The organism is Streptomyces sp. NPDC004327 (assembly GCF_042873935.1).
In the GTDB taxonomy this organism is placed as follows: domain Bacteria; phylum Actinomycetota; class Actinomycetes; order Streptomycetales; family Streptomycetaceae; genus Streptomyces.
In genome coordinates this window covers 56,574-112,775 of the sequence record NZ_JBIAME010000010.1, presented here as the reverse complement: position 1 = coordinate 112,775, position 56,202 = coordinate 56,574, and the positions used below count along the sequence as shown (strand labels likewise).

At 73.5% G+C, this 56,202-nt stretch carries 53 protein-coding genes (1 of these 53 cut by a window edge); 18 read left to right on the top strand and 35 right to left on the bottom strand.

The annotated features are described in order from the left end of the window. From ACFYU9_RS30595 to ACFYU9_RS30580, 4 genes are all read right to left on the bottom strand, one after another. Nucleotides 1-251: the 5' portion of an acetyl-CoA C-acetyltransferase gene (locus tag ACFYU9_RS30595; RefSeq protein WP_389216354.1), read on the bottom strand. The gene continues 907 nt to the left of window position 1, outside the view; 251 of the gene's 1,158 nt are visible here — the first part of the coding sequence; it begins with the start codon at nt 249-251; its stop codon lies off the left edge, out of view. A gap of 19 nt (nt 252-270) precedes the next feature. Further along, a complete protein-coding gene (locus ACFYU9_RS30590) occupies nt 271-870 on the bottom strand; it encodes a TetR/AcrR family transcriptional regulator (RefSeq protein WP_389216981.1) in 600 nt (199 codons plus the stop codon). A 108-nt stretch (nt 871-978) separates the two neighbouring features. Beyond that, nucleotides 979-1,773, bottom strand: coding sequence for an SDR family oxidoreductase (locus ACFYU9_RS30585; RefSeq protein WP_389216351.1), 795 nt, complete (start codon nt 1,771-1,773; stop codon nt 979-981). Next, a complete protein-coding gene (locus ACFYU9_RS30580) occupies nt 1,770-2,927 on the bottom strand; it encodes an acyl-CoA dehydrogenase family protein (protein WP_389216348.1) in 1,158 nt (385 codons plus the stop codon). Before ACFYU9_RS30580 ends, ACFYU9_RS30585 begins: the two co-directional genes overlap by 4 nt. A 46-nt stretch (nt 2,928-2,973) precedes the next feature. Between ACFYU9_RS30580 and ACFYU9_RS30575 the strand changes: the two genes are divergently transcribed. Genes ACFYU9_RS30575 through ACFYU9_RS30565 form a run of 3 tightly spaced genes read left to right on the top strand, consistent with a single transcriptional unit; the run spans nt 2,974 to nt 5,254 of the window. Continuing rightward, the gene (locus ACFYU9_RS30575) at nt 2,974-3,117 is read left to right on the top strand and encodes a hypothetical protein (RefSeq protein ID WP_389216345.1); all 144 of its coding nucleotides are present in this window, start codon (nt 2,974-2,976) and stop codon (nt 3,115-3,117) included. Further along, complete coding sequence (locus tag ACFYU9_RS30570; RefSeq protein ID WP_389346870.1) at nt 3,117-4,271, top strand: acyl-CoA dehydrogenase family protein; 1,155 nt, start codon at nt 3,117-3,119, stop codon at nt 4,269-4,271. Before ACFYU9_RS30575 ends, ACFYU9_RS30570 begins: the two co-directional genes overlap by 1 nt. Beyond that, complete coding sequence (locus ACFYU9_RS30565; RefSeq protein WP_389346867.1) at nt 4,271-5,254, top strand: acyl-CoA dehydrogenase family protein; 984 nt, start codon at nt 4,271-4,273, stop codon at nt 5,252-5,254. Before ACFYU9_RS30570 ends, ACFYU9_RS30565 begins: the two co-directional genes overlap by 1 nt. Here ACFYU9_RS30565 and ACFYU9_RS30560 read toward each other — a convergent pair. From ACFYU9_RS30560 to ACFYU9_RS30540, 5 genes are all read right to left on the bottom strand, one after another. Further along, entirely contained in the window at nt 5,251-5,841 is a 591-nt protein-coding gene (locus tag ACFYU9_RS30560; protein WP_389346865.1) for a pyridoxamine 5'-phosphate oxidase family protein, read from the bottom strand. The genes ACFYU9_RS30565 and ACFYU9_RS30560 overlap by 4 nt on opposite strands. 112 nt (nt 5,842-5,953) lie before the next feature. Then, nucleotides 5,954-6,328: a VOC family protein gene (locus ACFYU9_RS30555; RefSeq protein WP_389216333.1), complete on the bottom strand. Its 375-nt coding sequence runs from the start codon at nt 6,326-6,328 to the stop codon at nt 5,954-5,956. A 156-nt stretch (nt 6,329-6,484) separates the two neighbouring features. After that, on the bottom strand, nt 6,485-7,945 hold the full coding sequence (locus ACFYU9_RS30550; protein ID WP_389216330.1) for a glutamate synthase subunit beta: 1,461 nt from the start codon (nt 7,943-7,945) through the stop codon (nt 6,485-6,487). After that, nucleotides 7,938-12,512 carry a glutamate synthase large subunit gene (gltB, locus tag ACFYU9_RS30545; protein ID WP_389346863.1) on the bottom strand — a complete coding sequence of 1,525 codons (4,575 nt, stop codon included), beginning with the start codon at nt 12,510-12,512 and terminating at the stop codon, nt 7,938-7,940. Before gltB ends, ACFYU9_RS30550 begins: the two co-directional genes overlap by 8 nt. 628 nt (nt 12,513-13,140) lie before the next feature. After that, nucleotides 13,141-13,869 carry a VIT1/CCC1 transporter family protein gene (locus tag ACFYU9_RS30540; protein ID WP_389216324.1) on the bottom strand — a complete coding sequence of 243 codons (729 nt, stop codon included), beginning with the start codon at nt 13,867-13,869 and terminating at the stop codon, nt 13,141-13,143. A 284-nt stretch (nt 13,870-14,153) separates the two neighbouring features. On the opposite strand from ACFYU9_RS30540, the gene ACFYU9_RS30535 reads away from it, so the two are divergent. From ACFYU9_RS30535 to ACFYU9_RS30505, 7 genes are all read left to right on the top strand, one after another. Then, entirely contained in the window at nt 14,154-15,152 is a 999-nt protein-coding gene (locus ACFYU9_RS30535) for an ADP-ribosylglycohydrolase family protein (protein WP_389216321.1), read from the top strand. A 713-nt stretch (nt 15,153-15,865) separates the two neighbouring features. Next, a complete protein-coding gene (locus tag ACFYU9_RS30530; protein ID WP_389347060.1) occupies nt 15,866-17,227 on the top strand; it encodes an ADP-ribosylglycohydrolase family protein in 1,362 nt (453 codons plus the stop codon). After that, nucleotides 17,211-18,359: an ADP-ribosylglycohydrolase family protein gene (locus ACFYU9_RS30525; protein ID WP_389346861.1), complete on the top strand. Its 1,149-nt coding sequence runs from the start codon at nt 17,211-17,213 to the stop codon at nt 18,357-18,359. Before ACFYU9_RS30530 ends, ACFYU9_RS30525 begins: the two co-directional genes overlap by 17 nt. Then, nucleotides 18,356-19,879 (top strand): ADP-ribosylglycohydrolase family protein, encoded by a 1,524-nt coding sequence (locus ACFYU9_RS30520; RefSeq protein WP_389346859.1) that lies wholly within the window; start codon nt 18,356-18,358, stop codon nt 19,877-19,879. The genes ACFYU9_RS30525 and ACFYU9_RS30520 overlap by 4 nt, the downstream gene beginning before the upstream one ends. Continuing rightward, complete coding sequence (gene rbsK / locus ACFYU9_RS30515) at nt 19,876-20,838, top strand: ribokinase (RefSeq protein WP_389346857.1); 963 nt, start codon at nt 19,876-19,878, stop codon at nt 20,836-20,838. The genes ACFYU9_RS30520 and rbsK overlap by 4 nt, the downstream gene beginning before the upstream one ends. Continuing rightward, a complete protein-coding gene (locus ACFYU9_RS30510) occupies nt 20,835-22,049 on the top strand; it encodes a CaiB/BaiF CoA transferase family protein (protein ID WP_389346855.1) in 1,215 nt (404 codons plus the stop codon). Before rbsK ends, ACFYU9_RS30510 begins: the two co-directional genes overlap by 4 nt. Beyond that, nucleotides 22,046-22,894, top strand: a complete 849-nt coding sequence (locus ACFYU9_RS30505) for an HpcH/HpaI aldolase/citrate lyase family protein (protein ID WP_389216309.1) — start codon at nt 22,046-22,048, stop codon at nt 22,892-22,894. The genes ACFYU9_RS30510 and ACFYU9_RS30505 overlap by 4 nt, the downstream gene beginning before the upstream one ends. Nucleotides 22,895-22,972: 78 nt before the next feature. Here the strand turns inward: ACFYU9_RS30505 and lgt are convergent, their stop codons facing one another. From lgt to hisI, 11 genes are all read right to left on the bottom strand, one after another. Next, a complete protein-coding gene (gene lgt, locus ACFYU9_RS30500) occupies nt 22,973-24,046 on the bottom strand; it encodes a prolipoprotein diacylglyceryl transferase (RefSeq protein WP_389346853.1) in 1,074 nt (357 codons plus the stop codon). Between the two features lie 78 nt (nt 24,047-24,124). Next, a complete protein-coding gene (locus ACFYU9_RS30495; protein ID WP_389346851.1) occupies nt 24,125-24,958 on the bottom strand; it encodes a DsbA family protein in 834 nt (277 codons plus the stop codon). Nucleotides 24,959-25,022: 64 nt separating this feature from the next. Beyond that, nucleotides 25,023-25,844 carry a tryptophan synthase subunit alpha gene (gene trpA / locus ACFYU9_RS30490; protein ID WP_389216300.1) on the bottom strand — a complete coding sequence of 274 codons (822 nt, stop codon included), beginning with the start codon at nt 25,842-25,844 and terminating at the stop codon, nt 25,023-25,025. Continuing rightward, nucleotides 25,841-27,121: a tryptophan synthase subunit beta gene (gene trpB, locus ACFYU9_RS30485; protein WP_389216297.1), complete on the bottom strand. Its 1,281-nt coding sequence runs from the start codon at nt 27,119-27,121 to the stop codon at nt 25,841-25,843. The genes trpA and trpB overlap by 4 nt, the downstream gene beginning before the upstream one ends. 446 nt (nt 27,122-27,567) lie before the next feature. Next, nucleotides 27,568-27,831, bottom strand: coding sequence for a tryptophan biosynthesis modulator TrpM (trpM, locus tag ACFYU9_RS30480; protein ID WP_389216294.1), 264 nt, complete (start codon nt 27,829-27,831; stop codon nt 27,568-27,570). Between the two features lie 6 nt (nt 27,832-27,837). After that, nucleotides 27,838-28,647: an indole-3-glycerol phosphate synthase TrpC gene (trpC, locus tag ACFYU9_RS30475; RefSeq protein WP_389216291.1), complete on the bottom strand. Its 810-nt coding sequence runs from the start codon at nt 28,645-28,647 to the stop codon at nt 27,838-27,840. 171 nt (nt 28,648-28,818) lie between these two features. Continuing rightward, nucleotides 28,819-29,301 carry a DUF2752 domain-containing protein gene (locus ACFYU9_RS30470; RefSeq protein WP_389216972.1) on the bottom strand — a complete coding sequence of 161 codons (483 nt, stop codon included), beginning with the start codon at nt 29,299-29,301 and terminating at the stop codon, nt 28,819-28,821. Nucleotides 29,302-29,405: 104 nt separating this feature from the next. After that, nucleotides 29,406-29,666 carry an HGxxPAAW family protein gene (locus ACFYU9_RS30465; protein ID WP_389216288.1) on the bottom strand — a complete coding sequence of 87 codons (261 nt, stop codon included), beginning with the start codon at nt 29,664-29,666 and terminating at the stop codon, nt 29,406-29,408. 126 nt (nt 29,667-29,792) lie between these two features. Then, nucleotides 29,793-30,455, bottom strand: a complete 663-nt coding sequence (locus ACFYU9_RS30460; RefSeq protein WP_389216285.1) for a TIGR02234 family membrane protein — start codon at nt 30,453-30,455, stop codon at nt 29,793-29,795. Between the two features lie 63 nt (nt 30,456-30,518). Beyond that, nucleotides 30,519-32,018: an anthranilate synthase component I gene (locus ACFYU9_RS30455; RefSeq protein ID WP_389216282.1), complete on the bottom strand. Its 1,500-nt coding sequence runs from the start codon at nt 32,016-32,018 to the stop codon at nt 30,519-30,521. Nucleotides 32,019-32,029: 11 nt separating this feature from the next. Beyond that, nucleotides 32,030-32,398 carry a phosphoribosyl-AMP cyclohydrolase gene (hisI, locus tag ACFYU9_RS30450; RefSeq protein ID WP_389216279.1) on the bottom strand — a complete coding sequence of 123 codons (369 nt, stop codon included), beginning with the start codon at nt 32,396-32,398 and terminating at the stop codon, nt 32,030-32,032. Between the two features lie 155 nt (nt 32,399-32,553). Here hisI and ACFYU9_RS30445 point away from each other — a divergent pair, with 155 nt between their 5' ends. Next, nucleotides 32,554-33,189 (top strand): TIGR03085 family metal-binding protein, encoded by a 636-nt coding sequence (locus tag ACFYU9_RS30445; RefSeq protein ID WP_389346849.1) that lies wholly within the window; start codon nt 32,554-32,556, stop codon nt 33,187-33,189. A gap of 102 nt (nt 33,190-33,291) precedes the next feature. On the opposite strand, the gene ACFYU9_RS30440 is transcribed toward ACFYU9_RS30445, so the two are convergent. The 10 genes from ACFYU9_RS30440 to hisD all read right to left on the bottom strand — a co-directional run bounded on the left by ACFYU9_RS30440 (nt 33,292) and on the right by hisD (nt 41,153). Beyond that, a complete protein-coding gene (locus ACFYU9_RS30440) occupies nt 33,292-34,572 on the bottom strand; it encodes an MFS transporter (protein WP_389346847.1) in 1,281 nt (426 codons plus the stop codon). Between the two features lie 5 nt (nt 34,573-34,577). Further along, entirely contained in the window at nt 34,578-35,165 is a 588-nt protein-coding gene (locus ACFYU9_RS30435; protein WP_389216270.1) for an ArsR/SmtB family transcription factor, read from the bottom strand. A 139-nt stretch (nt 35,166-35,304) separates the two neighbouring features. Further along, the gene (hisF, locus tag ACFYU9_RS30430; protein WP_389216268.1) at nt 35,305-36,060 is read right to left on the bottom strand and encodes an imidazole glycerol phosphate synthase subunit HisF; all 756 of its coding nucleotides are present in this window, start codon (nt 36,058-36,060) and stop codon (nt 35,305-35,307) included. After that, complete coding sequence (locus tag ACFYU9_RS30425) at nt 36,057-36,470, bottom strand: RidA family protein (RefSeq protein WP_389216265.1); 414 nt, start codon at nt 36,468-36,470, stop codon at nt 36,057-36,059. The genes hisF and ACFYU9_RS30425 overlap by 4 nt, the downstream gene beginning before the upstream one ends. Beyond that, nucleotides 36,467-37,210: a bifunctional 1-(5-phosphoribosyl)-5-((5-phosphoribosylamino)methylideneamino)imidazole-4-carboxamide isomerase/phosphoribosylanthranilate isomerase PriA gene (priA, locus tag ACFYU9_RS30420; protein WP_389216263.1), complete on the bottom strand. Its 744-nt coding sequence runs from the start codon at nt 37,208-37,210 to the stop codon at nt 36,467-36,469. Before priA ends, ACFYU9_RS30425 begins: the two co-directional genes overlap by 4 nt. 2 nt (nt 37,211-37,212) lie before the next feature. Next, nucleotides 37,213-37,863: an imidazole glycerol phosphate synthase subunit HisH gene (gene hisH / locus ACFYU9_RS30415; protein ID WP_389216260.1), complete on the bottom strand. Its 651-nt coding sequence runs from the start codon at nt 37,861-37,863 to the stop codon at nt 37,213-37,215. Continuing rightward, on the bottom strand, nt 37,860-38,024 hold the full coding sequence (locus tag ACFYU9_RS30410; RefSeq protein WP_389216257.1) for a hypothetical protein: 165 nt from the start codon (nt 38,022-38,024) through the stop codon (nt 37,860-37,862). The genes hisH and ACFYU9_RS30410 overlap by 4 nt, the downstream gene beginning before the upstream one ends. A gap of 2 nt (nt 38,025-38,026) precedes the next feature. Then, complete coding sequence (gene hisB / locus ACFYU9_RS30405) at nt 38,027-38,620, bottom strand: imidazoleglycerol-phosphate dehydratase HisB (protein ID WP_389216254.1); 594 nt, start codon at nt 38,618-38,620, stop codon at nt 38,027-38,029. Continuing rightward, on the bottom strand, nt 38,617-39,759 hold the full coding sequence (locus ACFYU9_RS30400; protein WP_389346844.1) for a histidinol-phosphate transaminase: 1,143 nt from the start codon (nt 39,757-39,759) through the stop codon (nt 38,617-38,619). The genes hisB and ACFYU9_RS30400 overlap by 4 nt, the downstream gene beginning before the upstream one ends. Continuing rightward, nucleotides 39,756-41,153, bottom strand: coding sequence for a histidinol dehydrogenase (hisD, locus tag ACFYU9_RS30395; protein WP_389346842.1), 1,398 nt, complete (start codon nt 41,151-41,153; stop codon nt 39,756-39,758). Before hisD ends, ACFYU9_RS30400 begins: the two co-directional genes overlap by 4 nt. 193 nt (nt 41,154-41,346) lie before the next feature. Here hisD and ACFYU9_RS30390 point away from each other — a divergent pair, with 193 nt between their 5' ends. The 4 genes from ACFYU9_RS30390 (at nt 41,347) to ybaK (ending at nt 45,664) form a co-directional block, all read left to right on the top strand. Next, nucleotides 41,347-42,948 carry an oxidoreductase gene (locus tag ACFYU9_RS30390; RefSeq protein WP_389346840.1) on the top strand — a complete coding sequence of 534 codons (1,602 nt, stop codon included), beginning with the start codon at nt 41,347-41,349 and terminating at the stop codon, nt 42,946-42,948. A 266-nt stretch (nt 42,949-43,214) separates the two neighbouring features. Then, a complete protein-coding gene (locus ACFYU9_RS30385; RefSeq protein WP_389346838.1) occupies nt 43,215-44,369 on the top strand; it encodes a hypothetical protein in 1,155 nt (384 codons plus the stop codon). Between the two features lie 5 nt (nt 44,370-44,374). Beyond that, nucleotides 44,375-45,112 (top strand): LON peptidase substrate-binding domain-containing protein, encoded by a 738-nt coding sequence (locus tag ACFYU9_RS30380; protein ID WP_389346836.1) that lies wholly within the window; start codon nt 44,375-44,377, stop codon nt 45,110-45,112. A gap of 54 nt (nt 45,113-45,166) precedes the next feature. Continuing rightward, nucleotides 45,167-45,664, top strand: a complete 498-nt coding sequence (gene ybaK / locus ACFYU9_RS30375; protein ID WP_389216237.1) for a Cys-tRNA(Pro) deacylase — start codon at nt 45,167-45,169, stop codon at nt 45,662-45,664. A gap of 103 nt (nt 45,665-45,767) precedes the next feature. Here the strand turns inward: ybaK and ACFYU9_RS30370 are convergent, their stop codons facing one another. From ACFYU9_RS30370 to ACFYU9_RS30355, 4 genes are all read right to left on the bottom strand, one after another. Further along, nucleotides 45,768-46,454 carry a DUF2567 domain-containing protein gene (locus ACFYU9_RS30370; RefSeq protein WP_389346835.1) on the bottom strand — a complete coding sequence of 229 codons (687 nt, stop codon included), beginning with the start codon at nt 46,452-46,454 and terminating at the stop codon, nt 45,768-45,770. Between the two features lie 59 nt (nt 46,455-46,513). Beyond that, nucleotides 46,514-47,347 (bottom strand): ABC transporter permease, encoded by an 834-nt coding sequence (locus tag ACFYU9_RS30365; protein ID WP_389346833.1) that lies wholly within the window; start codon nt 47,345-47,347, stop codon nt 46,514-46,516. 67 nt (nt 47,348-47,414) lie between these two features. Next, nucleotides 47,415-48,386 carry an ABC transporter ATP-binding protein gene (locus ACFYU9_RS30360; RefSeq protein WP_389216969.1) on the bottom strand — a complete coding sequence of 324 codons (972 nt, stop codon included), beginning with the start codon at nt 48,384-48,386 and terminating at the stop codon, nt 47,415-47,417. A gap of 20 nt (nt 48,387-48,406) precedes the next feature. Next, complete coding sequence (locus ACFYU9_RS30355; RefSeq protein WP_389346831.1) at nt 48,407-49,729, bottom strand: NYN domain-containing protein; 1,323 nt, start codon at nt 49,727-49,729, stop codon at nt 48,407-48,409. 241 nt (nt 49,730-49,970) lie between these two features. Between ACFYU9_RS30355 and ACFYU9_RS30350 the strand changes: the two genes are divergently transcribed. Continuing rightward, on the top strand, nt 49,971-50,153 hold the full coding sequence (locus tag ACFYU9_RS30350; protein ID WP_389216226.1) for a hypothetical protein: 183 nt from the start codon (nt 49,971-49,973) through the stop codon (nt 50,151-50,153). A gap of 127 nt (nt 50,154-50,280) precedes the next feature. Here the strand turns inward: ACFYU9_RS30350 and dnaE are convergent, their stop codons facing one another. Beyond that, complete coding sequence (gene dnaE, locus ACFYU9_RS30345; protein WP_389216223.1) at nt 50,281-53,820, bottom strand: DNA polymerase III subunit alpha; 3,540 nt, start codon at nt 53,818-53,820, stop codon at nt 50,281-50,283. Between the two features lie 237 nt (nt 53,821-54,057). Between dnaE and ACFYU9_RS30340 the strand changes: the two genes are divergently transcribed. Together ACFYU9_RS30340 and ACFYU9_RS30335 are read left to right on the top strand one after the other, a co-directional pair. After that, complete coding sequence (locus ACFYU9_RS30340) at nt 54,058-55,383, top strand: DUF2252 domain-containing protein (RefSeq protein ID WP_389346829.1); 1,326 nt, start codon at nt 54,058-54,060, stop codon at nt 55,381-55,383. A gap of 71 nt (nt 55,384-55,454) precedes the next feature. Further along, entirely contained in the window at nt 55,455-56,141 is a 687-nt protein-coding gene (locus ACFYU9_RS30335) for a hypothetical protein (protein ID WP_389216217.1), read from the top strand. Nucleotides 56,142-56,202 lie beyond the last annotated feature (61 nt).

Below are 56,202 nucleotides of genomic sequence, written 5' to 3'. Positions count from 1 at the left end.
GTGACGCCGGGGACCTCCTCGGGCAGGCCGGCGGCGAGCCAGCAGGTGCGGGCGATGTCGCCGGCCTGCGGCCCGACGGTGTCGAGGCAGCCGAAGACCACGTCCTCGACGGCGGCCGGGTCGATGCCGGTGCGTGCGACGAGGGCCTTCAGGACATGGGCGCCGAGGTCCGCCGGATGGACGGCGCCGAGCCCGCCCTTGCGGCGGCCCACCGGGGTGCGGACCGCGTCGACGATGTATGCCTCGGCCATGGCTGTGCCTCCTGAGTCGTCAGTCTGATCGTGCGGTGCGTACGGCGATCCCGTCGAGCACCATGGACAGGTACTGGCGGGCGATCTCCTCCGGGCTGTGCCGGCCGCCGGGGCGGTACCAGCTCGCAGCGACCCAGACGGTGTCGCGCACGAAGCGGTAGGTGAGCCGGATGTCGAGGTCGGTGCGGAAGACGCCGGACCCGACGCCGCGCTCCAGGGTGCCGAGCCACGCCTTCTCGAACTTCACCTGCGAGTCGGCGAGGTAGTGGAAGCGCGGCTGGTCGGCGAGGTGGCGGGCCTCCTTCTGGTAGATGGCGACGGCGGCGCGGTGCCGGTCGATCTCCCGGAAGGACTCGGTGACGAGGGCCTCGATGGTCTCCCGGGGGCCGAGCCCGGCGGCGAGCACGGTGTCGTAGCCGTCCCAGAGCTCGTCGAGGAAGGTCGAGAGGATCTCGTCGAGCATCGATTCCTTCGAATCGAAGTGGTAGTAGAGGCTGCCGGCGAGCATGCCCGCCTCGTCGGCGATCTTGCGGACGGTGGTGGCGTTGTAGCCCTGGGCGGCGAACACCTCGGCGGCGATGTCGAGCAGCTCGCGCCGGCGCTCGGGCGAGGCGGTCACCTGGGGCTTCTTCTTCGGGGTCTTGGGGGTCTTCGCGGTCTTCGGGGAATTCGGGGTCTTCGGGCTCTTCGGGGAAGGCTTCGTGGTTGGCACGCGTCCATTGTTGTCCTACGCGCGCTGGCTGCTGACGGAGACCGTCTCGCCGGTCATGTACGAGGAGTAGTCGCTGGCCAGGAAGACGATGACGTTGGCGACCTCCCACGGCTCCGCGTACCGCCCGAACGCCTCGCGCGCGGTCAGCTCGTCCAGGAGTTCCGCGGAGGTGACCTTGACCAGGTGCGGGTGCATGGCGAGGGAGGGCGCGACGGCGTTGACGCGGACTCCGTGGGCGGCGGCCTCGACGGCGGCGCAGCGGGTGAGGGCCATGACGCCGGCCTTGGCGGCGGCGTAGTGGGCCTGGCCGGTCTGGGCGCGCCAGCCGACGACGGACGCGTTGTTGACGACGACCCCGGTGCGGCCGGTGCCGCGGAAGTGGCGCAGCGCGGCGCGGGTGCAGCGGAAGGTGCCGTTGAGGGTGACGTCGACGACGCGGTGCCACTGTTCGTCGGTCATGTCGGCGAGCTCGGCGGTGCCGCCGAGGCCCGCGTTGTTCACGAGGACGTCGAGGCCGCCATGGAGCCGTACGGCCGTGTCGTAGAGGGCCTGGACCTGGCTCTCGTCGGTGACGTCGCACGGCTGGGCGGCGACCCTCTCGGCGCCGAACTCGGCGGCGAGGGCCTCCTCGGTCTCCTTGAGGCGGCGGGCGTGGGCGTCGCTGATCAGCACCCGGGCGCCCTCCTCCAGGAGGCGGCGGGCGGTGGCGCCGCCGATGCCGGCGCCGGCGGCGGCGGTGACGACGGCGGTGCGCCCGGCGAGCAGGTCGTGGCCTTCGACGTAGGGCGGCGGGGGTGTGCGGCGGCTCATGCGCGGGGCTCCTTCGGCAGTCCGAGCACCCGCTCGGCGATGATGTTCCGCTGGATCTCGCTCGACCCGGCGTAGATGGTGTCGGCGCGGGAGAAGAGGAACAGCCGCTGCCAGTCGTCGAGTTCGTACGGTTCCCCGGCGGCGAGGGTGCCGGCGGCGCCGCGGATGTCCATGGCGAGTTCGCCGAGGTCGCGGTGCCAGTGGGACCAGTAGAGCTTGGCCATGGAGGGGTCGGCGCCGCAGCGGGCGTTGGCGCGCATGGTGCGCAGCCCGGTCCAGGCGCGGACGAGCCGGTCGCGGATCAGCGGGTCGGCGGCGGCGCCGCTGGCCCGGGCGAGGCCGACGAGGGCTTCGAGCTCGCGGCGGAAGCCGACCTGCTGGCCGAGGGTGGAGACGCCGCGTTCGTAGCCGAGGGTGGCCATGGCGATCCGCCAGCCGTCGCCCGGGGCGCCGACGACGTGCGCGGCCGGGGTGCGGGCGCCGTCGAAGAAGACCTCGTTGAACTCGCTGGTGCCGGTGAGCTGCACGATGGGGCGGATCTCGACGCCGGGCTGGTCGAGCGGCACGAGGAGGTACGAGAGCCCGGCGTGCGGGCGCGCGCCGGGGGCGCGCGGCTCGGTGCGGGCGAGGACGAAGCACCACTGGGACTCGTGGGCGAGCGAGGTCCAGGTCTTCTGGCCGTGCACGACCCACTCGTCGCCGTCGCGGACGGCCCGGGTGCGCACGGCGGCGAGGTCGGAGCCGGCGCCGGGTTCGCTGTAGCCCTGGCACCACAGTTCCCCGGCGGCGCGGATCGGGGGCAGGAAGCGGGCCTTCTGCTCCTCGGTGCCGTGGTCGATCAGGGTGGGGCCGAGGAGCTGTTCGCCGATGTGGTTGACGCGGGCGGGGGCGTCGGCGAGGGCGTACTCCTCGTGGAAGGCGATCTGTTCCCCGATGCTCGCGCCGCGCCCGCCGTACTCCTGCGGCCAGCCGACGCAGGTCCACCCGTGGGCGGCCATGTGCCGTTCCCAGGCGAGCCGTTCGGCGAACGCCTCGTGTTCGCGACCGGGGCCGCCCAGGCCCTTCAGTCCGGCGAACTCACCGGTCAGCCGGTCCCTGAGCCAGTCGCGTATCTCGGCGCGGAACTCCTCGACGCTGCTCATGGCGCTGCTCATGGCTGCACGGTAACCTACCAAACACTTGTTAGGGAAGGATGAGGCATTGGCTGGCACCCCTGTCCTGTACGAGCGGCGCGGCCCGGTCGCGTACGTCACGACGAACCGCCCCCGCCACCGCGACGCGTGGCCGCCCGTCCCGGCGACGGAGGAAGCGGCCGGGGAGCCCGCGAGGGAGGAGGCGCGCTGATGGACCTGTCGTACAGCGCCGAGGAGGACGCGTTCCGGGCCGAGGCCCGCGCCTGGCTGCGCGCCCATGTGCCCGCCGCACCGCTGCCGTCCCTGGAGACGGCCGAGGGCTTCGCCGCCCACCGCGCCTGGGAGGCCGAACTGGCCGCCGGCCGCTGGTCGGTGGTCTCCTGGCCCGAGCGATACGGCGGCCGGGGCGCCGACATCTTCCGCTGGCTGGCCTTCGAGGAGGAGTACTACGCGGCGGGCGCGCCCGGCCGGGTCTCGCAGAACGGCATCAGCCTCCTCGCCCCCACCCTCCTCGACCACGGCACCGAGGAGCAGCGGGCCCGGATCCTGCCGTCCATGGCGAGCGGCGCGACGATCTGGGCGCAGGCGTGGTCCGAGCCGGAGGCCGGCTCCGACCTGGCCTCGCTCACCTCGCGGGCGGTGCGCACGGACGGCGGCTGGCTGCTGTCGGGGCAGAAGACCTGGTCGTCGCGGGCGGCCTTCGCGGACCGGGCGTTCGGCATCTTCCGCACCGACCCGGGCCCGGCGGCGGAGGGCCGGCCGCACCGGGGCCTGACGTATCTGATGTTCGACCTGCGGGCGCCCGGCGTGACCGTGCGGCCGATCGGGCGGCTCGACGGCAAGCCGGCCTTCGCCGAGCTGTTCCTGGACGGGGTGTTCGTGCCGGACGAGGACGTCATCGGCGAGCCCGGGCAGGGCTGGCGGATCGCCATGTCCACCACCGGCAACGAGCGCGGGCTCACCCTCCGCTCCCCCGGCCGCTTCCTCGCCGCCGCCGACCGGCTCGTACGGCTGTGGCGGGACGCGGCGGACCCGGGGGACACGGCGCTGCGCGACCGGGTCGCGGACGCGGTGATCGGTGCGCGCGCCTACCGCTTGTTCACCGCCGCCGGGGCCTCGCGCTTCGCGGCGGGCGGGGAGATCGGGGCCGAGTCGAGCCTCAACAAGGTGTTCTGGTCGACGTACGACATCGCCCTGCACGAGACGGCGCTCGACCTGCTGGGCGCGGACGGCGAGCTGGCGGACACCGAGTGGGCCGAGGGGCATGTCTTCTCGCTCGCGGGGCCGATCTACGCGGGCACCAACGAGATCCAGCGCGACATCATCGCCGAGCGGCTGCTCGGCCTCCCGAAGGGCCGCCGCTGATGCGTTTCCTGCCGACCGACGAACAGCGCGACTTCGCGCGCTCGCTGGACGCGATGCTGACCGCCGCCGGCACCGCGGCGGTGTCGCGCGCCTGGGCCGCGGGCGATCCGGGCCCCGGGCGCGCCCTGTGGGCGCGGCTCGGCGATGCGGGCGGGTTCGCGCTCGCCGCGCCCGAGGCGTACGAGGGAATGGGGCCGCTGCCCGTCGAACTCGCGCACGCCTTCGTCGAGTTGGGCCGCCATGCCGTGCCGGGGCCGGTCGTGGAGACGGTCGCGGCGACGGCGCTGCTCGCGGAGCTGGCCGGGCGCGGCGAGGCGGGGCCGGCGAAGCGGCTGCTGCCGGGGCTCGTGGCGGGAGGCGTGGTGGCGACGCTGGCCCTGGAGGACGTGTCGCCGTACGCCCTCGATCCGGACGCCGCCGACGTGATCCTGGCGGTGCGCGGGGACGAGCTGCGGATCGCGCCCGGGCACGAGGGGCTGCGGATCTCGGCGGATCCGGTACGGCGGCTCGCGCGGCCCGCCGCCGGCGGGGAGCTGCTCGCGGCCGGTCCCGGGGTCGCGGCGGCGGCCGGGCGGGCGCGGGAGTGGGCGCTGCTGGCGACGGCGGCGCAGTCGCTGGGGCTCGGGCTCGCGCTGCTCGACCGGACGGTGGCGTACGCGAAGCAGCGCACCCAGTTCGGGGCGCCGATCGGCTCGTTCCAGGCGGTGAAGCACCGGCTCGCGGACACGCTGCTCGGCCTGGAGTTCGCCCGGCCGCTGCTGTTCGGAGCGGCGCTCACCTTCGCGAGCGGTGATCTCGCGGCGGCGAAGGTCACGGCCGGCGAGGCCGCCCACGCGGCCGCCGCCACCGCCCTGCAGATCCACGGCGCCGTCGGCTACACCGAGGAGCTCGACCTCTCGCTCTGGCTGCGCAAGGCCCGGCCCCTGCGGGACGCCTGGGGCAACCCGTCCTGGTGCCGGGCCCGGGTGCTCGCCGACCGCTAGGGCCTGTCCGGCCCTGATCCGCCGGACAGGCCCTGGCCGGCGTCCCCGGACGGCCGGTCTCCGGCAGCGTCCTCGCGGGGCGGCGCGTCGTCGTTGCCCCGCCGGATGGTGCGCACCGCCCGCCCCGGCGCCCACGCGCGGAAGACGATCTCCTCGCCCTCCACCGCGGTCCGCACGACCTCCGTCAGCGCCACCTTGAAGAGGTGGAAGGGCTGCGGCGCGCCGGCCTCCTTCGCGTACCAGTCCAGGGTCTCCGGGTCCGTGACCTCGACCGCCCGCCCGGAGACCCGGACGTCGCCGCCGCCCATGCCCGTGCCCTCACCCGGGTTGGCGAGCAGCGAGAAGCGCGGGTCGCGGCGGACGTCGCGGGCCTTGAGCGAGTTCGGCATCATGCCGAGCCACAGTTCGCCCTCGCGGAACTCCGCCTCGATCCCGCTCAGCCGCGGCGAGCCGTCCTTGCGGAGGGTGGCGAGGGCGTGGTGGGTGTACATGCCGAAGCGCTCGCGCACGGTGGCGGCGAGCTCGGGCTCGGCGGCCTCGAAGGCCGCCCAGCGAGCGGTGGCCGGGGTGGTTCCGTCGTTCTCCATGTCTCCAGGGAACACCGGAATCCCGACACCTTCTGTCTGGATTACTCCGGAGCACGCGCGACTGCCGCAGGACTGCCGCGGACCACAGCGAACCGGACCGGTCCCGTCCGGGCTACCGCGCCCGCTCGGCCTTGCTGCGCTCGATGCAGAACTCGTTCCCCTCCGGGTCGGCCATGACCACCCAGCCGGTGCCGTCCGGCCTGCGCCGGTCGTCGACGACGGTCGCACCGAGCCCGGCCACCCGCTCGACCTCCTCGTCCCGCGTCCGGTCCTGCGGCTGGAGGTCGAGGTGGACGCGGTTCTTCGTCGACTTCCTGTCGGGGACCTGGACGAAGAGCAGCCCCGTACCCGCCGACTCGACCAGGGCCTCCGGGTCGCCGGGGCTGTCCTCGTCGGTGACGCGGCCGTCGATCACCTGGGCCCAGAAGGAGGCCAGGGCGTAGGCGTCGGAACAGTCGATGGTGATGTGTCGCACAAGAGACGTCATCCGGTCATGGTCGCGCTCCCCCGCGCCCCCGACCACCGGTTTACGCCACGGTTCACGCGCCGCGGCGCCTGCCCAGTCGTCCAGGTCGGGGACAGTGGGGCAGGCGCCGCGCTCAGTTCCGTACGTCGTTGTACGGGACGTCTTGGTTGAGCCCGGTCAGACCGTCAGGGAGCGGTCCGTCGGGCGGATCGGGGCCGGCAGGGAGCTGGCGCCCGTGAGGTGGCGGTCGACGCCGCGGGCGGCCGAGCGGCCCTCGGCGATGGCCCAGACGATCAGCGACTGGCCACGGCCGGCGTCACCGGCGACGAAGACGCCATCGACATTGGTGGCGAAGTCCGCGTCACGCGCGATGTTACCCCGCTCATCGAGGTCTAGACCAAATTGCGCGACCAGGCCGTTCTCCACGTCGGTGCCGGTGAAGCCCATCGCGAGCGTGACCAGCTGGGCGGGGATCTTGCGCTCGGTGCCCGGCTTCTGGGTCAGCTTGCCGTCGACGAACTCGACCTCGACGAGGTGGAGGAACTGGACGTTGCCGTCCTCGTCGCCCTCGAAGTGGGTGGTGGAGACGGAGTAGACCCGCTCGCCGCCCTCCTCGTGCGCCGAGGTGACCTTGTAGAGCATGGGGAAGGTCGGCCAGGGCTGGCCGGCGTTCCGCTCCTCGCCCGGCCTCGGCATGATCTCCAGCTGGGTGACGGAGGCCGCGCCCTGCCGGTGTGCCGTGCCGACGCAGTCGGCGCCGGTGTCGCCGCCGCCGATGACGACGACGTGCTTGCCCTCGGCGGTGAGCGGCGGGGTGACGAAGTCGCCCTCCTGCACCTTGTTGGCGAGCGGCAGGTACTCCATCGCCTGGTGGATGCCGGCCAGCTCGCGGCCCGGCACGGGCAGGTCGCGGGCGGTGGTGGCACCGGCGGCGACGACGACCGCGTCGAAGCGCTTGCGCAGGTCGGTGGCGGTGATGTCGCGGCCGACCTCGATGCCGGTGCGGAACTTCGTACCCTCCGCGCGCATCTGCTCGATGCGCCGGTTGATGTGCCGCTTCTCCATCTTGAACTCGGGGATGCCGTAGCGCAGCAGACCGCCGATGCGGTCGGCGCGCTCGTACACGACCACGGTGTGGCCGGCCCGGGTCAGCTGCTGGGCGGCGGCGAGACCCGCCGGGCCCGAGCCGATGACGGCGACGGTCTTGCCGGAGAGGCGCTCGGGCGCCTGCGGCCGGACGTCGCCGCCGTCCCACGCCTTGTCGATGATCGAGACCTCGACGTTCTTGATGGTGACGGCCGGCTGGTTGATGCCGAGCACGCAGGCCGCCTCGCACGGAGCCGGGCACAGGCGGCCGGTGAACTCCGGGAAGTTGTTGGTCGCGTGCAGCCGCTCCGACGCCGCCGACCAGTCCTCGCGGTAGGCGTAGTCGTTCCACTCGGGGATGAGGTTGCCCAGCGGACAGCCGTTGTGGCAGAACGGGATGCCGCAGTCCATGCAGCGGCCGGCCTGCTTGCTGATGACCGGCAGCAGGGAACCGGGGACGTAGACCTCGTTCCAGTCCTTGACGCGCTCGCTCACCGGCCGGGTCTTGGCGACCTCGCGGCCGGTGGTCAGGAAGCCCTTGGGGTCAGCCATGGGTCGCCGCCTCCATCATCTTCTCGGTGGTCTCGGCCTCGGAGAGACCGGCGAGCTCAGCGGCGTCCTTGGCGGCGAGCACTGCCTTGTACGTGGTGGGGATGATCTTGCTGAAGCGGGCCGCGGCCGCGTCCCAGTCGGCGAGCAGCTTCTCGGCGACCGTGGAGCCGGTCTCCTCGAAGTGGCGGCGCACGACGTCGTGCAGCCACGTCCTGTCGGAGTCCGAGAGGGGCTCGACCGCGCCCAGGTTGCCGGAGTTGACGTTGTCCCGGTCGAGGTCGATCACGTAGGCGACGCCGCCGGACATGCCGGCCGCGAAGTTGCGGCCGGTCTCGCCGAGGACGACCGCCTGGCCGCCGGTCATGTACTCGCAGCCGTGGTCGCCCACGCCCTCCGAGACGACCAGCGCGCCGGAGTTGCGGACGCAGAAGCGCTCGCCGGTGCGGCCGCGCAGGAACAGCTCGCCGCCGGTGGCCCCGTACGCGATGGTGTTGCCCGCGATGGTGGAGTACTCGGCCAGGTGCTCGGCGCCCCGGTCCGGGCGGACGATCACACGGCCGCCGGAGAGGCCCTTGCCGACGTAGTCGTTGGCGTCGCCCTCCAGGCGGAGCGTGACACCGGCCGGCAGGAAGGCGCCGAAGGACTGGCCGGCGGAGCCGGTGAAGGTGATGTCGACGGTGTCGGCGGGCAGGCCCGCGCCGCCGAAGCGCTTGGTCACGTGGTGGCCGAGCATGGTGCCGACGGTCCGGTTGATGTTCCGGATCGGGACCTGCGCGCGGACCGGCTGGGCCTCCTCGGCGGAGGCCGCGTTCAGGGCCTCGGCGGCGAGCTCGATGAGCTCGTTGTCGAGGGCCTTCTCCAGGCCGTGGTCCTGCTCGACCAGGGCGTGGCGGACCGCGCCGGCGGGCAGCTCGGGCACGTGGAACAGCGGCTGGAGGTCCAGGCCCTGCGCCTTCCAGTGCGACACGGCGCGGCTGGTGTCGAGCAGCTCGGCGTGGCCGACGGCCTCCTCGACGGAGCGGAAGCCCAGCTCGGCGAGGATCTCGCGCACTTCCTGGGCGATGAACTCGAAGAAGTTGACGACGTACTCGGCCTTGCCGGAGAAGCGGTCGCGCAGGACCGGGTTCTGGGTGGCGATGCCGACCGGGCAGGTGTCCAGGTGGCAGACGCGCATCATGACGCAGCCGGAGACGACGAGCGGCGCGGTCGCGAAGCCGAACTCCTCGGCGCCGAGCAGCGCGGCGATGACGACGTCACGGCCGGTCTTGAGCTGGCCGTCGGTCTGCACGACGATGCGGTCGCGCAGGCCGTTGAGCAGCAGCGTCTGCTGGGTCTCGGCGAGGCCGAGCTCCCAGGGCCCGCCGGCGTGCTTGAGCGAGGTGAGCGGCGAGGCGCCCGTTCCGCCGTCGTGGCCGGAGATGAGCACGACGTCCGCGTGGGCCTTCGACACACCGGCCGCGACCGTGCCGACACCGACCTCCGACACCAGCTTCACGTGGATGCGTGCCGCCGGGTTGGCGTTCTTGAGGTCGTGGATCAGCTGGGCCAGGTCCTCGATGGAGTAGATGTCGTGGTGCGGCGGCGGGGAGATCAGGCCGACGCCGGGCGTCGAGTGCCGGGTCTTGGCGACCCACGGGTAGACCTTGTGGCCGGGCAGCTGGCCGCCCTCGCCGGGCTTGGCGCCCTGGGCCATCTTGATCTGGATGTCGTCGGCGTTGACCAGGTACTCGGAGGTGACGCCGAAGCGGCCGGAGGCGACCTGCTTGATCGCGGAGCGGCGCGCCGGGTCGTGGAGGCGGTCCGGGTCCTCGCCGCCCTCGCCGGTGTTGGACTTGCCGCCCAGCTGGTTCATGGCGATGGCGAGGGTCTCGTGGGCCTCGCGGGAGATGGAGCCGTACGACATGGCGCCGGTGGAGAAGCGCTTGACGATCTCGGAGACCGGCTCGACCTCGTCGACGGAGATCGGGGTGCGGCCTTCGGCGGCGAAGCCGAACAGGCCGCGGAGCGTCATGAGGCGCTCGGACTGCTCGTTCACCCGGTCGGTGTACTTCTTGAAGATGTCGTACCGCTTGGAGCGCGTGGCGTGCTGCAGGCGGAAGACGGTCTCGGGGTCGAAGAGGTGCGGCTCGCCCTCGCGGCGCCACTGGTACTCGCCGCCGATCTCCAGGGCGCGGTGCGCCGCGGCGATGCCGGTGACCGGGTACGCCTTGGCGTGCCGGGCGGCGACCTCCTTGGCGACGACGTCGAGGCCGGCGCCGCCGATCTTGGTGGCGGTGCCGTTGAAGTACTTCTCGACGAAGGCGGTGTCGAGGCCGACGGCCTCGAAGACCTGGGCGCCGCGGTAGGAGGCGACGGTGGAGATGCCCATCTTGGACATGACCTTGAGGACGCCCTTGCCGAGGGCGTAGATCAGGTTGCGGATGGCCTGCTCGGGCTCCAGGCCCTCGATGAAGGTGCCGGCGCGGACCAGGTCCTCGACGGACTCCATGGCCAGGTACGGGTTGACCGCGGCGGCGCCGTAGCCGATGAGGAGCGCCACGTGGTGGACCTCGCGGACGTCTCCGGCCTCGACCAGCAGGCCCACCTTGGTGCGCTGCTTGGTGCGGATGAGGTGGTGGTGGACGGCCGCGGTGAGCAGCAGCGACGGGATCGGCGCGTGCTCGGCGTCGGAGTGCCGGTCGGAGAGGACGAGCAGGTGCGCGCCGCCCTCGATCGCCGTGTCGGCCTCGGCGCAGATCTCCTCGATGCGGGCGGCGAGCGCCTCGCCGCCGCCGGAGACCCGGTAGAGGCCGGAGAGCGTGGCGGCCTTCATGCCGGGCATGTCGCCGTCGGCGTTGATGTGGATGAGCTTGGCCAGCTCGTCGTTGTCGATGACCGGGAAGGGCAGCGTGACGCTGCGACAGGAGGCCGCGGTCGGGTCGAGCAGGTTGCTGCCGGGGCCGAGGGAGGACCGGAGCGAGGTGACGAGCTCCTCGCGGATGGCGTCCAGCGGCGGGTTGGTGACCTGCGCGAACAGCTGGGTGAAGTAGTCGAAGAGCAGCCGGGGGCGCTCGGACAGGGCGGCGATCGGCGAGTCCGTGCCCATGGAGCCGATCGGCTCGGCGCCGGTGCGGGCCATCGGGGCGAGGATGACGCGGAGCTCTTCCTCGGTGTAGCCGAAGGTCTGCTGGCGGCGGGTGACCGAGGCGTGGGTGTGCACGATGTGCTCGCGCTCGGGGAGGTCGGAGAGCTCGATCTCGCCGGTTTCGAGCCACTCCGCGTACGGCTGCTCGGCGGCGAGGGCGGCCTTGATCTCGTCGTCCTCGATGATGCGGTGCTCGGCGGTGTCGACGAGGAACATCTTGCCGGGCTGCAGGCGGCCCTTGCGGACGACCCTGGCGGGGTCGATGTCGAGGACGCCGACCTCGGAGGAGAGCACGACGAGGCCCTCGTCGGTGACCCAGTAGCGGCCGGGGCGCAGACCGTTGCGGTCGAGGACCGCGCCGACCTGGGTGCCGTCGGTGAAGGTGACGCAGGCCGGTCCGTCCCAGGGCTCCATCAGGGTGGAGTGGTACTGGTAGAAGGCGCGGCGGGCCGGGTCCATGGAGTCGTGGTTCTCCCACGCCTCGGGGACCATCATCAGGACCGCGTGCGGCAGCGAGCGGCCGCCGAGGTGGAGCAGCTCCAGGACCTCGTCGAAGGAGGCGGAGTCGGAGGCGTCCGGGGTGCAGACCGGGAAGATCCGCTCGATGCCCCGGCCGTCGGCGCCGGTGCCGAAGACCTCGCCGGCGAGCTGGGCCTCGCGGGCGGTCATCCAGTTGCGGTTGCCCTTGACCGTGTTGATCTCGCCGTTGTGGGCGACGAAGCGGTACGGGTGGGCGAGCGGCCAGCTCGGGAAGGTGTTGGTGGAGAACCGGGAGTGGACCAGGGCCACTGCGGTGGCGCAGCGGCGGTCCGACAGGTCCGGGAAGAAGGGCTCCAGCTGGCCGGTGGTCAGCATGCCCTTGTAGACGAGGGTGCGGGCGGACAGCGACGGGAAGTACGTGCCGGCCTCGCGCTCGGCGCGCTTGCGCAGGACGAAGGCCTTGCGGTCGAGCTGGATGCCGCTGTTGTCGCCGTCGGCCACGAAGAGCTGGCGGAAGACCGGCATGGTGGAGCGGGCGGAGGCGCCGAGCAGCTCGGGGGCGACGGGGACCTCGCGCCAGCCGAGGACGTCCAGACCTTCCTCGGACGCGATCGTCTCGATCCGCGAGACGGCCTGTGCGGAGCCGTCGGCGGGGAGGAAGGCGATGCCGACGGCGTACGAGCCGGCGGCGGGGAGCTCGAATCCGGCGACCTCGCGGAGGAAGGCGTCCGGGACCTGGAGCAGGATGCCGGCACCGTCTCCGGAGTCGGGCTCGGAGCCGGTGGCGCCGCGGTGCTCGAGATTGCGCAGTACGGTCAGCGCCTGCTCGACCAGCTCGTGGCTGGCTACACCGGTGAGGGTGGCCACGAACCCGACACCACAGGCGTCGTGTTCGTTACGGGGGTCGTACATCCCCTGCGGGGCGGGGCGACCGTCCATGGGCGACCAGGCGTCGGAACGCATCGGCTCTCCCGTCGTCGTCGTGGCATATGCAATAGCCGAGGGACGACGTTGGCCCTCCGCGAAATTTCGTGCAGGTTACATGATGGCTGGCTTCTCGCGAAGTGGATAGCTCATTCCAGCATGCGGACACCGCCGATACGGGCGGTGGTGGCGTGACGCAACCTTGGTTCAGCTGTGGGTCCAGCTATGAGACGCGGAAACTACGGCGTTTCCGCGGGGGGACGGATCAGGGATTCCGGGGGTGGTGGCCGGTGTCCGGCCGATCCGTCGCAGGGCGGGCTTCTTTGCCCGCGGCGCTTGTGCCTCATGCCCGGTGGTCGGGCGTTCGAAACCGCCGGGTAACCGGCTAGTTATGTGGCGACCCGCATAGTGTCCCACCGGATCACCGAATCCGCCCAGGGAGATACGTCACAGCGGCGAGGACTGGCCGCGACCGCCACCCGCATGGGCGTACGACGAAGGGCCCCCGGAGGTCCGGGGGCCCTTCTGCGCAGGTCGCGGGCTTTCCGTGCGGGTCGTGTCCCTCGCATGAGGGCCCGTGTCCCCGCTGCGCGGGTCGTGACTCCTGCGTGCGGGTCGCAGGGTTTCCGTGCGGGCGGTGGGTGCGGGGCGGGTGCGGCCGTTCGGGCTACAGGGCCGCTCCGAAGAGCATGCCGAGCCCGTACGTGACGGCCGCGGCCGCGCCGCCGAGGACGAGCTGGCGCAGCCCGCTGAACCACCAGCTGCGGGCGGTCACCCGGGCCACCAGCGCGCCGCAGGCGAAGAGCCCGAGGAGCGCGAGCAGCAGGGCCGGCCAGAGGGCGGTGGCACCGAGCAGGTACGGCAGCAGGGGGAGCAGTGCGCCGAGCGCGAACGAGCCGAACGAGGACACCGCGGCGACCGTCGGCGACGGCAGGTCGTCGGGGTCGATGCCCAGCTCCTCGCGGGCGTGGATCTCCAGTGCCTGCTCCGGGTCGCGGGACAGCTGCATGGCGACTTCGCGTGCGAGCGCGGGCTCGACGCCACGGGAGACGTAGAGCGCGGCCAGCTCCTCCATCTCGTCGACCGGGTGCTTGCGCAACTGGCGCCGCTCGACGTCGAGTTCGGCCTGGACCAGCTCGCGCTGCGAGGCGACCGAGGTGTACTCGCCGGCGGCCATCGAGAAGGCGCCGGCGGCGAGGCCCGCGAGGCCGGTGATGACGATGGTCTGCGAGGAGACCGCGCCGCCGGCGACACCGGTCATGAGCGCCAGGTTGGAGACGAGTCCGTCCATCGCGCCGAAGACGGCGGGGCGCAGCCAGCCGCCGTTGACGTCGCGGTGGGTGTGGTTGTCGCGGTGAGCCTCGTGGAGCGGCGCGACGGCCTCGATGATGGACATGCTTCTCCCCTGTCTTTCCTGCGGGTTCGGCGTGCCCGCCCCCTCCTGACGTCATCGAAAATACGCCCGATGTAAGGGGCGCGCCAGCAAGGTAGGCCGTACTTAGTAAGGCTCGTCTAACTGAGGCGACCCTGTCTGAGGGCTGCCTTACCCGACGTCAGAGCGCCCGCCCGAGCCCACCCCGCGACTGCCTGACGTGCCGTCACCCGGGTGACAGAAACGTTTCCGTGAGCGTCCGGGAGGGACGCGTGGCACAGATGGGAGCAGCGCGGAAGGGGACTGACATGGCCGGTACGACGGCGTGCGAGGTACGCGGGCGGGCGCGGGGCGCACTGCTCGGGCTCGCGGTCGGCGACGCGCTCGGCGCGCCCGCCGAGAACCTGCGCCCCTCGCAGATCCGGGCCCGCTGGGGCCGCATCGAGGGCTTCGTGACGGACCGCCCGGCGGGCACCGACGACACCGAGTACGCCGTCTTCTCCGGCCTGCTGCTCGCCCGGCACGGCTCCGCCCTCACCGTCGCCCACGTCGAACGGGCCTGGCACCACTGGATCGCCGACCTCGACGAGGGTCCCTTCCGTGGCGCCGGCTTCTCCGAACGCGGCACCCTGGAGAACCTCCGCCGCGGTCTCGCCGCGCCCATCTCCGCCCAGCACCGGCACGCCTGGAGCGACGGCCTCGCCATGCGCGCCGCCCCCTTCGGCGTCTTCGCCGCCGGCCGGCCCGCCGAGGCGGCCCGGCTCGTCGCCATCGACGGCACCGTCAGCCATGAGGGCGAGGGCATCTACGGCGGCCAGGCCGTCGCGGCGGGAGTGGCCGCGGCGATGGGCGGCGCGTCCGTCACCTCGGTCATCGCCGCCGCGCTCTCCGTCGTCCCCATGGACTCCTGGACCGCCCGCTCCATGCGCCGCGCCGTCGTCGCCGCCCGCCCCTTCGTCCCCGACCCGCTCGAACGCGAACGCGCCGTCCGCTCCGCCGTCGTCATCGGCGGCTACCCCTGGACCGACCTCGCCCCCGAAGCCGTCGCCCTCGCCTTCGGCGCCTTCGCCGCCGCCCGCGGCGACTTCCGCACCGCCGTCCTCACCGCCGTCAACATGGGCCGCGACGCCGACACGACGGCGGCGCTGGCGGGCGCCCTGGCCGGCGCGCTGGGCGGCGACGCGGCGATCCCGGCGGAGTGGGCGTCGGCGATCGGCCCCGTACGCGGCAGCTGTCTGCCGTCGATGAGGGGCTACCACGTGCTGGACATCGCGGACCTGCTGAGCCCGCAGGAGGAGGACCGATGAGCGCGGACCTGACGACGCCGGAGGAGACGGAACGGACCGCTGACCGCGAGGGGCGCGGGGGGAGCGTGGCGGCGGCGAGCGGAGCGGGCGCCCCGGCCGGCGCGGGTGACGCGGGGCACGGCGGGAGCGCGGCCGCCGCGAGCGGCGTGGGGGACGTGGGCGGCGCGGGGCACGGCGGGAGCAAGGCAGCCGCGAGCGGCGCAGGGGGCGTGGGCGGCCCGGGGCACGGCGGGAGCAAGGCAGCCGCGAGCGGCGCAGGGGGCGTGGGCGGCGCGGGGCACGGCGGGAGCAAGGCAGCCGCGAGCGGCGCAGGGGGCGTGGGCGGCGCAGGCGAACCGGGCGGCGCGGGGCACGGCGCGAGCGCGGCCACCGCGAACGGCGCGGGCGACCAGGGCGGCGCAGAACACGGCGGCAGCGCGAGCGGCCCGGGGCACGACGGCAGCGCGGGCGGCCCGGGGCACGGCGAGAGCGCGAGCGGCGCAGGCGGCACGGGGTACGCCGGGAGCGAGGCAGCCGCGAGCGGCCCGGGCGGGGCGGGGCACGCCGGGAGCAAGGCAGCCGCGAGCGGCGCGGGCGAACCCGGCGCGATCGAGACCCGCGCCCGCGGCGAGCACGTGGGCAGCGCGGCCGCCGCGAGCGGTGCCGGCTACCCGGAGGCGTCGGAGACCCGCGCCCGCGGTGGGGGCGCGGGCGGTGGCGGCGGACCGCAGGCGGTGGAGGTCTCCGCTCCCGTCGCGCGTCTCACCGCCGGGCGCGGCCGGTACGGCGGGGGCGCGCGGGCGGCGGACCGGGCCGGGGGCGGCACCGCGACACCTGCCGGCGGCGGTGGCGGGCCCGGTGCGGGAGGCCGTCTCGCCCCTCCGCCGGTACGACGCGCCCGCCGCGCCCCCGTACCCGGCGCCGCTCCTCGCGCGGTCGACCGCCGCGACAGGATCGAGGGGCTGCTGCTCGGCCTCGCCGCGGGCGACGCGGCGGGCTGGCCCGCGGCACGGCACCGGGCCGCGCGGATGCCCGAGTGGACCCGGCGGCTCACCCGTGAGCTCGACACCTTCGCCGAGGAGAACGCGACCACGACGCTCCCGGTCCCGATCGCCCTCAACCAGCCGCCCGAGCCGCTGCGGCTCGGCCCCTCGGACGACGCCGAGTGGGCGGTGTTCACCGCCGAGGCGGTGCTCGCCGCCGCCGGCCCGGGGCCCCTGTTCCGCGCCCTCGCGCCCGAACGCCGCCTGCGCGCCGCCGTCGACCTCGCCTGGAACTCGCTCGCGAGCCAGGTCGGCGCCGCGTCGGACCGCGCGCCCGAGGTGGAGTCGGCCGTCCTGCCGCTGCGCGCCCGGATCTCGGTCCGGGCCGGACTCGGCAACCTGGCCGCCGGGCTGCGCCCGCCCGCCACCGGCCACGACAACCCGCACTACTTCGACGACGCCGCCTGTGTCCGCGCCGCCGTGCTCGCCCTGGTGCATCCCGGGGACCCGGTCGCGGCAGCCGGACTCGCCGAGTTCGACGCCCGGTTCACCCAGGACGGCGACGGCGTCCACGGCGCCCGCGCGATGGCGGCGGCGACCGCGGCCGCCATCGGCGGGGCCGGCCCCGGCGAGGCGGTGGAGGCGGCCCTGGGCCAGCTGCCGCCCGCGACCGAGATCGGCCGCAACGGCCGCCACGCGGTCAAGCTGGCCCGAACCGCCGCCACAGCCTTCGAGCTGGTCCCGCTCCTGGAGCACCAGATCGTGGACCACGTCTACAGCTACGGCATCGCCGCCGCCGAGACGGTCCCCGTCGCCCTCGCGCTGACCCTCGCCGCCCGCGGCGACCTCGCCGCCGCCGTGCCCGCCGCGGCCTGTCTGTCCCGGGTCGCCGACTCGGCCCCGGCGCTCGCGGGCGCGCTCACCGGGGCGCTCGGCGGCGGTGCGGCGGTGCCGGCGACCTGGCGGGAGGCGTGCCGGACGCTCGCGGGCTGCGCGCTGCCCCGGCTCGCGGGCACCGACCTGGTCGAACTCGCCGGTCTCCTCGCAGCCACGGAACCGGCCGCCCCGGGTGGACAATTCCGACATGACACCCCTCATGCCCCTGCTGGATGACCGGATCGCCGGCAGCCTGATCGGGGCCGCCGTGGGCGACGCCCTCGGCGGCCCGGTCGAGGGCTACACGCCCGAGCAGATCCTGGAACGCCACGGCGGCCGCGTCACCGGCATCGTGGGCCCGTGGAACGGCGACGCCTGGCGCACCGCCCGCCCCATCGCCCCGTACCACAAGGGCGACGGACACGTCACCGACGACACCCTGATGACGCACGCGCTGATCCGGGTGTACGAGAAGGTGCGCGACCACCTCGACGCGTACGCCGTCGCCGAGCACCTCGTCCCCGAACTCATGGGCCGCGCGGTCTGGATCCCCGAGCTGGAGGCCGAGGCGCTGCCGCTGCAACGGGTCTTCCTCGCCGAGAAGTGGATCGTCACCCGGCTCCACTACGGCCACGCCGACCCGCGCGAGGCCGGCACCGGGAACATCGTCAACTGCGGGGCCGCGATGTACATGGCGCCCGTCGGCCTCGTCAACGCCGCCCACCCGTCCGCCGCCTACGCCGAGGCCCTCGACATCACGGGCGCCCACCAGTCCTCGTACGGGCGCGAGGCGGCGGGTGTCTTCGCGGCGGCCGTGGCGGCGGCCTGCGCGCCGGACGCGACCCCGCGCTCGGTCGTCGAGGCGGCCCTCGCCCTGGCCAAGGACGGCACCCGGGACGCGATCGAGGCGGTCGCCGAAGTCGCCGAGAAACACGGCGACTTCGAGACGGCGCTCGCGCCGCTGCGCGCGGCGGTCGCTCCCTTCGACTCCGTCGGCCCCGACTACCGCGCCCCCTCCCTCGATGCCCGCCGCCCCTCCCGCGTGCACGCCGTCGAGGAGCTGCCGATCGCCCTCGGCATGCTGCTCGTCGGCGCGGGCGACTACCGCCGTACGGTCCTGGGCGCGGTGAACTACGGCCGCGACTGCGACTCCATCGCCACGATGGCCGGCGCGCTCGCGGGCGCCCTGCACGGCGAGTCCGCCGTGCCGCCCGACTGGGCCGAGCGGGTCGCCGAGGCCAGCCGCCTCGACCTCCACGCCCCGTCCGCCGTGCTCGCCGCCGTCACCCGGGAGGTCTTCGCCCGTGACGCGGCCCGCCGCCGCGCGCACGAGTCGGCGTACGCGACGCTGACGGGCGCGGCGGGATGAAGGCCGCGTCACGCCGAGCGGCGGACGGCACCGCCGGCGACCGGGTGCGCCGCCCGTCGGGCGCCGAGGACGGGGCCGCGCCGTCCGGCAACGGCGGCGGAGCGCCGGGCCGTTCGGTCCGTCTCACCTGGGTCCAGCCCGAGGACCTGGTCGGCCACGAACTCCGCCAGGCCGCCGAGGACGGCCGCGACGCCCGCGCACTCGCCGCCCGCTGGCAAGCCGCCGGCGGCCCCCCGGCCCCGCCCGCCGCCGGCGCCTCCCCCACGCCCCGCCCCGAGCTGCGCCCCCTGGCAGAGGAGATCCTGGACGCCCTGGCCGCACTCCCCCGCCCCCGCGCCCGTCAGGAACCGAACGACCTGACGGCGATCACCGCCGCCTGCCCCGACTGGCCGCGGGGCCCCGCCGCAACAGCCGGCCGCCTCCCGGGCGAAGCCCTCGGGGACGCCGGTGTGGGGGAATCCGGCGCCCTGCTCGACCGGCTGCACGCCGCCTGGCTCGGGCGCGCCGCCGGCTGTCTGCTCGGCAAGCCGGTCGAGAAGCTGCCTCTCGCCGCCCTGCGCGCCCTCGCCCGCGCCGCCGGCAACTGGCCGCTCGCGCACTGGTTCACGGCCCGCGGCGTGGACCCGCGTCTCCTCGCCGCCCACCCGTGGAACCGGCGCTCCGCCGGCACCTCCCTCGCCGAGAACATCGACGGGATGCCCGAGGACGACGACCTCGACTACCCGCTGCTCAACCTGCTCCTGCTCCGGCGCCACGGCCGCGCCTTCACCACCGCCGACGTCGCCCGCCTCTGGCTGGACGAGCTGCCCGCGGGGCGGGCGTTCACCGCCGAGCGGGTCGCCTACCGCAACCTCCTCGACGGCGTCGAACCCCCGCACACCGCGACCCGCCGCAACCCCTTCCGGGAGTGGATCGGGGCGCTGATCAGGGCGGACGTGCACGGCTGGACGCACCCGGGGGACCCGGCGGGGGCGGCGCGGCAGGCGTACCGGGACGCGGTGCTCACGCACACCGGGAACGGGGTGTACGGCGCGATGTTCGTCGCGGCCGCCCTCGCGGAGGCCGCGAGCGGAACGGCGGACGTGCACCGGGCGCTGGCGGCGGGGCTCGCGGTCGTGCCGCCGCGGTCCCGGCTGGCGGGCGCCGTCCGCCTCGGCATCGCCGCCGCTCGCGCGGACCGCGACTTCGACGCCGTCGTCGACCGCCTCCACGCCGAACTCGGCGGGTATCACTGGGTCCATGTCGTCCCCAACGCCGCTCTGCTCGCCGCCGCGCTCACCCACGCCGACGGCGACTACACGCGCTCGATCTGCGCGGCGGTCTCCGGCGGCTGGGACACCGACTCCAACGGCGCCACCGCCGGTTCGGTCGCCGGGCTGCTGGCCGGGCACCCCGACCGGCTGCCCGAGCGCTGGACCTCCCCTCTCAAGAACCGGCTCTCGACCTCGGTGCCGTCCTTCGACGGCATCGGCTTCGACACCCTGGCCGCACTGACGCACTCGGAGGCAGTACGCCCATGACCAGCCCCACCCGTCCGACCGGCCCGAGCGGCCCGCCCGGCATCGTCGTGCTCGGCAGCACGAACATGGACCTCGTGGCCTACGTGGCCAGGGCCCCCGCCCGCGGTGAGACGGTCACCGGCCGCGCGTTCCGCACCGTGCCCGGAGGCAAGGGCGCCAACCAGGCGGTGGCCGCCGCGCGGGCGGGCGCGGAGGTGTCGATGATCGGCGCGGTGGGCGCCGACGACTTCGGCTCCCGGCTGCGGGCCGCCCTGGAGCACAGCGGCGTCGACACGGATCTGCTGCGCACGGTCGAGGGCCCGTCGGGCACCGCGCACATCGTCGTGGACGACGAGGGCGGCAACGCGATCGTCGTCGTCCCCGGCGCGAACGGCACCGTCACCTCCCTCGACCACGGCGACGAGGCGCTGATCGCGACCGCCGACGCCCTGCTGCTCCAGCTCGAACTCCCCCTCTCCGCCGTCGTCGAGGGCGCCCGCCACGCCCGCGAGCGCGGCGTGCGCACCGTCCTCACGCCGGCCCCGGTCCCGGAGCGGCCGCTGCCGCCCGAACTGCTCGCCGTCACCGATCTGCTGGTCCCCAACGAGCACGAGGCCACCGCGCTCACCGGGCTCGCCGACCCACGGGCCGCCGCCCTCGCCCTGCTCGACGCCGTGCCGGAGGTGGTGGTGACCCTGGGCGCGGCCGGCTGTCTGCATCTGGCGCGCGGCCGGGAGCCGCTGGCCGTGCCCGCGCCCCGGGTGACGGCCGTGGACACCACCGCCGCGGGTGACACCTTCGTGGGCGCGCTGGCCGTGGCGGTCGCCGAGGGCAGGCCGATGCCGCGGGCGCTGGCCTGGGCGTCGGCCGCCGCGGCGCTGTCGGTGCAGCGCGCGGGGGCGTCCACCTCGATGCCGTACCGCACCGAGATCGAGGCCGCCCTCGGCTCCGCGGGAGACCTGGAGGCCGACCCCGTATGAGCACGGACACCGGCACCGGGGCCCCCGCTCCTCCCCTGCACGGGCTGCGGGTCCTCGACCTCGCCACCCTCTTCGCGGGCCCGCTCGCCGCGATGATGCTCGGCGACTTCGGCGCGGACGTGGTCAAGATCGAGCATCCGCGCAAGCCCGATCCGTCGCGCGGCCACGGCCCCGCCAAGGACGGCGTCGGACTGTGGTGGAAGGTCCTCGGCCGCAACAAGCGGACCATGACCCTGGACCTGTCGACGCCGGGCGGCCGCGACACACTGCTGCGGCTGGCCGCCGGCGCGGACGTGGTCGTGGAGAACTTCCGGCCCGGCACCCTGGAGCGCTGGGGGCTCGGCTGGGAGGAGCTGTCGGCCGTCAACCCGCGTCTCGTGCTGGCCCGGGTCACCGGCTTCGGCCAGTTCGGACCGTACGCCCGCCGGCCCGGCTTCGGCACCCTCGCCGAGGCGATGAGCGGCTTCGCCGCGATCACCGGCGACCCGGACGGCCCGCCGACCCTGCCGCCGTTCGGTCTCGCCGACTCCGTCGCGGCGCTCGCCACCGCGTACGCCGTGATGACCGCGCTCACCGCGAGGCACACCACCGGCCACGGCCAGGTCGTCGACATGGCCATCATCGAACCGATGCTCTCCGTCATCGGACCCCACCCCCTCTGGTACGACCAGCTCGGCTACGTCCAGCCGCGCACCGGCAACCGCTCCCGCAACAACGCCCCGCGCAACACCTACCGGACCGCGGACGGCTCCTGGGTCGCCGTCTCCACCTCCGCCCAGTCGATCGCCGAGCGGGTGCTGCGGCTGGTCGGCCGGCCGGAGCTGATCGACGAGCCCTGGTTCGCCGACGGCACCGGCCGGGCCGCGCACGCCGACGTGCTCGACGAGGCCGTCGGCTCCTGGATCGCCCGGCACACCCGCGACGAGGCCCTGGTCGCCTTCGAGAAGGCGGAGGCGGCCATCGCACCCGTCTACGACGTCCGGGACGTCCTCGCCGACCCGCAGTTCCGGGCCCTCGGCACCGTCACCGAGGTCCCGGACCCCGAACTCGGCCCGATCCGCATGCAGAACGTCCTCTTCCGGCTCTCCGGGACACCCGGCGCGATCCGCTGGACCGGCCGGCCGCACGGCGCCGACACCACCGAACTCCTCACCGAACTCGGCCTGACCGACGCCGAGATCGACACCCTGCGCGCCCAAGGAGCCGTATGAGCCGGATGGACCACAGCCCCACGAGCCGTACGGGCCGGCCGGACCAGCGGCCCGTCCCCCTCACCTGGCTGTACGCCCCGGGCGACCGGCCCGCCGTGGTGCGGCGCGCGCTCGCCTCCGGCGCCGACGTCGTCATCGTCGACCTGGAGGACTCGGTGGCCCCGGACCGCCGGGCCTACGCCCTGGCCGCCACCGTCGAACTGCTCGCCGACCCCCAGCCCGTGCCGGTCCATGTCCGTGTCCACGCACCCCGTGACATCCCATCCCTCGTCTCCCTCCCCGGACTCGTCGCTCTCCGTGTCCCCAAGGTGACACACGCCACTGACATCGCCCGGATCGTCGAGCTCTCCGCGGGCCTCCCGCTCTACCCGCTCCTGGAGAACGCGCTGGCCGTGGAGCACGCCTTCGCCATCGCCACCGCCCACCCCTCGGTCCACGGCATCGCGCTCGGCGAGGCCGATCTCGCCGCCGACCTCGGCGTCCGGGAGGACCGCGGGCTCGACTGGCCGCGCGGCCGGGTCGTGCTCGCGGCCCGCGCGGCCGCGCTCCCTCCCCCGGTCCAGTCCGTGCACCCGGACGTCCACGACCTCGACGCGCTGGCCGCGGGCTGTGCCCGGGGCCGGGCCATGGGCTTCCTGGGCCGGGCCGCGATCCACCCCCGGCAGCTGCCGGTCATCGAGCGGGCCTACCTGCCCACCCCCGACGAGATCGCGGCGGCCGAGGAGGTCGTCAAGGCCGCCGAGACCGAGGCGGGCGCCCTCGCCCTGCCCGACGGCCGCTTCGTGGACGCCGCCGTCGTCAGGCGCGCCCGCCGCGTCCTGGCCCTGGCCGCGCGCCGGGACTGACCGCACCGCGAAACGGCCAAGGCCCGCCGGGACCAGTGGTCCCGGCGGGCCTCCGCCGTGTGTCGCGCGGGCGCGGCGTCAGCGACCGCTCGCGCCGGCGCCGTTCCCGGCGCCGTCCTTCTCCTTGGCCTCGTCCTCGCCGTCGTCCTTGCCCTCGCCGGCGCTGTCGTCCTCGGCGGGCTTCCCGTCCTTCGGCGCCTCGTCCTCCACGGACTCCGACGCCTCCGACACCTTCGACGCCTTCGACGATCCCGACGACTCTGCCGAGTCGGCGGCCTTGTCCTCCGTCTTGCCCTCGGCGGACTCGGCGGCCTCACCGGGCTCACCCTCGGCGGTGGCCTTGCGCGGCTCCACGATCTCCTCGCGGCCCGGGCGCACCTTCGCCGAGATGATCATGTACACGACGGCGAGCACACCGACGATGATCGCGGTCCAGACGTTGAGGCGCAGGCCGAGGATGTGGTGCGCCTCGTCGATGCGCAGGTACTCGGTCCAGACGCGCCCGGAGCAGTACGCGGCGACGTACAGGGCGAAGGCCCGGCCGTGGCCCAGCTTGAAACGGCGGTCGGCCCAGATGACGAGGAAGCCGACGGCGACGTTCCACAGCGACTCGTAGAGGAAGGTCGGGTGGTAGAGGCCGGCCTCGCGGTTGGGGCCCTCGGTGATCTTCAGCGCCCACGGCACGTCGGTCGGCTTGCCGTAGAGCTCCTGGTTGAACCAGTTGCCCCAGCGGCCGATGGCCTGGGCGAAGGCGATGCCGGGCGCGATGGCGTCCGCGTACGCCGGGAGCGAGATCCCGCGGCGGCGGCAGCCGATCCAGGCGCCGACGGCACCGAGCGCGATGGCGCCCCAGATGCCGAGGCCGCCCTGCCAGATCTTGAAGGCGTCGACCCAGTTCTCACCCTCGCTGAAGTACAGCTGGTAGTCGGTGATCACGTGGTAGAGCCGGCCGCCGACGAGGCCGAAGGGCACCGCCCAGACGGCGATGTCGGCCACGGTGCCGGCGGTGCCGCCCCGGGCGATCCAGCGCTTGTTGCCGAGCCAGACGGCGACGAAGACACCGATGATGATGCAGAAGGCATAGCCGCGCAGCGGGATCGGTCCGAGGTGGATCACGCCGGTCGACGGGCTGGGAATGTAGGCAAGGTCCATGGCAGGTCCGACGCTACCCTGCCGGGCGGGCCGTGCGGCAGCCAGCCCGGCAACTTCTCCGTAACTACCTGAGGGAAGTCAGTGGCGCGTGGGGGATCCGGCGGCCGGCGAGGCGGTGCCCGGCTGCTTGCCCTTGTTGGCCTCGGCGACCCACTTCTTCAGGTTCTCCGGGGAGATCTGCTCGCTCCCCTTCTGCGGGAAGATCGACTCGCCGTTGAGGAGGACGGACGGGGTCCCGTTGAAATCGCTCTTCTTGAAGGCGTCCTGCGACTTCTTCACCCAGCTGTCGTGCGTGCCGTCCTCGACGCAGGAGCGGAAGGCGGGCGTGTCGAGGCCGGGGACCTTCGCCGCGAGCTCGATCAGCTTCTCGTTCTTCGCGTAGGCGTCGTCGGTCTCCTGCGGCTGGTTCTTGTAGAGCACGTCGTGGTACGCCGTGAACTTCCCGGCGTCCTGGGCGCAGGCGGCGGCGTTGGCGGAACGCAGCGAGCCGGTGCCGCCGAGGTTGCCGTCGATGAGGGTGACCAGGTGGTACTCGGCCTTGAGGGCGCCGGACGCCTGGAGCTGGTGGATGCTGTCGCGCATGACGCTCTCGAACTGGGCGCACGCGGGGCAGCGGAAGTCCTCCCAGACCGTGAGCGTGGACGGGGCGTCCGGGCGGCCCGTCGGGATGGCGGGCTTGTCGCCGGGGATGGCGCCGGCGGGGTCGACGACCGGGCCCGCCTTGTCGGAGGTGCCCTTGCCCCCGCTGTTGGCCGCGATCACACCGACGACCGCGGCCAGGCCGAGGACGCCGACGACCGCGGCCGACACGATGAGGACGCGTCGCCGCTTCTCGCGCGTCTTGTCGCGCTCGCGCTGTTGCTTGAGGCGCTCCCGCGCGCTCTGCATACCGTCTCGGTTGTTCTCGCTCACGCCCACAGCAACGAACCGGGGAGGCACGCGCGTGCCTCCCCGGTGACGAATCCACCCGTACGGGTTACGAGGTGCGGCGCACGCCCTCGGCGAGTTCGGCCGCCAGTTCCCTTACGGCGCCGAGGCCGGCCGTCTCGTCGGCGGCGTCGAGCATCCGCTTGACGAAGGCGGAGCCGACGATGACGCCGTCGGCGAAGCCGGCGACCTCGCGCGCCTGGGCGGCGTTGGAGACGCCGAGGCCCACGCAGACGGGCAGCTCGCCGGCGTCGGCGTCCCGGGTGCGGCGGACCAGGTCGGCGGCCTGCTCGCCGACCGACTCGCGGGTGCCGGTGACGCCCATCAGGGAAGCGGCGTAGACGAAGCCGGAGCCGGCCGCGGTGATGGTGGCGAGCCGCTCGTCCCTGCTGCTGGGCGCGACGACGAAGACGGTGGCGAGCCCGTGCCGGGTGGCGTGCTCGCGCCACACCGCGGACTCCTGGACCGGCAGGTCGGGCAGGATGCAGCCGGCGCCGCCGGCCGCGGCGAGCTCCTCGGTGAAGCGCTCGACGCCGTAGCGGTCGATGGGGTTCCAGTAGGTCATCACGAGGACCGGCTTGCCGGTGGCCTCGTGGGCCTCCTTCACCGTGCGCATGACGTCGGCGATCCTGACGCCGCCGCGCAGGGCGATGTCGTCGGCGGTCTGGATGACCGGGCCGTCGAGGACCGGGTCGCTGTGCGGCAGACCGACCTCGACGACGTCGGCGCCGCCGTCGAAGACGGCCTTGATGGCGGCGATGCCGCCGTCGACGGTCGGGAAGCCGGCCGGCAGGTACGCGATGAGCGCGGCCCGGTTGTCGGCCTTCGCCTTGGCCAGGGTGTCGCTCAGGAGCTGGATGTTGCCGGTCACTTGGCGTCCCCCTCGATCTCGGCGGTGTCGGCTGCGTTCGCGGCCACCTCGGCGTCGGTGTCGTACAGCCCGAAGTAGCGAGCGGCGGTGTCCATGTCCTTGTCGCCGCGTCCGGAGAGGTTGACGACGATCAGCCCGTCCGGGCCGAGCTCCTTGCCGACCTCCAGAGCGCCGGCCAGGGCGTGCGCCGACTCGATGGCCGGGATGATGCCCTCGGTGCGGGAGAGCAGCCGCAGCGCCTGCATGGCGGCGTCGTCGGTGACGGCCCGGTACTCGCCGCGGCCGCTGTCCTTGAGGTACGAGTGCTCCGGGCCGATGCCCGGGTAGTCCAGGCCGGCGGAGATCGAGTACGGCTCGGTGATCTGGCCCTCGTCGTCCTGGAGGACGTAGCTGCGGGAGCCGTGCAGGATGCCCGGCTCGCCGGCCGTCAGGGTGGCGGCGTGCTCGCCGGTCTCGACGCCGTGGCCGGCCGGCTCGCAGCCGATCAGGCGGACGCCGGCGTCCGGGATGAACGCGTGGAACAGACCGATGGCGTTGGAACCGCCGCCGACGCAGGCGACGGCCGCGTCGGGCAGCCGGCCGGCGCGCTCCAGGATCTGGCGGCGGGCCTCCACACCGATGACCCGGTGGAAGTCGCGGACCATGGCGGGGAACGGGTGCGGGCCCGCGACCGTGCCGAACAGGTAGTGCGTGCGGTCCACGTTGGCGACCCAGTCGCGGAACGCCTCGTTGATGGCGTCCTTGAGGGTTCGGCTGCCGGACTTCACCGCGACGACCTCGGCGCCGAGCATGCGCATGCGGGCGACGTTGAGGGCCTGGCGCTGGGTGTCGATCTCGCCCATGTAGATGGTGCAGTCGAGACCGAAGAGGGCGCAGGCGGTGGCCGTGGCGACGCCGTGCTGGCCGGCGCCGGTCTCCGCGATCACCCGGGTCTTGCCCATGCGCTTGGTGAGCAGCGCCTGGCCGAGCACGTTGTTGATCTTGTGCGAGCCGGTGTGGTTCAGGTCCTCGCGCTTGAGGAACACCCGGGCGCCGCCGGCGTGCTCGGCGAACCGCGGCACCTCGGTCAGCGCGCTCGGGCGGCCCGTGTAGTTGACCATCAGGTCGTTGAGCTCGCGCGCGAACTCCGGGTCGCTCTTGGCCTTGTCGTACTCGACGGCGACCTCGTCGACGGCGGCGACGAGGGCCTCCGGGATGAACTTGCCGCCGTAGACGCCGAAGTAGCCCTCGGCGGTGGGGACCTGACCCTCCGGGTCGGGAATGAAGAACTCGGACATGCGGATGCGCTCCTCGCGGGGCGGGTGCCCCGGGTGACGTGGGTTGGTGGTCACGGTATGCGCGCGTGAGGGTGACGTACGGCAGCGGGCGCGTGGCGCGCCTGGGCGGTGCCCGGCCCGTCGGCCACCCCGTGTGGGCAATCGTCCCGCTGGGCGGGACGGGTGGGCACACGGGACGGCGCGCTTGGCGGCGCCTCCGCCCCCTGGACCTGGCCGCACCACGACCACGACACGCTTCCGGTGCGGGTCGAGGCGCAGGAAGCCCAGGCCCGGCAGGGGGCGTCGTTTCGTTGTGCGGGGGTGGCGAAGGCGGCCATCGCGGCTGGGCGCGGGCCACGCAGGGTGGGTGCCGTTCCGGCGGGGTGACAGCCCCGTCGGCGACGCCCGCCCGGCATGGGCGGGTCAGGCGTGCCGCACCCACTGGTGCGGACGCCCTTCGCCTCGGCTCAGGCTTGGCTGCTGTACGTGATGTCGCGCGCTCGGCGCGCGCGCCATCGCATGCCGTTGACCTGGCCCGGCTCGTCACCGATCACATAGCGCACCCGGCGGCCGTGGACGCGGCGGGCGGGGGCGCGGCAGCCGCGCGGGCGGCAGCCGCGGGCGAGCGGGGCGTGGCGGCGGTCGCTTCCGTCCGCGTGCACGTCGACGGCGCCCCGGGCGCTGCGGCCCGGGACGACGTGCGGCGTGTCGTGGTGGAAGCGGAGGTCCATGCCGGGTCAGCTCCGCCCGTGGCGCAGCGCGGGGTGGGCGCCTGCGGCGACGAGGTCGGCGACGGCGGCCTTGGGGTCGCGGCCGGTGACCAGGGACTCGCCGACCAGGACCGCGTCGGCGCCGGCGTTGGCGTACGCGATGAGGTCGTGCGGGCCGCGGACGCCGGACTCGGCGACCTTGACGATGTGGGCCGGGATCTCCGGGGCGACGCGCTCGAAGGTGGAGCGGTCGACCTTGAGGGTCTTCAGGTTGCGGGCGTTGACGCCGATGATGCGGGCGCCGGCGTCGACGGCCCGCTCGACCTCCTCCTCGTCGTGGACCTCGACGAGCGGGGTGAGCCCGATGGACTCGGCGCGCTCGATGAGGGAGACGAGGGCCTCCTGCTCCAGGGCCGCGACGATGAGCAGCGCGAGGTCCGCGCCGTACGCCCGGGCCTCCCAGAGCTGGTAGGCGGTGACGATGAAGTCCTTGCGCAGGACCGGGATGTCGACCCGGGCGCGCACGGCTTCGAGGTCGGCGAGCGAGCCGCCGAAGCGGCGCTGCTCGGTGAGGACGGAGATGACGGCGGCTCCGCCCGCCTCGTAGTCGGCGGCGAGGCCGGCCGGGTCGGCGATGGCGGCGAGTGCGCCCTTGGACGGGCTGGAGCGCTTGACCTCGCAGATCACCTTGACGCCGTCGCCGCGCAGTGCGGCGACGCCGTCCTTGGCCTGCGGCGCCTTTGCGGCGCGCTCCTTGAGCTCGTCGAGGGAGACCCGCGCCTGCCGCTCTGCGAGGTCGGCGCGCACGCCTTCGATGATCTCGTCGAGCACACTCACGCGAGAGGCCCCCTTCCGGGACGGTGACGTTCTGGCGGTCTGGGTCTTGCGGACTTGCGGTCCTGCGGTCTTGTTCAGCCATGTCGATGGTATCCGCAGGTGGGCCCCGGACCCGCATCGGTTTGCGCCGCGTCCCAATTGCTGGGACTTCCGGGCGTGGCCGGAGGGCGCTCAGGGGGCCAGCGCGGAGCCGAAAGGAAGGTTCCGCACGAGGGTGAACGCTCCCAGAACGGCACCGATCGCCCACCACCAGGCCGGGGAGATCGCGAGCCGCATGGGGATGCCCCGGATGGCACGAATCAGCCAGAGGACCATGACGACGGCGAAGACGCCGTAGCCGACGACGGCGAGGGCGTTGTAGCCGAGGGCGGCGCCGATGTCGCCGTGGACGAAGGCGTGGGCGCTGCGCAGGCCGCCGCAGCCGGGGCAGTAGATGCCGGTGAAGCGGAGCAGCGGGCAGACGGGGTAGTGCCCGGGTTCGCCCGGGTCGACGGTGCCGACGTACGCGAAGGCCGCGGCGACGGCGGTGAGCGCGCCGAGCGGAGCGAGCAGGCGGCGGGCGAGCGGCCCGGGCGGCGGCGGAGGCCCGAACGGCGGGTACGACGGGTACGGGGTGCCCTGGGGGGCGGGCGCGGGGGCCGGCTGCTCGGTCACGGCTCCCGCCGTCGGGTTCGGGTCCACCCGGTGATTGTCGCCGGTGACGCGCGAAGGCGCAGCCCCGTGTCGCGGGACTGCGCCTTCGGAGTGACGTTGGGCGATCAGGCGCCGGTCTTCTCCAGAACGCGGGCGGTGGCGGCCTCGCGGGCGGCCACGACGTCGGCGGTGGGCTTCGGCATGCCGAGGCCCGCGACCTTCATCGCGCCACCGACGACACCGCCGAGGAGGATGACACCGATACCGGCCCAGAAGCCGGGACCGTTGGCCGCCACCATGAAGACTCCGGCGATGCAGAAGCCGATGAAGGAGATGATGACACCGGTCCAGGCGGCCGGGGTGTGTCCGTGGGCGCTGCCCGCCATGAGTTGCTCCTCGTTGATGTTGCTCGGTGGTGACGTCTCAGTGACGTCTCATTGTTCCGCACATGGGGCCGCGGCGGTGAATCGGGGTGCCCGAACGATCACGCGTCGCGGCGAAGGAGCGGGAACTCAGTCGCCGTGCGTCGGGTCCTCGCCGCGGTCGAGGGCCTTCCACAGGTCCTCGGGGCGGTCGGGGTCGACGGCCGCGGCCCGGCCGCGGCGGCCCGCGCGCGGGGCGCCGGAGCGCTCGTAGCGGCCGCCCATCGCGGGCCAGGACTTGCCGAAGCGCAGCGCGAAGAGCCCGGCGACCAGGATGAGCAGGGCGCCGGCGGCGGCCACGTACGGCCAGACGGTGTGGCTGAGGCCGCCGACGGCGGCCGCGGTGTTGCCGCTGACCCTGGCCGCCTCCGCGTTCAGCGCGTCGCTGTCGGAGGCGCCGAGGACGGCGGCGAGGGCCGCGCCCGCCCCGCTCAGGGCGAGCAGGGCGGCGACCAGGGTGCGGCCGGCGCGGCGGACGGCGAAGACCGCGACGAGCGCGGCCAGGCCGACGATGGCGAGCGCGGTCGGCACGCCGGTGACGGCACCGCCGTCGGCCTGCACGGGGACGGAGCCGCCGCCGACCGCCGCGGTGCCCTCGGCCCACTTCTGTCCGGCGGAGAGCAGGACGACGGTGGCTCCGAGGGCGCCGAGCAGCAGGGCCACGGCCAGGCTGCGGCGGGCGCCGGAGGAGGCGGCGCCGCCCGGACGGGCGGCTCGGGGCTGGGGTACGGAAGCGGCACTCACATACCCCACTATCCCCTACCGGCCCAGAAGCGATTCATCCGGTCGCGGCACTCGGTGGGTGAGTCGCGGCATTCAGTGGGTGATGGGTGCCGTCATCCGGTTGGCGGTGTGGACGGCGCGGAGCACCGCCGCCGCCTTGTTGCGGCACTCGGTGTCCTCGGAGACCGGGTCGGAGTCGGCGACGACACCGGCTCCGGCCTGCACGTACGCCGTTCCGTCGCGCAGCAGGGCGGTACGGATGGCGATGGCCGTGTCGGAGTCGCCCGCGAAGTCGAGGTAGCCGACGCAGCCGCCGTACAGGCCGCGCCGGGACGGCTCCAGCTCCTCGATGATCTGCATCGCGCGCGGCTTGGGCGCCCCGGAGAGGGTGCCGGCCGGGAAGCAGGCGGTGAGGACGTCGAAGGCGGTCTTCCCCTGGGCGACCTTGCCGGTCACGGTGGAGACGATGTGCATGACGTGCGAGTAGCGCTCGACGGACATGAAGTCGACGACCTCGACGGAGCCCGGCTCGCAGACCCGGCCCAGGTCGTTGCGGCCGAGGTCGACGAGCATCAGGTGCTCGGCGCGCTCCTTGGGGTCGGCGAGCAGCTCCTCGGCGAGGTCGTGGTCCTCCTGCGGGGTGGCGCCGCGGTGCCGGGTGCCGGCGATGGGGTGGACCATCGCGCGGCCGTCCTCGACCTTGACCAGGGCCTCGGGCGAGGATCCGACGACGTCGAAGCCGTTCTCGAAGCGGAAGAGGTACATGTACGGGGACGGGTTGGTGGCCCGCAGCACCCGGTAGACGTCGAGGGCGGAGGCGGTGCACTCCGTCTCGAACCGCTGCGAGGGCACCACCTGGAAGGCCTCGCCGGCCCGGATGCGCTCCTTGATGTCCTCGACGGCGTCCTGGTAGGCGGGGCCGCCCCAGAGCGCGGAGAACTCGGGCAGGGCGGACTCAGGAAGCGCGACCGGGGTGGAGGCGACGGGGCGGGCCAGGTCGGCCTCCATCGCGTCGAGGCGGGCGACGGCGTGCGCGTACGCCTCGTCGACACCGGTCTCCAGGTCGTTGTGGTTGATCGCGTTGGCGATCAGGAGCACCGAGCCGTCCCAGTGGTCGAGGACGGCGAGGTCACTGGTGAGCAGCATGGTGAGCTCGGGCAGCCGCAGGTCGTCGGTGCCGTGCTCGCCGATGCGCTCCAGGCGGCGCACGATGTCGTAGCCGAGGTAGCCGACCATGCCGCCGGTGAACGGGGGCATCCCGGAGGCCAGGTCGCGCGGGGTGTGCAGGGTCTCGACGGTGGCGCGCAGGGCGGCGAGCGGATCGCCGTCGACGGGGACGCCGACGGGCGGGGTGCCGAGCCAGTGCGCCTGGCCGTCCTCGACGGTGAGGGTGGCGTCGCTGCGGACGCCGATGAAGGAGTAGCGGGACCAGCTGCGGCCGTTCTCCGCGGATTCGAGGAGGAAGGTGCCCGGGCGTTCGGCGGCGAGCTTGCGGTAGAGCCCGACCGGGGTGTCGCCGTCGGCGAGGAGCCGGCGGCTGACGGGGATGACGCGGCGGTCGGCCGCCAGCTTGCGGAAGGTCTCGAGATCCATGGCGCCAGACCCTACTCGGCCGCGAGAAGCACGTCGGTGTCGAAGCAGGTGCGGGTGCCGGTGTGGCAGGCGGCGCCGACCTGGTCGACCTTGACGAGCAGTGTGTCGGCGTCGCAGTCGAGGGCGACCGCCTTCACGTGCTGGACGTGGCCGGAGGTGTCGCCCTTGACCCAGTACTCCTGGCGGCTGCGGGACCAGTAGGTGGCGCGGCCGGTGGTGAGGGTGCGGTGCAGCGCCTCGTCGTCCATCCAGCCGAGCATGAGCACCTCGCCGGTGTCGTGCTGCTGGGCGATGGCGGGGACGAGGCCGTCGGCGCTGCGCTTGAGGCGGTCGGCGATGGCCGGGTCGAGGTCGCTGGAGGTCCGGGGCGTGCTGGTCATGCCGCCATTGTGCCGTGACGGCGGGTGCCGGACGGGGTTGCGTCCAGTGGGCGGACCCCGGGGTCCGGTCGGCGGGCGGCGGCGGGGCGAAGCGGCGACACGGCCGGCGGGTGCCCGCTGGGCGGAGCGGCCGTCCGGGCCTTACGCTGGCGCACATGTCGACCCATGCCAAGCGTGAACGACTTCTGCTCGCCGACCTGTTGGAGGCGGCCGGCCCGGACGCGCCGACGCTCTGCGAGGGGTGGCGGACCCAGGACCTGGCGGCGCACGTGGTGGTGCGGGAGCGCCGGCCGGACGCGGCGGCGGGCACGCTCGTCCCGCTGCTCAAGGACCGGCTCGACCGGGTGCAGGCGGAGTTCGCCGCGAAGCCGTACGAGGAGCTGGTCCAGCTCCTCCGTTCGGGTCCGCCGCGGCTGTCCCCGTTCACGATCAAGCAGGTGGACGAGGGCGCGAACATCGTCGAGTTCTACGTCCACGCCGAGGACGTGCGCCGGGCGCAGCCTGACTGGACCGCGCGCCCGCTCGACCCGGTCTTCGCGGACGCCCTGTGGTCACGCCTGGAGAAGTCGGCGCGGCTGCTCGGCCGCAAGGCGCCGGTGGGGCTCGTGCTGCGCCGCCCGGACGGGCAGACGGTGGTGGCGCACCGCGGCGTGCCGGTGGTGACGGTGTCCGGGGAGCCGGGCGAGCTGATCATGTTCCTGTTCGGGCGGCAGGACGCGGCGAAGGTGGCGCTGGACGGCGAGCCGGACGCCGTGGCGAAGCTGCACACGACGAAGCAGCTGGGGCTCTAGGGCCTGTCCGACCCTGATCCGCCGGACAGGCCCTGGCCGGGCTCGCCGGTCATGGCGAGCCCGGCATGACCGGCGAGACATCCGTAGGACCTGTCCGGCGGGTCAGGCCCCGGCGGTGATCCGCCGGGCGGGGCTCTGGCCCTTCGGCAGCTCGGCCCTGCGCAGGGCGGGTACGGCGAGACCGTAGACGCCGCTGAGGGCGCAGACGGCGGCGCCCGCGACGAAGACCGGGCCGAGGCCCCAGTGGCCGATGGCCGCGCCGGTGAGCGGGAGGGCGAGCGGGGCGATGCCGAGGCTGCCGAGGCTGGAGACGGCGCTCACCCGGCCGAGGTAGGCGGGGTCGCACGCGGTCTGGACGAGTGCGCCGCAGAGCACTCCGGAGAGTCCGGCGAGCACGCCGATGGACAGGGCGACGAGGACGGCGACGGGCAGCAGGGGCACGTAGGCGAGGGCGCCGATCGACACGGCTCCGAGGATCATGACCCCGTTGAGGACGGCGCCCGCGCGGGGGACGCGGCCGCGGACGGTGAGGAGCAGGGAGGCGGCGCTCGCGCCCGTACCGAAGCCGGCGAGGATCCAGCCGATGCCGGCCGCTCCCCAGCCGCGCTGCTCGGCCAGGAGGGCGAGGCCGACGTTGAGCGGGCCGGCGAAGCCGAGGTCGCCGAGGAGTACGACGACCATCAGCGGGCCGAGGACCCGGTGGCGGCGGACGTAGCGCAGGCCGTCGGCGAGGTCGCCCAGGGCGGTGCTGCCGGCCGTGGCGTTCTCGGCGGGCAGCGGCCGGATCCGCAGCGTGCACAGCAGCGGCAGGGAGAGGGCGAACAGCACGCCGGCGAGGGTGAAGGCCGTGGCGGAGCCGCCGACGGCGACGGCGAGGCCGCCGAGCGGGGAGCCGAGGACGGCGCCGAGGCGGTAGGCGATGCCGCGCATGCCCTGGACGCGGGCGAGCTGGTCGTGCGCGGCGATCCGGGGCGGCAGGGCGCCGACGGCCGGCAGGAAGAGGGCGTCGACGGTGCCGAAGACGAGGGCGACGGCGGCCAGGATCCACAGGCCGGGCGAGGCGAGGAACAGGGTCGCGGCGAGGCCGAGGGTGACCAGGCAGCGGACGGTGTCCGAGGCGATGACGACCCGGCGCGGGCCGAGCCGGTCCGCGATCACTCCCCCGAACAGCATGAGCAGGGCGCGCGGCACGGCGGAGACCGCCATGACGAGGCCCGCCTGGGCGGGAGTGCCGCTGCTGACGGCGGCCCAGGAGAGGGCGAGGTAGTAGACGCTGTCGCCGAGGGTGGAGGCGGTGAAGGCGCCGAGCCAGCGCAGGACCTGAGGGTTGCGGTGGGCGGGGCGGGCCGCGGCGGCGACGGGGGCGGCGATGGTCGTGGTCATCGCGCTCAGCCCCGGTAGGGGAAGCCGTGGAGGTGGACGGCGACGTTCTCGCGGCCCTCGGTGTCGCCGGCGGCCTCGGCGGCGCGGGCCGCCTGGTCGTACTTCGTCAGGAGCGCGTCCAGCTCCTTGCCGAGGGCGGCGAGTTCGGGCGCGGTGAGGCGGGGCAGCCATTCGGAGCTGATGGCGGCGGAGCGCCACTCCTCGGACCAGGTGTGGCGCTCGTCGAGGAAGCGGCGCTGCATCCCGGTGCGCTGCTCGCTGACCGTGCGGCCGAAGGCGGCGCTCGCGGCGGCGAGTTCGGGGGCGCCGGTCATGTCCTCCTCGCGGATGCTGAAGCCGTACGAGCTCGGCTGCCACCATCGCTCCCGGCCGTCCGCCGACTGGGCCTTCGCCTCCTCGATGAGGCCGTGCTCGGCGAGCTTGCGCAGGTGGTAGCTGACCAGCGACACGGCCTCGTCGACCTGCTCGGCGAGCTGGGAGGCGGTGGCGGTACGGGCGACGAAGAGGGCGCGGTAGAGGCGCATGCGCAGCGGGTGCGCGATGGCCTTGAGGGTGCCCAGGTCGTCGATGCGGCGGTTCTCCGGCGAGGTCATGTCCACGACCGTAGATGCGAAAGAAAACTTGCGCAACAGAAATTGCACAAATAATCCTGCGCGTCCGCGGAGAGTTCAGGGCACGAAGAAGGGCCCCCGAGGGGGCCCTTCCGGAGACTGCTCAGAAGCGGAATCCGCCTCAGCGGACCTCGTGGCCCGTCTCCCGCAGCGCCTGCTTCACCTCGCCGATCCGCAGATCGCCGAAGTGGAAGACGGAGGCCGCGAGCACCGCGTCCGCGCCCGCGTCGATCGCCGGCGGGAAGTCGGCCAGCTTGCCGGCGCCGCCGGAAGCGATCACCGGCACGGTGACGTGCTTGCGCACGGCCGCGATCATCTCGATGTCGTAGCCGTCCTTGGTGCCGTCGGCGTCCATCGAGTTGAGCAGGATCTCGCCCGCGCCCAGGTCGGCGGCCCGGTGCGCCCACTCGACGGCGTCGATGCCGGTGCCCTCGCGGCCGCCGTGCGTCGTCACCTCGAAGGAGCCGGAGGCCGTGCGCCGGGCGTCGACCGAGAGCACCAGGACCTGGCGGCCGAAGCGCTCGGCGATCTCGCGGATCAGCTCGGGACGCGCGATGGCGGCCGTGTTGACGCCCACCTTGTCGGCGCCGGCCCGCAGCAGCTTGTCGACGTCCTCGGCGGAGCGGACGCCGCCGCCGACGGTCAGCGGGATGAAGACCTGCTCGGCGGTGCGGCGCACCACGTCGTAGGTGGTCTCCCGGTTGCCGGAGGAGGCGGTGATGTCGAGGAAGGTCAGCTCGTCGGCGCCCTCGGCGTCGTACAGCTTGGCCATCTCGACGGGATCGCCCGCGTCCCGCAGGTTCTGGAAGTTGACGCCCTTGACGACCCGGCCGTTGTCCACGTCCAGGCAGGGGATCACGCGTACGGCGAGGCTCATGCCGCACCTCCCTCGGTGAAGTCCGGCCGGTACGCCTCGACCTCGACCTCGACGACGAGGCGCGGGTCGACGAAGCCGGAGACGATGATCATCGACGCGGCGGGGCGGACGGCGTCGAACAGCTCCTTGTGGGCGCGGCCGACCTCCTCCACGTCGCGCGCGTGGGTGATGTACATGCGCGTCCGCACGACGTGCTCGGGGCCCAGGTCCAGCTGCTTCAGGGCGTCGAAGGCCACCTTGAAGGAGTTGACCGCCTGCTCGTACGGGCCGCCGTCGGCGATGGCGCCGCCGACGACCGAGGTGCAGCCGGCGACCAGCACGGTGCCGTTCGGCAGCTCCACCGCGCGGGAGTAGCCGAACTGCTCCTCCCAGGGAGCGCCCGTCGACACCTTCCTCAGTGCGCCGCTCATGCGGAAGCCACCGCCGTGAGCGCCTCTTCGAGGGTGAAGGCCTTCGCGTACAGCGCCTTGCCGACGATCGCGCCCTCGACGCCCAGCGGCACGAGTCCGGCCAGCGCCCGCAGGTCGTCCAGGGAGGAGACGCCGCCGGAGGCGACGACGGGCTTGTCGGTGGCGGCGCAGACGTTGCGCAGCAGCTCCAGGTTGGGGCCCTGGAGGGTGCCGTCCTTGGCGATGTCGGTGACGACGTAGCGGGCGCAGCCCTCGGCGTCGAGACGGGCCAGCGTCTCGTACAGGTCGCCGCCGTCGCGGGTCCAGCCGCGGCCCTTCAGGGTGGTGCCGCGCACGTCGAGGCCGACGGCGATCTTGTCGCCGTGCTCGGCGATGACCTTGGCGACCCAGTCGGGGGTCTCCAGGGCGGCGGTGCCGAGGTTGACGCGGGTGCAGCCGGTGGCGAGGGCCGCGGCGAGCGAGGCGTCGTCGCGGATGCCGCCGGAGAGCTCCACCTTGAGGTTCATGTCCGCCATGGATTCGGCGACCTGGCGGACCAGGTCCCGGTTGTCGCCGGTGCCGAAGGCGGCGTCCAGGTCGACCAGGTGCAGCCACTCGGCGCCGGAGCGCTGCCAGGAGAGGGCGGCCTCCAGAGGGGAGCCGTAGGAGGTCTCGGTGCCGGACTCGCCGTGGACGAGGCGGACCGCCTGGCCGTCGCGGACGTCGACGGCGGGCAGGAGTTCGAGCAGGGCGGGCGACACGGTCACAGGGTTCCGATCCAGTTGGTGAGGAGCTGGGCGCCGGCGTCGCCGGACTTCTCGGGGTGGAACTGGGTCGCCCACAGGGCGCCGTTCTCCACCGCGGCGACGAACGGCTCGCCGTGGGTGGCCCAGGTGACCTTCGGGGCGCGCATGTTGGGGTTGCCGACCTCCAGGCTCCAGTCGCGCACCGCGTAGGAGTGCACGAAGTAGAACCGGGCGTCGGCGTCGAGGCCGGCGAACAGCTCGGTGCCGGCGGGCGCGTCGACCGTATTCCAGCCCATGTGGGGCACGACGGGCGCGTTCAGCGGCTCGACCGTGCCGGGCCACTCGTCGAGGCCCTCGGTCTCGACGCCGTGCTCGATGCCGCGGGCGAAGAGGATCTGCATGCCGACGCAGATGCCCATGACGGGCCGTCCGCCGGCGAGCCGGCGGCCGACGATCCAGTCGCCGCGGGCCTCCTTGAGGCCCTGCATGCAGGCGGAGAAGGCGCCCACGCCGGGGACGAGGAGCCCGTCGGCGTTCATGGCCTTGTCGTAGTCGCGGGTGATCTCGACGTCGGCGCCGACCCGGGCGAGGGCCCGCTCGGCGGAGCGCACGTTGCCGAAGCCGTAGTCGAAGACCACGACCTTCTTCGGGGATCCGGCGGCCGTCATGACCACACGTCCAGCCGCAGGAGGCCGGCCGCGAGGCACATGGCGGCGCCGAACGCGAGCACGCCGACGAGGCTCTTGGACTGCTTCTGCTTGACGAAGGAGTAGACGCCGCCGAGGAGGAAGAGACCGACGACGATGAGGACGGTGGAGAGTCCGTTCACGGTTACAGGGCGCCCTTCGTGGAGGGGAGGATGCCGGCGGCGCGCGGGTCGCGCTCGGAGGCGTAGCGGAGCGCCCGGGCGAGCGCCTTGAACTGGCACTCGACGATGTGGTGCGCGTTGCGACCGTACGGGACGTGGACGTGCAGGGCGATCTGCGCCTGGGCGACGAACGACTCCAGGATGTGCCGCGTCATCGTCGTGTCGTAGGAGCCGATCATCGGCGCCATGTTCTCGGGCTCGGTGTGCACCAGGTAGGGGCGGCCGGAGAGGTCGACGGTGACCTGGGCGAGCGACTCGTCCAGCGGGACGGTGCAGTTGCCGAAGCGGTAGATGCCGACCTTGTCGCCGAGGGCCTGCTTGAAGGCGGCGCCCAGCGCGAGGGCGGTGTCCTCGATGGTGTGGTGCGTGTCGATGTGCAGGTCGCCGTCGGTCTTCACGGTCAGGTCGAACAGACCGTGCCGGCCGAGCTGGTCGAGCATGTGGTCGTAGAAACCGACCCCGGTCGACACGTCGACCTTTCCGGTGCCGTCGAGGTCTATCTCGACGACGACGGACGTCTCCTTGGTGGTGCGCTCAACGCGGCCTACGCGGCTCATGCGTTCTGCTCCTTCTTCAGCTCACGAACCGCGTCGAGGAACGCGTCGTTCTCTTCGGGGGTGCCCGCGGTGACCCGCAGCCAGCCCGGCACGCCGTTGTCCCGGACCAGGACGCCCCGGTCGAGGATCTTCCGCCAGGCCGCGTGGGAGCCCTCCGCTCCTTCGAAGCGGCCGAACTGGACGAAGTTGGCGTCGGACTCGGTGACCTCGTAGCCGGTCGCGCGCAGTTCGGCGACCAGGCGGTCGCGCTCGGCCTTGAGCTGCTCGACGTACCCGAGGAGGGTGTCGGTGTGCTCCAGGGCGGCGAGCGCGGTGGCCTGGGTGACGGCGGAGAGGTGGTACGGCAGGCGGACCAGCTGGACGGCGTCGACCACGGCGGGGTGGGCGGCGAGATAGCCCAGGCGCAGGCCCGCGGCGCCGAACGCCTTGGACATGGTCCGGGAGACCACCAGGTTCGGGCGGCCCTCGATGAGGGGCAGCAGCGAGGCCCGGTGGCTGAACTCCACGTACGCCTCGTCGACGACGACCAGGGCGCCGGCGCCGGGCCGGGCGGCCTGGGCGGCCTCGTACAGGGCGAGGACGGTCGCGGCCTCGACCGCGGTGCCGGTGGGGTTGTTGGGCGAGGTCACGAAGACGACGTCCGGCGCGTTCTCCGCGATCGCGCTGACGGCCGCCGCCACGTCGATGGTGAAGTCGTCGTTGCGCGGGCCGGAGATCCAGCCGGTGCCGGTGCCGCGGGCGATCAGGGCGTGCATCGAGTACGAGGGCTCGAAGCCGATCGCGGTGCGGCCGGGGCCGCCGAAGGTCTGCAGCAGCTGCTGGAGCACCTCGTTGGAGCCGTTGGCGGCCCACACGTTCGCGAAGCCCACCCGGTGGCCGGCGGTGCGGGTGAGGTAGCGGGCCAGCTCGGTGCGCAGCTCGACGGCGTCCCGGTCGGGGTAGCGGTTGAGGCCGCGCGCGGCCTCGGCGACCCGCTCCGCGATCCGGGCCACCAGCGGCTCGGGCAGCGGGTAGGGGTTCTCGTTGGTGTTCAGCTGGACGGGCACGTCGAGCTGGGGCGCGCCGTACGGGGACTTGCCCTTGAGCTCGTCGCGGATCGGCAGGTCGTCGATCCCGAGGGTGTCGTTCTTGTCGGTCACTTGCTCTCCGGCACCTTCCACCCACCGCGCTCGTCCGGTTCGCCTCCGGCACTGCGCTCGTCCGGTTCGCCTCCGCCAAAACGCGCCTTGATCGCGGCGCCGTGCGCGGGCAGGTCCTCCGCCTCGGCGAGGGTCACCACGTGGTGGGCGACCTCGGCGAGGGCGTCGCGGCTGTAGTCCACGATGTGGACGCCGCGCAGGAAGGACTGCACCGACAGGCCCGAGGAGTGGCAGGCGCAGCCACCGGTGGGCAGCACGTGGTTGGAGCCGGCGCAGTAGTCGCCGAGGGAGACCGGCGCCCAGGGGCCGACGAAGATCGCGCCCGCGTTGCGGACCCGGTCGGCGACGGCGGCGGCGTCGGCGGTCTGGATCTCCAGGTGCTCGGCGCCGTAGGCGTCGACGACCTTGAGGCCGTCCGCCAGGTCGGTGACGAGGACGATCGCGGACTGCCGGCCGGCGAGCGCCGGGACGATCCGGTCGTCGACGTGCTTGGACGCGGCGACCTGCGTCTTCAGCTCGGCCTCGACGGCCTCGGCGAGCTCGGCGGAGTCGGTGACGAGCACGGAGGCGGCCATCGGGTCGTGCTCGGCCTGGCTGATCAGGTCGGCGGCGACGTGCACCGGGTCGGCGGTGGAGTCGGCGAGGACGGCGATCTCGGTGGGGCCGGCCTCGGCGTCGATGCCGATGCGGCCCTTGAGGAGGCGCTTGGCGGCGGCCACGTAGATGTTGCCGGGGCCCGTGACCAGGTTGACCGGGGCGCAGCCGGGCTCGTCGGCGGTGCCCTGCGTGCCGTACGCGAACATGGCGATGGCCTGGGCGCCGCCGGCCGCGTAGACCTCGTCCACGCCGAGCAGGGCGCAGGCGGCCAGGATCGTCGGGTGCGGCAGGCCGCCGAAGTCCTTCTGCGGCGGGGAGGAGACGGCGATGCCCTCGACGCCGGCCTCCTGCGCCGGGACGACGTTCATCACGACGGAGGACGGGTAGACGGAGCGGCCGCCGGGCACGTAGAGGCCGACGCGCTCGACCGGGATCCACTTCTCGGTGACCGTGCCGCCGGGCACGACCTGGGTGGTGTGGGTGGTGCGGCGCTGGTCGCGGTGGACCACACGGGTGCGCCGGATCGACTCCTCCAGGGCCGCGCGGACGGCCGGGTCGAGCTCGTCGAGGGCGCGGGCGATCGCCTCGGCGGGCACGCGCAGGCTCTCGACGCGCACGCCGTCGAATTTCTCCCCGTAGTCGATCACCGCGGCCGCGCCATGATGCCGTACGCCCTCGCAGATCGGCCGCACCTTCTCCAGGGCGGCTTCCACGTCGAACTCGGCACGGGGCAGCAGGTCGCGCAGCGCGGAACCCTCGGGGAGGGTCTCGCCACGCAGATCGATTCGAGAAATCACGGGTCAATTCTCTCAGACGCCCCTCAGGGCCGGACGTCCGTATCACTGGCTGATACGAACCACTCTGACGTCTGATACGCACCACTGGCGTCTTGTCGCCACACCTGACCGTTAGCGTTCAGTCCGTCACACAGCGGGAAGAACGGCTGTACGAATCCGGGAAAGCGGAATCGTGGGAAGCGAGGGGGCGGCAGTGACCGAGCCGCGCGAGGACGACGGGATGCCGGAGGACCTGACCGGTCCCGAGCGCGTGATGTGGAGGGCGTACCGGGTCGGCCGGACATGCGATCTGCGGGAGGGGGTCGCGGAGCGGGACGACCCGTTCGCGGTACGGGAGGTGTGGGGCGAGGCACGCAGCGTGCGGGCGGACGTGGTGGCGCTGCTGCTGCTCGACGGCCCGCCGGCGCGGGCGGGACGGGTCGCCGCGCTGAAGCTGCGCGGGGTGCGGATCACCGGGGTGCTGAATCTGGCCGGCGGTGAGATACGGCCGTACGTGGAGCTGAACGGCTGCCGCTTCGACCACGAGGTGGTGCTGCCGGAGGCCAAGTTCGGCACGCTGCGCATGGTCGAGTGCGCGATACCCCGCCTGGAGGCGGCCCGGCTGCACACGGCGGGCGATCTGCACCTGCCGCGCTGCCGGGTGGAACGGGGCATCCGGCTGACGGACGCGCAGATCGGCACGGACCTGCTGATCAACCAGATCCGGGTGTGGCCGGACCGGCGCGGCCGCGCCATCACGGCCGACGGCATGGTGGTCGCCCAGGACTTCCAGGCCGAGCTGATCGAGACGTACGGGGAGCTGAGCCTGCGCGGCGCGCGGGTCGGCGTCTCGCTCAGCCTGCGCGGCAGCGTGCTGCGCGGCGCCCAGCAGCGCCGCGCGCTGAACGCGCCGCAGCTGACGGTGGAGCGCACGCTCTATCTGAACGCGGCGTGGGTCTACGAGAGCTCGGGGAACGCGACGGCGACACCGCCGTACGGGGTGACGCCCGCCCAGGGCGCGCGGCGCAAGCCGGTCGAGTGCCACGGCGGGGTGCGGCTCGACGACGGCCGCTTCGGCGACTCGGTGGACCTGCACTACGCCCGCTTCCTGCTCGACGGCTCGCGCCGCGAGGAGCTGTCGCTGCGCCGGATAGTGACTCCGGAGCTGCGGTTCAACGGGGAGCGCCCCGAGGAGGGCCGGGTGGTGCTCAACGGGGCGAAGGTGGTGACGCTGATCGACCTGTCCAGCAGCTGGCCGGGCCCGGGCGGGCTCGCGATGGGCGGCTTCGTCTACGAGACGCTCGTGCCGTACGGGCACTTCCCGCTGACCCGGCGCCTGGAGTGGGTCGCCGCGGCCACCCCGGAGTACGCGCCGGAGCCGTACGAGCGCCTGGCGAGCGTCCTGCGCAACAGCGGCGAGGACGCGGACGCGCGCGAGGTGCTGCTCGCCAAGCAGCGGCGGCGCCGCGAGACGCTGCCGGTGGGCGCGAAGCTGTGGGGCTACGTCCAGGACCTGGCGGTGGCCTACGGCTACCGGCCGGGGCGGGCGGCGCTGTGGATGGCGGTGCTGTGGGCGGCGGGCACGTTCGCCTTCTCGCACTACACGCCCGTGCCGCTGAAGGCGGAGGAGGCGCCGCACTGGAGCGCGGCACTGTACGCCCTCGACCTGCTGCTGCCGGTGATCGACCTGGGCGAGGTCGGCGCCTGGCGCCTGCAGGGCTTCTGGCAGTGGGCGTCGACGGCACTGGTGCTCGCCGGCTGGGTGCTGGCGACGACGGTGGCGGCAGGGGCCTCACGGCTGCTCAGGAGGGGGTGAGGCCGGGGGCGGCGGCCAGGGGCCGGCAGGGCTGCGGCCGGAGGGCGCGGTGCTGCGGCCCGGGCGCTGGCGTGGCTGCGGCCGGGTGGCGCCAGAGGTGTCGTCGGCGGCGGTGCCCAGGGGGCGCGGAGGGCAAACCGAGGGGGTCGCATCGGCACCGATTCGCCCCTATCTTTACGCTGTCTTGACTCCTGTCAGCACAACCTTCCCGCCGCTACCAAAGCTTCACAGGCAGCTACTGGCGCCGCCCTCACCTGCGGTTTTCAATGATTCGCACCATGTCCTTGCTCCGCGCCCTGATCGGCACCTCCCGACTGCTCCGGCACACCCCGCGGCTCGCCGCCGGGCACCCGCCGGACGACGACGTGCTGCTCGACGCGCCGGACGGGCGACTCGGGCCGGCCCTGGTCGCCGCCGCGCTCGCCGACCCCGAGCCGGCCGCCAAACTCCTCGCCACCACCCGGGACGCCGAGGAGTGGGAGGACCGGGACCGCTATGTGTCCCGGCTGAGCGCCTTCGCCTACCGCCGGGACGGCTGGCTGGAGCACTGGCTGGCCGCCGCGCCGCACGACCCCGACGCGCTGCTGGTCAAGGCGCAGCTCGCGGTGCGCCGGGCCTGGGACTCCCCCGCCCGGGCCGAGCGGCTGCGCGACCTCGGGCCGCTGATCGAGGCGGCGGCCGAGGCCGCGCCGCGCGACCCGGTGCCGTGGCGGCTCGCCCTGGACCACGCGCGCGGCGCGCACGCCGGTCACACGGCCTTCGAGACGCTGTGGGAGCAGGCCGTGCGCCGCGCCCCGCGCCACTACGGCAGCCATGTGGCGGCGCTGAAGTATCTGTCGGCGCAGTGGTACGGCTCGCACCGCGAGTGCTTCGACTTCGCCGAGGACGCCGCCGAGGACGCGCTGCCCGGCTCGCTGGTCCAGGCGCTTCCGGTGCGCGCGGCGTTCGCGCAGCTGATCGCCGGGTCCGACGCGGGGCACGGGGTCGCGGGCGACCGGATCGACGCGGCGTGCGACCGGGCGCTCGCGCTGTCGGCGGAGTACCCGGCGGGCGATCCGTGGCCGGCCGAGGTGCGCAACCTGCTCGTGCACGTCCTGGTGGAGCGGGGCCGCTGGCACGACGCGCTCGCCGAGTTCGGCCGGATCGGGGCGCAGGCCACCTCGTTCCCCTGGACGCTGGTCGCCGACGACCCGCTGCGCGGCTTCCTCGAGGCCCGGACCTGCGCCGTACGCGAGGTGGCGCGGCGCACTCCGCTGGGCGCCGGCGCCGCTGCCGGGCCGGGCTCCGCAACGCGGAGCGGGACGTTCCCCGGGGCTCGCCCCGACGCCTTCCCCGAGTCCTTTCCCCGGACGTTCCCCGGGTGGGAGGGACCGGCTGCCGGACGGCCCGGCAGGGGCGGGTCCGGCGGCCATTACGCTTGACCGCTGTGACCACCGCTCGTCTGCCTCTCTTTCCGCTCAACGCGGTGCTGTTCCCGGGCCTCGTGCTGCCCCTGAACGTCTTCGAGGAGCGTTATCGCGCGATGATGCGCGAGCTGCTCAAGACGGACGAGTCCGAGCCGCGGCGCTTCGCCGTCGTCGCCATCCGCGACGGCCGCGAGGTCGCGCCGACCGCGCCCGGCCTGCCGGACCAGACGGCGCTGCCCGAGAAGGGCCCGGCGGCAGGCTTCGGCCCCGATCCCATCCAGGCGTTCCACCGGGTCGGCTGCGTGGCCGACGCGGCGTCGATCCGGGAGCGCGCGGACGGCGGCTTCGAGGTGATGTGCACCGGCACCACCCGGGTCAAGCTGCTGTCCGTCGACGCCGACGGCCCGTTCCTGACCGCCGAGGTCGAGCACATCCCGGAGGAGCAGGGCGAGGAGACCGAGGAGCTCGCGGAGGGCGTGCTGCGCGCGTTCCGCGCGTACCAGAAGCGGCTCGCCGGCGCCCGGGAGCGCTCGCTGACCACCAGCGAGCTGCCGGACGACCCCTCGGTGGTGTCGTATCTGGTGGCCGCCGCGGCCGTGCTCGACACCCCGGCGAAGCAGCGGCTGCTCCAGGCGCCTGACACGGCGACGCGGCTGCGCGAGGAGCTGGCGCTGCTGCGCGCGGAGACGGCGGTCCTGCGCCATCTGCCGTCGCTGCCGGCCGTGGAACTGACCCGTACGCCGACCAGCCCGAACTAGGGCCTGCCCGGACAGGCCCCGAGCCCGAACCCAGTCCTGCGAGGAGAGCCCGGCGTGGCGAAGAAGCAGAAGAAGAACGCCGGGGGCACCCCGGCGACGGTGGCCCTCGCGGCGGCCGGCACGGCGTACACCCTGCACGCCTACGACCACGACCCGGCGGCGCCCTCCTACGGCGAGGAGGCCGCGGAGGCACTCGGCGTCACCCCGGACCGGGTGTTCAAGACGCTGGTCGCGGACGTCGACGGCGAGCTGACCGTCGCGGTCGTCCCGGTCGCCGGCCAGCTCGACCTGAAGGCGCTCGCCTCGGCCGTCGGCGGCAAGCGCGCCGCGATGGCCGACCCGGCGGCGGCCGAGCGCACCACGGGCTACGTCCGCGGCGGCATCTCGCCGCTGGGCCAGCGCAAGCGGCTGCGTACGGTCCTGGACGCGTCGGCCTCCGACCACGCCACGATCTGCATCTCGGCCGGCCGCCGCGGCCTGGAGGTCGAGCTCGCGCCCCAGGACCTGGCGGCCCTCACGGGCGCCGTCCTGGCCCCGATCGGCCGCGGCTGAGCAGCCGAGAGGCTGAGGGGCCGAGCGGCTGACCGGCTGACCGGCTGACCGGCTGAGGGACCGTCCCGGCCGAGACGCCGACCGGCCCGGGACGCCGAGGAGATCAGCTCTGCGGGTCCTGCGGGGGCTGAGGGGTCTGCGGAGCCTGCGGGGCCTGAGGGGTCTGCGGGTTCGCCTGCGGCGGCCAGGTGCCGTCGTACTCGGGCTCCGGGTCGCGCGGGCCGAACAGCGCCGTGAGCGCCAGGTGGATGATCATCGCCGCGATCGGCCAGGCCAGCATCGCAGCGAAGCCCATGCCGAGTTCGAGCGGCGCGTCGAAGGGGACCTTCGGGCCGACGGCCTTGGCATGGGCGACGACATCGCTCTGCCCGCCGAACCAGACGCCCACGCCCCACGCGAGCAGCGAGCCGAGGATCCCGCCGAGCGCGAGGCCGAGGACGAGGGCGACGCCGCCGCGCCGGTGGACCAGGAAGACGAGGGCCGCGGCGACGGCTCCGAAGCCGAGCGCGAGCAGGACGAACGTTCCGTCCGCGCCGATCGCCGACTCCGCCTCGCTGTTGCGCAGGAAGACCGCCTTGCCGTCGGAGATCAGCGAGACCCGCGGTGCGAGCCACAGCCACAGCAGCCCGAGCAGTGCGCCGGCGACCCCGGAGGCGGCGGCCACGACGGCGGCCTGCCGGATCTCGGTCGCCGTTCCGGGCCCGCCGTCCTCGGCGGGCGGCACGGGCGAGGGCGGCGGCCAGGCGGAGTCGTGCGGCGGCTGGTGCGGCGGAGTCAGAGGTGCGGTCACCACGCCATCGTGCCAGGTGCGGCTGTGAGCCGCCTCAGCGAGCCGGGCCTCTGGGCATGTCAGCGCACCGCTGCGCGCCGGTACGCCCAGGTCGCCACCGCCAGCGAAGCCACGCCCACCGCGCCGCACACCGCGAGGTCCAGGAAGACCGCCGTCCAGTCGGGGTGCCGGTCGAAGGTGCGGGCGAGGGCCTCGACGCCGTAGGTGGACGGGAGCAGGTCGCGGGCCCAGGTGATCGGGGCGGGCATCCGGTCGGCGGGGAGCACGCCGAGGAGCAGGGCCGCGGACATGCCGAGCTGGCCGAGGAGGGTGGCGAGCTCCTGACGGGGGGCGAGCAGGCCGAGGGCCGCGCCGAGGCCGGCCAGGGCCGCGCCGGAGAGCGGGACGACCGCCGCCAGGATCCACAGATGGCCGAGCGGGAGCCCGAAGAGCACGGATCCGGCGACCGCGGTCGCCACCGTGCCGGGCACGGTGAAGGAGGCGTACGCGCCGGCCGCGCCGAGCACCACGGCCGCGGGCGGCACGGGCAGCGTCGCGTAGTGGTCGAGGCCGCCGCCGGCCCGGAGCTGGCCGAAGTACTGGGCGAGCAGGTTGAGCGCGACGAAGGCGACGACGAGCACGGCGGAGCCGGCCACCACGGACCGGGCCTCCTCGCCGCCGTCGACGACTCCGCGCATCAGGATCATGATGCCGATCGACTGGAAGGTCGCGACGAAGAGCAGCGGGATGCGGGCGACCCGGGCGCGGCTGAGCTGCGCCCGGTAGACGGCGCCGAGCGCGGGCAGCAGCCGGGCGCGCGGAGCGAGCGGCGCGGCGGCGGCCGCGGTGTCGTCGCGGACCGGACCGGCGGGAGCGGTGGTGGCCGTCAGGGCCTCGGCGGGCAGGGTGCTCAACTCGTCCAGCTCCTGATGTTCCCGGTGTTCGCGGTGTTCCCGGGCTTCCCGGCGTTCAAAAGGTGTGTCACGCCTTCACCAGCCCCCGCGTCTCGCCGCCGAGCGCCAGGTACACGTCCTCCAGGCTCGGCGTGGCGAGGGTGAAGTCGTCGAGGGCCGCGAACGCCGCTCCGCCGGTCACCGCGGCGACCGCGGCGCGCGCCTCGTCGGGGCCGAGCCGCAGCACCCAGCGGCGGCCGGACTCCTGCGCGCAGACCCTGAGCGCGGCGACCTCGGGGACGTCGAGCGGGGCGCGCTCGCGCCAGACGAGCTCGACGCGCACCTCGCCGGCGACGCGTTCCTTGAGGCCGGCGGGGGTGTCGCAGGCGATGACCCGGCCGCGGTCGATGACGGCGACGCGGTCGAGGACGGTCTCGGCCTCGATGACGTTGTGGGTGACGAGCAGCACGGTGGTGCCGTGTTCGGCGCGCCGCCGGTCGACGGCGGCCCAGACGGCGCGGCGGGCGACCGGGTCCATGCCGGTGGTGGGCTCGTCGAGGACGAGGATCGGCCGCTCGCCGACCAGGGCGGTGGCGAAGCAGGCGAGCCGGCGCTGGCCGCCGGAGAGCTTCTTGAGGGGGCGGCCGGCGATCTCGTCGAGGCCGAGTTCGCCGAGGACGGCGTCGCGCGCGGCGCGGGCCTCGCGGGCGCCGAGGCCGCGCAGCCGGCCGGTGGTCTCGGCGGCGAGGGCGACGGTCAGCTCGTCGAGTGCGGTGGACTCCTGGCCGAGGTAGGCGAGGAGGCGGGCAGCGCGCTCGGGGTGGCGCACGATGTCGTGGCCGAGGATCCGGACGGTGCCGGAGTCGGGGCGCATCAGGCCGGTGAGCTGGCGGACGAGGGTGGACTTGCCGGCGCCGTTGGGGCCGAGCAGGCCGAAGATCTCGCCGCCGCGCACATCGAGGCTGATCCCGTCGGTGGCCCGCACCTCGGGGGTCGCGGGCGCGCCGCGTCTGCCGCGCGTGGCGGGGTACGTCCTGACCAGATCCCGCACCACGCACACCGTACTCACGAGGGATGAGCCTAAGGGGTGCCGCGGCTCTCCTCGGGCGCGGGGGCGTGTTGGGCGGCGGCGTGCATGTCGATCTCGCGCCAGAATCCGGCCCGGATCGCGTAGCGGTCGTGCTCGTCGATCTGGTCGTCCTTGTGGGCGAGGAGTCCGAAGCGGGCGGCGTAGCGGAGCAGTTCGCCGTCGATGCGGTGCGGGATGCGCGGGTACATGGTGGCGAGTTTCGGCACGTGGCCGGGTTCGGGCAGCCGGTCGAGCCAGCGGCGGGCGAAGACCTGGCCGACCTCGTAGGGGTCGCCGCCGACGGTGGTGATGTCCTCCTCGCGGTCGGCCCAGCGCTGCTCGGCGCTGGTGAGCTGGGCGAGGGTGGGCAGCGAGGCGGTCTCGGCGGGTTCGCCGAGGGACGGGCCGGGCCGGTCGATCCAGCCCCGGTCGGAGGACCAGCGCAGCGTGGCGCCGGCGGGGTGCGGGGCGGGCGGCGGGGTGGGGCCGCGCAGTCCGGCGAGGTCCTTGGGGGTGGGCACGGTCCGGCCGGAGGCGGGCGCGGGGACGCCGGTGGCGCCGGCGGAGCCGTTGACCGTGCCGTTCACGTGGTCGCCGGTGCCGGAGGCCGGGTCGGTCCGGGTGTCGTCCGCCCGTGCGGCGGCGGAGGGCCCGTCGTGGGAGGCGGCGGCCGCTGCGGCGGCGGAGGCGGCGAGCGCGGACTCGGGCAGCGGCGCGGAGAGGATCGCGGCGATCTCGGGGCGGGGCACCGGCTGCGGGGCGCACAGTCCGGTGAGGTCCTTGGCACGGATGGCGCGGGTGATCCAGGCCCGGTCGAGGACCCGGCGTTCGTCGGCCTCGGCGACCAGGTCCTCGGACTGGTTGTAGTCGCCGTCGGCGGCCTGCACGGCCCAGAGGTGAACGGCGACGCCGTGTTCCTTCGCGGACATCAGGCCGGGCAGCAGGTCGCCGTCGCCGGTGACGAGGACGATGTCGGAGCAGGCGCGGTTGCGGGAGAGCTCGGTGAGCTCGGTGTGCATGGCCGCGTCGACGCCCTTCTGGGCCCAGCGGCCGTCGCTGCGGGTCAGGGCGCCGAGCCGGACGGTGACCCGGGGCATGACGCGCAGCCGGCGGTGTTCGGGCTGGGGCACCCGGTCGGGGGCTCCGTCGAACCAGTAGATGCGCAGCAGCGGCAGCTCGGTGTCGGCCTCGGCGCGCTCGCGCAGCTGCCGGATGAGCGCGGCGTGGTCGACGGTGATGCGTGAGCGGGCCGGTTCCCCGGCGAGCAGGCTGGCGGCGGCGCCCAGCAGGTAGCCGGCGTCCACCAGGACGACGCAACGGTCCACGTGTTCCACCCTCTTTCGCCGAACCTGCTCGGGAACCTCGGGATCGGAATTGCTCCGGGTTCCTTCGAGTCTGCCCGACCGGGATGGCGTTGACGTCCGGAACTGGATCATCGGCGTGGCGGATCTCACTCGGATCCCACCCGGGCGCGACGCTTACTGTCCGTAATGATCCAAAATGCGACGCTTTCCGCCGTGTGTGAGTCTGACAGCGGCCCTGGCCCCCAGACCCCCTTGAGGAGGCATCATCACCATGGCCAAGAACCGCAAGCAGGATCGCAGTCAGCAGCAGCGCTCGCAGTCCCCGCAGTCCGAGCGCGGCCAGCAGCAGGCCGAACGCTCGTCGATGGAAGCCCAGTCGCAGGAGCGCATGAGTCAGGTCACCCCTGGCGACATGGCCCGCAAGGGCCGGCAGAAGCGTTTCGGCCACAACTGACGGCCGACGGTCGACGCGGCCGGTGGACGAAGGCCGGCGAACGAGGACGAACGAAGGGGCGCGCCCGTGACGACGGGCGCGCCCCTAGCGCGTGCGCGTACCCCCGTGGGGCGGGTACGGAACCGGGCTAGCCGGCCAGGCAGGACGGGCCGAGCAGCACCTTCAGGTCGCCGAAGAGCGCCGGATCGGGCTGCACCCGGTGCCGGTCGAGCCGCAGCACGGTGGTCGAGCGCGGGCCCTGGAGCTTGATCCGGACCTCCGTGTTGCCCTTGTGGTGCTTCAGGATCTCGCCGAGGCGGCTGATCATCGGCGGGGTCACCTTCACCGTGGGGATGGTGAGGATCACCGGCGCGTTGGTGCCCGCGTTGGACAGGTCGGGGACCATCAGCTCCATGGCGACGAGCCGCGGGATGTCCTCGCGCTTGTCGAGCCGGCCCTTGACGAAGACGACCGCGTCCTCGACCAGCTGGGTGGAGACGAGCTGGTACGTCGCCGGGAAGAACATGCACTCGATGGAGCCGGCCAGGTCCTCGACGGTGGCGATGGCCCAGGCGTTGCCCTGCTTGGTCATCTTCCGCTGGAGGCCGGAGATGATGCCGCCGATGGTGACGACGGCGCCGTCGGAGTGCTCGCCTCCGGTGAGCTGGGAGATGCCGGCGTCGGTCTTGTCCGACAGGACGTGCTCCAGACCGAAGAGCGGGTGGTCGGAGACGTACAGGCCGAGCATCTCGCGCTCCTGGGCGAGCAGGTAGGACTTCTCCCACTCGACGTCGGAGAACTCCACGTCGAGGCCGAAGCCCGGCTCGCTGCTGTCCTCGTCGCCCATGCCGCCGAAGAGGTCGAACTGTCCCTCGGCCTCCTTGCGCTTGACCGCCACCACGGTGTCGATCATCGGCTCGTGCTGGGCGACCAGGCCCTTGCGGGTGTGGCCCATGGTGTCGAAGGCGCCGGCCTTGATCAGCGACTCGACCGTGCGCTTGTTGCAGACCACGGCCTCGACCTTGTCGAGGAAGTCGGGGAAGGAGCTGTACTTCCCCTTGCTCTTGCGGGTCTTGATGATCGACTCGACGACGTTGGAGCCGACGTTGCGGACGGCGGTGAGGCCGAAGAGGATCACGTCGTCGCCCTGGGCGGCGAAGTTCGACTCGGACTCGTTGACGTTCGGCGGGAGCACCTTGATGCCCATGCGGCGGCACTCGTTCAGGTAGACGGCGGACTTGTCCTTGTCGTCCTTGACCGAGGTGAGCAGTCCCGCCATGTACTCGGCCGGGTGATTGGCCTTGAGGTAGGCGGTCCAGTAGGAGACCAGGCCGTACGCGGCGGAGTGCGCCTTGTTGAAGGCGTAGCCGGCGAAGGGGACCAGGACGTCCCACAGGGCCTGGATGGCCTCGTCGCTGTAGCCGTTCTTCTTGGCGCCGGCCTGGAAGATGGTGAAGTTCTTCGCCAGCTCGTCGGGCTTCTTCTTGCCCATGACGCGGCGGAGGATGTCGGCCTCGCCGAGCGAGTAGCCGGCGATGATCTGGGCGGCCTTCTGCACCTGCTCCTGGTAGACGATCAGGCCGTAGGTGACCGCGAGCACCTCTTCGAGCGGCTTCTCCAGCTCGGGGTGGATCGGGGTGATCTCCTGCTGGCCGTTCTTGCGCAGGGCGTAGTTCGTGTGCGAGTTCATGCCCATCGGGCCCGGGCGGTAGAGCGCGGACACGGCGGAGATGTCTTCGAAGTTGTCCGGCTTCATCAGCCGGAGCAGGGAGCGCATGGGGCCGCCGTCGAACTGGAAGACGCCGAGCGTGTCGCCGCGCTGGAGCAGTTCGAAGGTCTTGGGGTCGTCGAGCGGCAGGGCGAGCAGGTCGAGCTCGATGCCCTTGTTCGCCTTCACCATCTTGACGGCGTCGTCCATGATGGTGAGGTTGCGCAGGCCGAGGAAGTCCATCTTCAGCAGGCCGAGCGACTCGCACTGCGGGTAGTCCCACTGCGTGATGGTGACGCCGTCGGTGTGCCGCACCCAGATCGGGGCGTGGTCGACGATCGGCTCGCTGGACATGATCACGCCGGCGGCGTGCACGCCCATCTGGCGGACCAGGCCCTCGACGCCCTTGGCGGTGTCGATGACCTTCTTCACGTCCGGCTCGTTCTCGTACATCGCCCGGATCTCGCCCGCCTCGCTGTAGCGCGGGTGTGCCGGGTTGGTGATGCCGTCGAGGTCGATGCCCTTGCCGAGGACGTCGGCGGGCATGGCCTTGGTGAGCCGGTCGCCCATCGCGTACGGGTAGCCGAGGACGCGGGCGGAGTCCTTGATCGCGTTCTTGGCCTTGATCTTGCCGTACGTGCCGATCATGGCGACCTTGTCCTCGCCGTACTTCTCGGTCACGTACCGGATCACCTCGACGCGCCTGCGCTCGTCGAAGTCGATGTCGACGTCGGGCATCGAGATGCGCTCGGGGTTGAGGAAGCGCTCGAAGATCAGGCCGTGCGGGATCGGGTCGAGGTCGGTGATGCCCATGGCGTACGCGACGATCGAGCCGGCCGCGGAGCCTCGGCCGGGGCCCACGGCGATGCCCTGGCTCTTCGCCCACATGATGAAGTCGGCGACGACGAGGAAGTAGCCCGGGAAGCCCATCGAGATGATGGTGTCCATCTCGTACTCGACCTGCTTCATGCGGTCCTCGGGGATGCCGCCGGGGAACCGGCGGTGCATGCCCTTCATCGTCTCCGCGCGGAACCAGGTGACCTCGGTGTAGCCCTCGGGGATGTCGAACTTCGGCATGAGGTTCTTGGCCTCGAACATGCCGGAGGTGTCGATCTGCTCGGCCACCAGGAGGGTGTTGGCGCAGCCCTCCTGCCAGGCGTCCGAGGAGTCGACGGCGTACATCTCGTCCGTGGACTTCAGGTAGTAGCCGGTGCCGTCGAACTTGAAGCGGTCCGGGTCCGAGAGGTTCTTGCCGGTCTGGATGCACAGCAGGGCGTCGTGGGCGGTGGCCTCGTGCGCGTAGGTGTAGTGCGAGTCGTTGGTGACCAGCGGCGGGATGCCGAGCTTCTTGCCGATCTCCAGGAGTCCGTCGCGGACCCGGCGCTCGATCTCGATGCCGTGGTCCATCAGCTCCAGGAAGTAGCGGTCCTTGCCGAAGATGTCCTGGTACTCGGAGGCGGACTTCAGGGCCTCGTCGAACTGGCCGAGGCGCAGCCGGGTCTGCAGCTCGCCGGAGGGGCAGCCGGTGGAGGCGATCAGGCCCTCCGACCACTGCGAGATGGTCTCCTTGTCCATCCGGGGCCACTTCTGCAGCCAGCCCTCCTTGTAGGCGTCGGAGGAGAGCCGGAAGAGGTTGTGCAGACCGGTGGAGTTGGCCGCCCAGATGGTCTTGTGGGTGTAACCGCCGGAACCGGAGACGTCGTCCCGCTTCTGGTGCGGCTGGCCCCACTGGATCTTCCGCTTGTTGCGCCGGGACTCGGGCGCCACGTACGCCTCGATGCCGATGATCGGGGTCACGCCGGCCTTCTTGGCCGTGTGGAAGAAGTCGTAGGCGCCGTGCAGGTTGCCGTGGTCGGACATGGCGATATGGGTCATGCCCATCTCGTTGCACGCGTTGAACATGTCCTTCAGCCGCGCGGCACCGTCCAGCAGGGAGTACTGGGTGTGGACGTGGAGGTGCGTGAAGGGCGGCCTGGTCACGGTGGGGATGCCTCCAAAGCAGCAAGCTTCGATCTTCCGGGGAGCGACCCCCGGGCCCCCGGTGAATTTCTGGGGGGACAGCGTGGAAGTCTACGTCGCCGGACTGACAGCGGCCGGGCACTCGGCGGTACGGTCGCGCGTTGGAGACAGGGAACACCTGTCCCATTTGTCATGCACAATTTTGAGCCACATCCCGCGGCGCTCGCACGCCGTGTCCAGTACCAGGAGGCACCTTCGATGTCGGTCCCGCAGCCCACCGCCGCCGAGCGCGGTGAGCAGATCCTCGCCGTCTTCGACACCGCCTTCGGCGAGCTGCTCGCCGCCGACCCGGCCGCCTTCAAGGTCAAGTTCCGGAAGATGGCGGGCTCCGCCTTCGCCTTCTACCGGGGCACCGCCTGCCTCTTCTACCAGGACCTGCAGCGGGAGGCGCACGGCGGCCCGTTCCTGGACGAGCGCACGGGCCGGGTGTGGATCCACGGCGATCTGCACGCCGAGAACTTCGGCACCTACATGGACGCCAACGGCCGGCTGATCTTCAACGTCAACGACTTCGACGAGGCCTACGTCGGCCCCTTCACCTGGGACCTCAAGCGGCTCGCCGCCTCGCTCGCGCTGATCGGCTACGCGAAGGCGCTCAGCGACGAGCAGATCACCGAGCTCGTGACGGTGTACGCGGGCGCGTACCGGGAGCGCGTCCACGCCCTGGCGACCGGCGCCAAGAACGACGAGATCCCGCCCTTCACGCTGGACACCGCCGAGGGTCCGCTGCTCGACGCGCTGCGCGAGGCCCGCGCGCTGACCCGCTTCGGGCTGCTCGACTCGATGACCGAGATCCGCGACTACGAGCGCCGCTTCAGCGCCGGCGGCGGCTCGATCGAGCTGGACGCGGCCACCCGCTACAAGGTGCTCGCGGCCTTCGACGGCTACCTGGAGACGCTGCCCGAGTCCAGCCTGGCCCGCCCCGACTCGTACCGGGTGAAGGACGTCGTCGGGCGCCGCGGCATCGGCATCGGCTCGGCCGGCCTGCCCTCGTACAACATCCTCCTGGAGGGCAACAGCGACGCCCTGGAGAACGACGTCGTGATCTACATGAAGCAGGCGCAGACCCCGGCGGTCTCCCGGCACGTGACGGACGCGGCGGTCCGTGACTACTTCCACCACGAGGGCCACCGCACGGTGATCTCGCAGCGGGCGCTGCAGGCGCACGCCGACCCGTGGCTCGGCTGGACGGAGCTGGACGGGGCCGGGCAGCTGGTCGCGGAGGTGTCGCCGTACGCCGTGGACCTGGACTGGTCGGACATCGACGACCCGGAGGAGATCGCGGCGACCGTCGCCGACCTCGGCCGGGCGACCGCGGCGATGCACGCGGCGGCGGACGACTCCAGCGGCCACTCGCTGGTGCCGTTCTCCACGGAGCGGGCCATCGACGCGGCGATCGCGGCCGACGAGGAGGGCTTCGTCTCGCTCCTGGTGGACTTCGCGCACGCGTACGGCGCCCGGGCGCGGGCCGACCACCAGATCTTCGTCGACCTCTTCCGCAACGGCCGGATCCCGGGCCTGTAGGGGCCCGCGCGGAGGATCCACAGCCCGGCCTTAGGGGACCCTTATGGCCGGGCATGGGAGACTTCCTGGCGATGAACATGGCAGGAATCCAGCTGAGAGCCCTCAGGGCGGCGTTCTTCACGGCACTGGCCGTGACGCTGTCCGTGGCCTCGCACGTCCTGCTGTCCGGGGTGCCGCTGCCGCTCGGCACGGTCGTCCCGGTCGCGGTGGCGGTCTTCGGCGTGGCCTTCGCGCTGGCCGGCCGCGAGCGCGGCTTCGGCCCGATCGCGGCGCTGCTCGTCCCGCTGGAGCTGGCCGCCGACACGCTGTTCACCAGCGGTCAGGCGGCCTGTTACGGACCCGCCGGCGGCCCGGTCGCCGGTTCGCTGCGCGCGGTCGGCCTCGACGTGGACGCGCTGTGCGGCGGCGCCGTCGGCGCCCCGCTGCCCGGAGTGGCGGCGCCCGGCTCCGGGGCCGTGACCGCGCTGCTCTCCTCCCCCGACCCCGCCGTGCCCTGGCTGCTGCTCGCCGCCCATGTGGCGGTCGGGCTGACCGCGGCCTCCTGGCTGCGCGGCGGCGAGCGGGCTCTGGCCCGGCTGCTGCGCGCGGCCGTGGCCGTCGCCTTCCGGCCGCTGCTGCTCGTGGCGGCCCTCGTCCGCGCGGCCGGCACCGGCCCGCGGCGCGCCGGGCGTCCGGTGGAGCGGCCGCGCCGCTCCCGCACCCGGCTGTGGGCGCACTCCGTGGGGCTGCGGGGACCGCCGTGTCCCGTCCTCGTCTGACTCCCCGAGTCGGCGCCTGACCGCTGCGGTCGGCGCGCGAGAGACGGCACGCGATCCCCTT

Excerpts from the sequence above, each read along its gene's own strand:
- ACFYU9_RS30525 (WP_389346861.1), top strand. The coding sequence starts at position 17,211 with ATGCCCCTGCTGGATGACCGGATCGCCGGCAGCCTGATCGGGGCCGCC.
- ACFYU9_RS30505 (WP_389216309.1), top strand. The coding sequence starts at position 22,046 with ATGAGCCGGATGGACCACAGCCCCACGAGCCGTACGGGCCGGCCGGAC.
- ACFYU9_RS30510 (WP_389346855.1), top strand. The coding sequence starts at position 20,835 with ATGAGCACGGACACCGGCACCGGGGCCCCCGCTCCTCCCCTGCACGGG.
- trpM (WP_389216294.1), bottom strand. The coding sequence starts at position 27,831 with ATGGACCTCCGCTTCCACCACGACACGCCGCACGTCGTCCCGGGCCGC.
- gltB (WP_389346863.1), bottom strand. The coding sequence starts at position 12,512 with ATGCGTTCCGACGCCTGGTCGCCCATGGACGGTCGCCCCGCCCCGCAG.
- ACFYU9_RS30585 (WP_389216351.1), bottom strand. The coding sequence starts at position 1,773 with ATGAGCCGCCGCACACCCCCGCCGCCCTACGTCGAAGGCCACGACCTG.
- ACFYU9_RS30520 (WP_389346859.1), top strand. The coding sequence starts at position 18,356 with ATGAAGGCCGCGTCACGCCGAGCGGCGGACGGCACCGCCGGCGACCGG.
- ACFYU9_RS30335 (WP_389216217.1), top strand. The coding sequence starts at position 55,455 with ATGAACATGGCAGGAATCCAGCTGAGAGCCCTCAGGGCGGCGTTCTTC.
- ACFYU9_RS30425 (WP_389216265.1), bottom strand. The coding sequence starts at position 36,470 with ATGAGCGGCGCACTGAGGAAGGTGTCGACGGGCGCTCCCTGGGAGGAG.
- hisI (WP_389216279.1), bottom strand. The coding sequence starts at position 32,398 with ATGACCAGCACGCCCCGGACCTCCAGCGACCTCGACCCGGCCATCGCC.
- ACFYU9_RS30550 (WP_389216330.1), bottom strand. The coding sequence starts at position 7,945 with ATGGCTGACCCCAAGGGCTTCCTGACCACCGGCCGCGAGGTCGCCAAG.
- ACFYU9_RS30565 (WP_389346867.1), top strand. The coding sequence starts at position 4,271 with ATGCGTTTCCTGCCGACCGACGAACAGCGCGACTTCGCGCGCTCGCTG.
- ACFYU9_RS30385 (WP_389346838.1), top strand. The coding sequence starts at position 43,215 with ATGATTCGCACCATGTCCTTGCTCCGCGCCCTGATCGGCACCTCCCGA.
- ACFYU9_RS30555 (WP_389216333.1), bottom strand. The coding sequence starts at position 6,328 with ATGACGTCTCTTGTGCGACACATCACCATCGACTGTTCCGACGCCTAC.
- ACFYU9_RS30570 (WP_389346870.1), top strand. The coding sequence starts at position 3,117 with ATGGACCTGTCGTACAGCGCCGAGGAGGACGCGTTCCGGGCCGAGGCC.
- rbsK (WP_389346857.1), top strand. The coding sequence starts at position 19,876 with ATGACCAGCCCCACCCGTCCGACCGGCCCGAGCGGCCCGCCCGGCATC.
- ACFYU9_RS30465 (WP_389216288.1), bottom strand. The coding sequence starts at position 29,666 with ATGGCGGGCAGCGCCCACGGACACACCCCGGCCGCCTGGACCGGTGTC.
- lgt (WP_389346853.1), bottom strand. The coding sequence starts at position 24,046 with ATGGACCTTGCCTACATTCCCAGCCCGTCGACCGGCGTGATCCACCTC.
- ACFYU9_RS30445 (WP_389346849.1), top strand. The coding sequence starts at position 32,554 with ATGTCGACCCATGCCAAGCGTGAACGACTTCTGCTCGCCGACCTGTTG.
- hisH (WP_389216260.1), bottom strand. The coding sequence starts at position 37,863 with ATGACGGCCGCCGGATCCCCGAAGAAGGTCGTGGTCTTCGACTACGGC.
- hisB (WP_389216254.1), bottom strand. The coding sequence starts at position 38,620 with ATGAGCCGCGTAGGCCGCGTTGAGCGCACCACCAAGGAGACGTCCGTC.
- ACFYU9_RS30440 (WP_389346847.1), bottom strand. The coding sequence starts at position 34,572 with ATGACCACGACCATCGCCGCCCCCGTCGCCGCCGCGGCCCGCCCCGCC.
- ACFYU9_RS30435 (WP_389216270.1), bottom strand. The coding sequence starts at position 35,165 with ATGACCTCGCCGGAGAACCGCCGCATCGACGACCTGGGCACCCTCAAG.
- ACFYU9_RS30455 (WP_389216282.1), bottom strand. The coding sequence starts at position 32,018 with ATGGATCTCGAGACCTTCCGCAAGCTGGCGGCCGACCGCCGCGTCATC.
- hisF (WP_389216268.1), bottom strand. The coding sequence starts at position 36,060 with ATGAGCCTCGCCGTACGCGTGATCCCCTGCCTGGACGTGGACAACGGC.
- trpB (WP_389216297.1), bottom strand. The coding sequence starts at position 27,121 with ATGTCCGAGTTCTTCATTCCCGACCCGGAGGGTCAGGTCCCCACCGCC.
- ACFYU9_RS30580 (WP_389216348.1), bottom strand. The coding sequence starts at position 2,927 with ATGAGCAGCGCCATGAGCAGCGTCGAGGAGTTCCGCGCCGAGATACGC.
- ACFYU9_RS30350 (WP_389216226.1), top strand. The coding sequence starts at position 49,971 with ATGGCCAAGAACCGCAAGCAGGATCGCAGTCAGCAGCAGCGCTCGCAG.
- ACFYU9_RS30340 (WP_389346829.1), top strand. The coding sequence starts at position 54,058 with ATGTCGGTCCCGCAGCCCACCGCCGCCGAGCGCGGTGAGCAGATCCTC.
- ACFYU9_RS30560 (WP_389346865.1), bottom strand. The coding sequence starts at position 5,841 with ATGGAGAACGACGGAACCACCCCGGCCACCGCTCGCTGGGCGGCCTTC.
- ACFYU9_RS30535 (WP_389216321.1), top strand. The coding sequence starts at position 14,154 with ATGGCCGGTACGACGGCGTGCGAGGTACGCGGGCGGGCGCGGGGCGCA.
- ACFYU9_RS30540 (WP_389216324.1), bottom strand. The coding sequence starts at position 13,869 with ATGTCCATCATCGAGGCCGTCGCGCCGCTCCACGAGGCTCACCGCGAC.